Annotated in this window: 56 protein-coding genes and 1 tRNA gene (2 of these 57 cut by a window edge); 34 read left to right on the top strand and 23 right to left on the bottom strand. The window is 64.3% G+C overall.

The window, feature by feature from the left end; all coding sequences use genetic code 11:
• From acs to BSY238_RS00530, 5 genes are all read left to right on the top strand, one after another.
• Positions 1 to 1361 carry the 3' portion of an acetate--CoA ligase gene (acs, locus tag BSY238_RS00550; protein ID WP_069037425.1) on the top strand. Its footprint begins 610 nt before the window's first position, so only the last 1361 of its 1971 coding nucleotides appear in the window; its start codon lies beyond the left edge, outside the window; the stop codon is at positions 1359 to 1361.
• Positions 1362 to 1502: 141 nt separating this feature from the next.
• Positions 1503 to 1817: a DUF4212 domain-containing protein gene (locus BSY238_RS00545; protein ID WP_335625442.1), complete on the top strand. Its 315-nt coding sequence runs from the start codon at positions 1503 to 1505 to the stop codon at positions 1815 to 1817.
• A gap of 2 nt (positions 1818 to 1819) precedes the next feature.
• A complete protein-coding gene (locus BSY238_RS00540; RefSeq protein WP_069037423.1) occupies positions 1820 to 3889 on the top strand; it encodes a sodium:solute symporter family protein in 2070 nt (689 codons plus the stop codon).
• A gap of 42 nt (positions 3890 to 3931) precedes the next feature.
• A tRNA-Ser gene (locus BSY238_RS00535) sits at positions 3932 to 4021 on the top strand.
• A gap of 464 nt (positions 4022 to 4485) precedes the next feature.
• Positions 4486 to 5019 (top strand): GNAT family N-acetyltransferase, encoded by a 534-nt coding sequence (locus BSY238_RS00530; protein WP_150123850.1) that lies wholly within the window; start codon positions 4486 to 4488, stop codon positions 5017 to 5019.
• Between the two features lie 65 nt (positions 5020 to 5084).
• On the opposite strand, the gene BSY238_RS18230 is transcribed toward BSY238_RS00530, so the two are convergent.
• From BSY238_RS18230 to BSY238_RS00485, 11 genes are all read right to left on the bottom strand, one after another.
• Positions 5085 to 5438 (bottom strand): hypothetical protein, encoded by a 354-nt coding sequence (locus BSY238_RS18230; RefSeq protein ID WP_150123849.1) that lies wholly within the window; start codon positions 5436 to 5438, stop codon positions 5085 to 5087.
• A 173-nt stretch (positions 5439 to 5611) separates the two neighbouring features.
• On the bottom strand, positions 5612 to 6040 hold the full coding sequence (locus BSY238_RS00520; RefSeq protein ID WP_069037420.1) for a DUF5681 domain-containing protein: 429 nt from the start codon (positions 6038 to 6040) through the stop codon (positions 5612 to 5614).
• The gene (locus BSY238_RS00515) at positions 6037 to 6504 is read right to left on the bottom strand and encodes a hypothetical protein (RefSeq protein WP_069037419.1); all 468 of its coding nucleotides are present in this window, start codon (positions 6502 to 6504) and stop codon (positions 6037 to 6039) included. The genes BSY238_RS00520 and BSY238_RS00515 overlap by 4 nt, the downstream gene beginning before the upstream one ends.
• Positions 6505 to 6622: 118 nt before the next feature.
• Complete coding sequence (locus tag BSY238_RS00510; protein WP_069037418.1) at positions 6623 to 7168, bottom strand: hypothetical protein; 546 nt, start codon at positions 7166 to 7168, stop codon at positions 6623 to 6625.
• On the bottom strand, positions 7169 to 7552 hold the full coding sequence (locus tag BSY238_RS18225; protein ID WP_150123848.1) for a helix-turn-helix domain-containing protein: 384 nt from the start codon (positions 7550 to 7552) through the stop codon (positions 7169 to 7171). It lies immediately after the preceding gene.
• Entirely contained in the window at positions 7552 to 7701 is a 150-nt protein-coding gene (locus BSY238_RS19020) for a helix-turn-helix transcriptional regulator (protein ID WP_442922964.1), read from the bottom strand. Before BSY238_RS19020 ends, BSY238_RS18225 begins: the two co-directional genes overlap by 1 nt.
• 127 nt (positions 7702 to 7828) lie before the next feature.
• On the bottom strand, positions 7829 to 8329 hold the full coding sequence (locus BSY238_RS18220) for a hypothetical protein (protein WP_150123847.1): 501 nt from the start codon (positions 8327 to 8329) through the stop codon (positions 7829 to 7831).
• Between the two features lie 323 nt (positions 8330 to 8652).
• Complete coding sequence (locus BSY238_RS00500) at positions 8653 to 8883, bottom strand: hypothetical protein (protein ID WP_069040352.1); 231 nt, start codon at positions 8881 to 8883, stop codon at positions 8653 to 8655.
• A gap of 171 nt (positions 8884 to 9054) precedes the next feature.
• Positions 9055 to 9351, bottom strand: a complete 297-nt coding sequence (locus BSY238_RS00495) for a hypothetical protein (protein ID WP_069037416.1) — start codon at positions 9349 to 9351, stop codon at positions 9055 to 9057.
• 20 nt (positions 9352 to 9371) lie between these two features.
• On the bottom strand, positions 9372 to 9878 hold the full coding sequence (locus BSY238_RS00490; RefSeq protein ID WP_069037415.1) for a hypothetical protein: 507 nt from the start codon (positions 9876 to 9878) through the stop codon (positions 9372 to 9374).
• Positions 9879 to 9957: 79 nt separating this feature from the next.
• The gene (locus BSY238_RS00485; RefSeq protein WP_223300216.1) at positions 9958 to 11256 is read right to left on the bottom strand and encodes a tyrosine-type recombinase/integrase; all 1299 of its coding nucleotides are present in this window, start codon (positions 11254 to 11256) and stop codon (positions 9958 to 9960) included.
• Between the two features lie 108 nt (positions 11257 to 11364).
• Here BSY238_RS00485 and kaiC point away from each other — a divergent pair, with 108 nt between their 5' ends.
• From kaiC to BSY238_RS00460, 6 genes are all read left to right on the top strand, one after another.
• Positions 11365 to 13629, top strand: coding sequence for a circadian clock protein KaiC (gene kaiC / locus BSY238_RS00480; protein ID WP_335625441.1), 2265 nt, complete (start codon positions 11365 to 11367; stop codon positions 13627 to 13629).
• Positions 13626 to 13916 carry a circadian clock KaiB family protein gene (locus BSY238_RS00475; protein WP_069037413.1) on the top strand — a complete coding sequence of 97 codons (291 nt, stop codon included), beginning with the start codon at positions 13626 to 13628 and terminating at the stop codon, positions 13914 to 13916. Before kaiC ends, BSY238_RS00475 begins: the two co-directional genes overlap by 4 nt.
• 6 nt (positions 13917 to 13922) lie before the next feature.
• Positions 13923 to 14294 carry a circadian clock KaiB family protein gene (locus BSY238_RS00470; RefSeq protein ID WP_083223857.1) on the top strand — a complete coding sequence of 124 codons (372 nt, stop codon included), beginning with the start codon at positions 13923 to 13925 and terminating at the stop codon, positions 14292 to 14294.
• A gap of 6 nt (positions 14295 to 14300) precedes the next feature.
• Positions 14301 to 16031 carry a hybrid sensor histidine kinase/response regulator gene (locus tag BSY238_RS00465; protein ID WP_069037412.1) on the top strand — a complete coding sequence of 577 codons (1731 nt, stop codon included), beginning with the start codon at positions 14301 to 14303 and terminating at the stop codon, positions 16029 to 16031.
• 76 nt (positions 16032 to 16107) lie between these two features.
• Positions 16108 to 16230 carry a hypothetical protein gene (locus BSY238_RS18915; RefSeq protein ID WP_257784850.1) on the top strand — a complete coding sequence of 41 codons (123 nt, stop codon included), beginning with the start codon at positions 16108 to 16110 and terminating at the stop codon, positions 16228 to 16230.
• Positions 16231 to 16353: 123 nt separating this feature from the next.
• Positions 16354 to 17244, top strand: coding sequence for an alpha/beta fold hydrolase (locus tag BSY238_RS00460; RefSeq protein ID WP_223300215.1), 891 nt, complete (start codon positions 16354 to 16356; stop codon positions 17242 to 17244).
• 61 nt (positions 17245 to 17305) lie between these two features.
• Here BSY238_RS00460 and BSY238_RS00455 read toward each other — a convergent pair whose 3' ends face one another.
• Positions 17306 to 17950, bottom strand: a complete 645-nt coding sequence (locus BSY238_RS00455; RefSeq protein WP_069037410.1) for a glutathione S-transferase family protein — start codon at positions 17948 to 17950, stop codon at positions 17306 to 17308.
• Between the two features lie 201 nt (positions 17951 to 18151).
• On the opposite strand from BSY238_RS00455, the gene fumC reads away from it, so the two are divergent.
• Entirely contained in the window at positions 18152 to 19537 is a 1386-nt protein-coding gene (gene fumC / locus BSY238_RS00450; RefSeq protein ID WP_069037409.1) for a class II fumarate hydratase, read from the top strand.
• A 124-nt stretch (positions 19538 to 19661) separates the two neighbouring features.
• On the opposite strand, the gene BSY238_RS00445 is transcribed toward fumC, so the two are convergent.
• Positions 19662 to 20210 carry a PEPxxWA-CTERM sorting domain-containing protein gene (locus BSY238_RS00445; RefSeq protein WP_069037408.1) on the bottom strand — a complete coding sequence of 183 codons (549 nt, stop codon included), beginning with the start codon at positions 20208 to 20210 and terminating at the stop codon, positions 19662 to 19664.
• Positions 20211 to 20710: 500 nt separating this feature from the next.
• On the opposite strand from BSY238_RS00445, the gene BSY238_RS00440 reads away from it, so the two are divergent.
• The 3 genes from BSY238_RS00440 to BSY238_RS00430 all read left to right on the top strand — a co-directional run bounded on the left by BSY238_RS00440 (position 20711) and on the right by BSY238_RS00430 (position 24673).
• Positions 20711 to 21430: a class I SAM-dependent methyltransferase gene (locus BSY238_RS00440; protein WP_069037407.1), complete on the top strand. Its 720-nt coding sequence runs from the start codon at positions 20711 to 20713 to the stop codon at positions 21428 to 21430.
• A 72-nt stretch (positions 21431 to 21502) separates the two neighbouring features.
• A complete protein-coding gene (locus tag BSY238_RS00435; protein WP_223300214.1) occupies positions 21503 to 21883 on the top strand; it encodes a DUF423 domain-containing protein in 381 nt (126 codons plus the stop codon).
• Positions 21884 to 22177: 294 nt separating this feature from the next.
• Entirely contained in the window at positions 22178 to 24673 is a 2496-nt protein-coding gene (locus BSY238_RS00430) for an ATP-binding protein (protein ID WP_150123846.1), read from the top strand.
• Between the two features lie 305 nt (positions 24674 to 24978).
• On the opposite strand, the gene BSY238_RS00425 is transcribed toward BSY238_RS00430, so the two are convergent.
• The 5 genes from BSY238_RS00425 to prfB form a co-directional block, all read right to left on the bottom strand.
• Complete coding sequence (locus BSY238_RS00425) at positions 24979 to 27768, bottom strand: AAA family ATPase (RefSeq protein ID WP_069037404.1); 2790 nt, start codon at positions 27766 to 27768, stop codon at positions 24979 to 24981.
• Between the two features lie 69 nt (positions 27769 to 27837).
• Complete coding sequence (locus BSY238_RS00420; protein WP_069040349.1) at positions 27838 to 28533, bottom strand: hypothetical protein; 696 nt, start codon at positions 28531 to 28533, stop codon at positions 27838 to 27840.
• A gap of 120 nt (positions 28534 to 28653) precedes the next feature.
• Complete coding sequence (locus BSY238_RS00415; RefSeq protein ID WP_223300213.1) at positions 28654 to 29952, bottom strand: hypothetical protein; 1299 nt, start codon at positions 29950 to 29952, stop codon at positions 28654 to 28656.
• Positions 29949 to 31217, bottom strand: a complete 1269-nt coding sequence (locus BSY238_RS00410; protein ID WP_083223853.1) for a hypothetical protein — start codon at positions 31215 to 31217, stop codon at positions 29949 to 29951. The genes BSY238_RS00415 and BSY238_RS00410 overlap by 4 nt, the downstream gene beginning before the upstream one ends.
• Positions 31214 to 32318 (bottom strand): peptide chain release factor 2 gene (prfB, locus tag BSY238_RS00405; RefSeq protein WP_150123845.1). Its coding sequence is split into 2 segments (ribosomal slippage): positions 31214 to 32236 and positions 32238 to 32318, totalling 1104 coding nucleotides; the frame shifts between segments, so codons are not numbered across the junction. Before prfB ends, BSY238_RS00410 begins: the two co-directional genes overlap by 4 nt.
• Before the next feature lie 365 nt (positions 32319 to 32683).
• Between prfB and BSY238_RS00395 the strand changes: the two genes are divergently transcribed.
• Entirely contained in the window at positions 32684 to 33802 is a 1119-nt protein-coding gene (locus BSY238_RS00395; RefSeq protein ID WP_083223852.1) for a YVTN family beta-propeller repeat protein, read from the top strand.
• 70 nt (positions 33803 to 33872) lie between these two features.
• On the opposite strand, the gene BSY238_RS00390 is transcribed toward BSY238_RS00395, so the two are convergent.
• Entirely contained in the window at positions 33873 to 34415 is a 543-nt protein-coding gene (locus tag BSY238_RS00390; protein ID WP_069037402.1) for a hydrolase, read from the bottom strand.
• Positions 34412 to 36037 (bottom strand): 4-hydroxyphenylacetate 3-hydroxylase family protein, encoded by a 1626-nt coding sequence (locus BSY238_RS00385; RefSeq protein ID WP_069037401.1) that lies wholly within the window; start codon positions 36035 to 36037, stop codon positions 34412 to 34414. The genes BSY238_RS00390 and BSY238_RS00385 overlap by 4 nt, the downstream gene beginning before the upstream one ends.
• A gap of 91 nt (positions 36038 to 36128) precedes the next feature.
• Between BSY238_RS00385 and BSY238_RS00380 the strand changes: the two genes are divergently transcribed.
• From BSY238_RS00380 to BSY238_RS00345, 8 genes are all read left to right on the top strand, one after another.
• The gene (locus BSY238_RS00380; protein WP_069040345.1) at positions 36129 to 36806 is read left to right on the top strand and encodes a TetR/AcrR family transcriptional regulator; all 678 of its coding nucleotides are present in this window, start codon (positions 36129 to 36131) and stop codon (positions 36804 to 36806) included.
• A gap of 174 nt (positions 36807 to 36980) precedes the next feature.
• Positions 36981 to 37778, top strand: a complete 798-nt coding sequence (gene epsA, locus BSY238_RS00375; RefSeq protein ID WP_069037400.1) for an XrtB/PEP-CTERM-associated transcriptional regulator EpsA — start codon at positions 36981 to 36983, stop codon at positions 37776 to 37778.
• Complete coding sequence (locus BSY238_RS00370) at positions 37775 to 38611, top strand: ankyrin repeat domain-containing protein (RefSeq protein WP_223300212.1); 837 nt, start codon at positions 37775 to 37777, stop codon at positions 38609 to 38611. The genes epsA and BSY238_RS00370 overlap by 4 nt, the downstream gene beginning before the upstream one ends.
• A gap of 205 nt (positions 38612 to 38816) precedes the next feature.
• Entirely contained in the window at positions 38817 to 40793 is a 1977-nt protein-coding gene (locus BSY238_RS00365; RefSeq protein ID WP_069037398.1) for a sigma-54-dependent Fis family transcriptional regulator, read from the top strand.
• Positions 40783 to 41403 (top strand): flavoprotein, encoded by a 621-nt coding sequence (locus BSY238_RS00360; protein ID WP_069037397.1) that lies wholly within the window; start codon positions 40783 to 40785, stop codon positions 41401 to 41403. The genes BSY238_RS00365 and BSY238_RS00360 overlap by 11 nt, the downstream gene beginning before the upstream one ends.
• Positions 41355 to 42860, top strand: a complete 1506-nt coding sequence (locus BSY238_RS00355; protein ID WP_083223851.1) for a DUF6513 domain-containing protein — start codon at positions 41355 to 41357, stop codon at positions 42858 to 42860. Before BSY238_RS00360 ends, BSY238_RS00355 begins: the two co-directional genes overlap by 49 nt.
• The gene (locus BSY238_RS00350; RefSeq protein WP_069037396.1) at positions 42857 to 43420 is read left to right on the top strand and encodes a DUF447 domain-containing protein; all 564 of its coding nucleotides are present in this window, start codon (positions 42857 to 42859) and stop codon (positions 43418 to 43420) included. The genes BSY238_RS00355 and BSY238_RS00350 overlap by 4 nt, the downstream gene beginning before the upstream one ends.
• A 5-nt stretch (positions 43421 to 43425) precedes the next feature.
• Positions 43426 to 44142, top strand: a complete 717-nt coding sequence (locus BSY238_RS00345) for a (5-formylfuran-3-yl)methyl phosphate synthase (RefSeq protein WP_083223850.1) — start codon at positions 43426 to 43428, stop codon at positions 44140 to 44142.
• 345 nt (positions 44143 to 44487) lie between these two features.
• On the opposite strand, the gene BSY238_RS00340 is transcribed toward BSY238_RS00345, so the two are convergent.
• The 3 genes from BSY238_RS00340 to BSY238_RS00330 are packed head-to-tail and all read right to left on the bottom strand — an operon-like array spanning position 44488 to position 47141.
• Positions 44488 to 45885 (bottom strand): sigma-54-dependent transcriptional regulator, encoded by a 1398-nt coding sequence (locus tag BSY238_RS00340; protein WP_069037394.1) that lies wholly within the window; start codon positions 45883 to 45885, stop codon positions 44488 to 44490.
• On the bottom strand, positions 45852 to 46289 hold the full coding sequence (locus BSY238_RS00335; RefSeq protein WP_069037393.1) for a universal stress protein: 438 nt from the start codon (positions 46287 to 46289) through the stop codon (positions 45852 to 45854). The genes BSY238_RS00340 and BSY238_RS00335 overlap by 34 nt, the downstream gene beginning before the upstream one ends.
• A 57-nt stretch (positions 46290 to 46346) precedes the next feature.
• Positions 46347 to 47141, bottom strand: a complete 795-nt coding sequence (locus BSY238_RS00330; RefSeq protein ID WP_069037392.1) for an outer membrane protein assembly factor BamD — start codon at positions 47139 to 47141, stop codon at positions 46347 to 46349.
• Between BSY238_RS00330 and rluD the strand changes: the two genes are divergently transcribed.
• The 10 genes from rluD to rimO all read left to right on the top strand — a co-directional run.
• Positions 47140 to 48105: a 23S rRNA pseudouridine(1911/1915/1917) synthase RluD gene (gene rluD, locus BSY238_RS00325; protein ID WP_069037391.1), complete on the top strand. Its 966-nt coding sequence runs from the start codon at positions 47140 to 47142 to the stop codon at positions 48103 to 48105. The genes BSY238_RS00330 and rluD overlap by 2 nt on opposite strands.
• Positions 48102 to 48857, top strand: coding sequence for a peptidoglycan editing factor PgeF (gene pgeF / locus BSY238_RS00320; RefSeq protein WP_069037390.1), 756 nt, complete (start codon positions 48102 to 48104; stop codon positions 48855 to 48857). The genes rluD and pgeF overlap by 4 nt, the downstream gene beginning before the upstream one ends.
• A gap of 32 nt (positions 48858 to 48889) precedes the next feature.
• Positions 48890 to 49780 carry a ZIP family metal transporter gene (locus BSY238_RS00315; RefSeq protein WP_069037389.1) on the top strand — a complete coding sequence of 297 codons (891 nt, stop codon included), beginning with the start codon at positions 48890 to 48892 and terminating at the stop codon, positions 49778 to 49780.
• Positions 49781 to 49789: 9 nt separating this feature from the next.
• Entirely contained in the window at positions 49790 to 49981 is a 192-nt protein-coding gene (locus BSY238_RS18485) for a hypothetical protein (protein ID WP_069037388.1), read from the top strand.
• A gap of 234 nt (positions 49982 to 50215) precedes the next feature.
• A complete protein-coding gene (phaC, locus tag BSY238_RS00305; protein ID WP_223300211.1) occupies positions 50216 to 51997 on the top strand; it encodes a class I poly(R)-hydroxyalkanoic acid synthase in 1782 nt (593 codons plus the stop codon).
• Positions 51998 to 52064: 67 nt separating this feature from the next.
• Positions 52065 to 52805 carry an acetoacetyl-CoA reductase gene (gene phbB / locus BSY238_RS00300; protein WP_069037386.1) on the top strand — a complete coding sequence of 247 codons (741 nt, stop codon included), beginning with the start codon at positions 52065 to 52067 and terminating at the stop codon, positions 52803 to 52805.
• A gap of 85 nt (positions 52806 to 52890) precedes the next feature.
• Entirely contained in the window at positions 52891 to 53631 is a 741-nt protein-coding gene (locus tag BSY238_RS00295) for a beta-ketoacyl-ACP reductase (RefSeq protein ID WP_069037385.1), read from the top strand.
• Between the two features lie 152 nt (positions 53632 to 53783).
• Positions 53784 to 54386: a polyhydroxyalkanoate synthesis repressor PhaR gene (gene phaR / locus BSY238_RS00290; protein WP_069037384.1), complete on the top strand. Its 603-nt coding sequence runs from the start codon at positions 53784 to 53786 to the stop codon at positions 54384 to 54386.
• Positions 54387 to 54461: 75 nt separating this feature from the next.
• Positions 54462 to 54962: a GNAT family N-acetyltransferase gene (locus BSY238_RS00285; protein WP_069037383.1), complete on the top strand. Its 501-nt coding sequence runs from the start codon at positions 54462 to 54464 to the stop codon at positions 54960 to 54962.
• A 57-nt stretch (positions 54963 to 55019) separates the two neighbouring features.
• Positions 55020 to 56174 carry the 5' portion of a 30S ribosomal protein S12 methylthiotransferase RimO gene (rimO, locus tag BSY238_RS00280; RefSeq protein WP_069037382.1) on the top strand. It continues 177 nt past the right edge of the window, so only the first 1155 of its 1332 coding nucleotides appear in the window; it begins with the start codon at positions 55020 to 55022; its stop codon lies beyond the right edge, outside the window.

Raw genomic sequence — 56174 nt, 5'->3', positions numbered from 1 at the left:
TCGACGAGGCGTTCGGCATGGGCGGCTGCGAAGCCTGCTCGACCGTCATCGTATACAAGCGCACCGGTGGCGCCTGCAACATGGTGGCCGGCCGTGACGAGTGGCTGCACGAAATCACCGAAGGCCAGGCAGCGACCTGCGCCCCGGAGTGGGTTGATGCCGAACACCCGCTGTTCCTGCTCTACACCTCCGGTTCGACCGGCAAGCCCAAGGGTGTGCAGCATTCGTCGGGCGGCTATCTGCTGCACGCCATCCTGACGATGAAGTGGACCTTCGACATCAAGCCTTCGGATGTCTTCTGGTGTACCGCCGACATCGGCTGGGTCACCGGCCATACCTACATCACCTACGGCCCGCTGGCCTGCGGCGCGACCGAAATCGTGTTCGAAGGCGTGCCGACCTATCCGGACGCCGGCCGCTTCTGGAAGATGATCCAGGACCACAAGGTGAGCGTGTTCTACACCGCGCCGACCGCCATCCGCTCGCTGATCAAGTCGGCCGACGCGAACGCGGCCGTGCATCCGAAGAGCTTCGACCTGACCAGCCTGCGCATCCTGGGTTCGGTCGGCGAGCCGATCAATCCGGCGGCCTGGGAGTGGTACTACGAAAATGTCGGCGGCAGCCGTTGCCCGATCGTCGACACCTTCTGGCAGACCGAAACCGGCGGCCACATGATCACGCCGATGCCGGGCGCCACGCCGATGGTGCCGGGTTCGTGCACGCTGCCCTTCCCGGGCATCCAGGCCGCCGTCGTCGACGAGACCGGCAACGACGTACCGTGGGGGCAGGGCGGCATCCTGGTGGTGAAGAAGCCCTGGCCGTCGATGATCCGAACGATCTACGGCGACCCGGACCGCTTCGTGAAGAGCTACTACCCGGCCGACTTCCAGGGGCGTTACTACCTGGCGGGCGACGGCGCGATCCGCGACGCAAAGACCGGCTACTTCACGATCACCGGCCGCATCGACGACGTGCTGAACGTGTCGGGTCACCGCATGGGCACGATGGAAATCGAATCCGCGCTGGTGTCGCATCCGCTGGTCGCCGAAGCTGCGGTGGTGGGGCGTCCGGACGATCTGACCGGCGAAGCCATCTGCGCCTTCGTCGTGCTGAAGCGTTCGCGTCCGACCGGCGACGAAGCCAAGCAGATCGCGACCGAACTGCGCAACTGGGTGGGCAAGGAGATCGGCCCGATCGCCAAGCCGAAGGACCTGCGTTTCGGTGACAACCTGCCGAAAACCCGCTCGGGCAAGATCATGCGCCGCCTGCTGCGCTCGATCGCCAAGGGCGAGCAGATCACGCAGGACACCTCGACGCTGGAAAATCCGGCCATCCTCGAACAGCTGGCGCAAGCCCTCTGATCGAACCGGGAGCCGGCGCATGCGCGCCGGCTCCCGGTGGCCGGACGCCCGGCGAGCGACGAGTGGCCGGGCGTGCATCACCCCAAGAACAACATGGGCAGGCGTTGAGCGACTGCGTCTGCAGTGCCATCCTGAAGCCAGTTGTCCCGACTACCGCGGCCTGATTTCACCGAACATGCTGCCGAGCACACGCTGATGCAGTTGTCCGAACGCCATCGCGAGTACTGGCGCAGGAACCTTCGCGTCACGCTGGTGCTGCTCGTCATCTGGTTCACGGTCACCTTCGTGCCGGTATTCTTCGCCCGCGAGCTCAACGAATGGTCCTTTTTCGGCTGGCCGCTTGCCTTCTACATGGGCGCCCAGGGTTCGCTCATCATCTATGTACTGATCATCGGCTACTACGCGCGGGTGATGAACCGCTTTGACCGCGAGTACGGCGTGAGCGAGGACGTCTGACCATGCCGCAGCGGCAGTCGGCGTTTTACCGGCAGCTCAAGAAGATGTACGCCTGGTACGCCGGCGGCTTCGCGATGTTCGTCGTGCTGCTGTCGCTGGCCGAAGGCATGGGCATGTCGTCGCGCTGGATCGGCTACGTGTTCATGTTCGCCACCATCGCGCTGTATGCCGGCATCGGCGTCATGAGCCGCACCGCCGACGTGTCCGAGTACTACGTCGCCGGCCGGCGCGTGCCGGCCATGTTCAACGGCATGGCAACCGGGGCGGACTGGATGTCTGCCGCGTCCTTCATCGGGCTGGCCGGCACGCTGTACTTCGGCGGCTATCAGGGTCTGGCCTTCGTCATGGGCTGGACCGGCGGCTACTGCCTGGTGGCACTGCTGCTCGCGCCCTATCTGCGCAAGTTCGGCGAATTCACCATTCCGGATTTCCTCGGCGCGCGCTACGGCGGCAACGCAGCGCGCATGATCGGTGTGTTCGCTACCATCCTTGCGTCGTTCACCTATGTGGTGGCGCAGATCTACGGCGTCGGCCTGATCACCAGCCGCTTCGTCGGGCTGGAATTCGAGGTCGGCGTATTCGTCGGGCTGGCCGGCATCCTGGTGTGTTCCTTCCTCGGCGGCATGCGTGCCGTGACGTGGACCCAGGTCGCCCAGTACATCATTCTCATCGTGGCCTATCTGCTGCCGGTGGTCATCCTGTCCACCAAGGTGACCGGCGTGCCGGTGCCGCAGGCGGTGTACGGCGGCGTGCTGCAGAAGCTCACGACGACCGAGCAGACGCTGTTCTCGTCGCCGCGCGAGGTCGAGGTGAACGCCATGTACAAGGCGCGTGCCGAAGCCTTCGACGAAAAGATCAAGGGATTGCCGGCTTCGCTCGAAGCCGAACGTGCCGCGCTGACCGTCCGGCTCGATGAATTGAAGCAGGAAAACGCCTCGGCAAAGGACATTTCATCGGCCGAAAAGGCGCTGAAATACATGCCCAGGGACGAGGCAGAAGCGCGCAAGCGCTGGACCGAAGCGCGCGCTGCCGCTGCCGCGAAGTCTGCGCCGCCGCTGCCGCATACCGCCGCCCATGCGGGTCGCGACGACGCCGAATCGAGCCGCAAGCGCCTCAATTTCATCGCGCTGGTGATCTGCCTGATGATAGGCACCGCCTCGCTGCCGCACATCCTGATGCGCTACTACACGACGCCCAGCGTCAAGGAAGCGCGCGAATCGGTGTTCTGGTCGCTGTTCTTCATCTTCCTGCTATACGTCACCGCGCCGGCCTACGCGGTATTCGCCAAGTTCGAGATCTACACCAACCTGGTGGGCTCCACGATTTCGACGCTGCCAGGCTGGGTTGCCTCGTGGGGCAAGGTCGGGCTGGTGAAGATCGAGGACATCAACGGCGATGGCATCCTGCAGCTGGCCGAACTGACGCTGAACACCGACGTGATCGTGCTCGCCACGCCGGAAATCGCCGGTCTGCCCTACGTGATCTCCGGTCTGGTCGCCGCCGGCGGTCTGGCGGCCGCGCTGTCCACCGCCGACGGCCTGCTGCTGACCATCGCCAACGCCATGTCGCACGACGTGTACTACAAGGTGATCGACCCGAATGCGTCGACCCAGCGCCGTCTGGTCATTTCCAAGGCGCTGCTGCTGGTGGTCGCACTGGTCGCCGCCTACACAGCATCGCTGAAGCCCGACAACATCCTGTTCATGGTCGGCCTGGCGTTTTCGATCGCGTCGTCCGCCTTCTTCCCGGCGCTGGTGTGCGGCGTGTTCTGGAAGCGCGCCAACAAGGCCGGCGCGGTCAGCGGCATGGTGGCCGGTCTCGCCATGTGCCTCTACTACGCATCGCTGACCCATCCGTTCTTCGGCGGCAGCATCGCCAATGCCTGGCTGGGCATCGAGCCGATTTCCTGCGGCTTCTTCGGCATCCCGTTCGGCTTCGTCGTGCTGGTCATCGTCAGCCTGCTGACCCCGCCACCGGATACTGCCACGCAGGAGCTGATCGAACACCTGCGCTACCCGCGCCTGCCGCACGACCGCATCGAACCGCCGCCTGCGCGCAATCCGGGCGCCTGACGGCCGCGCCCGGGCGCTTTCTGCTATAGTCGCGCGCTTCGCGGAGAGGTGGATGAGTGGTTTAAGTCGCACGCCTGGAAAGCGTGTTTAGGTGAAAACCTAACGCGGGTTCGAATCCCGCCCTCTCCGCCATGGATCAAGCGATCAAGCGCCTTTCGGGGCGCTTTTTTGTTGTACCCAACATCTTGGCCCACGAAAATAAAGCGGTTGTATCGGTGCCGCTGGAGGGACGTCGAATATTTACCCTTCAACGCTTGCATGCCGTAGTAGTGGACAGTTACGCTATACCTTGTCGGTCACAGACGCTCTCAGTGACAGGCAAGTAGTAGTTTCACATCAATCACATCAAGTGTTTTATGAAGCCCATGCGTTCTAGTCTCCGCAAGCGTGCTCCTGTGCCGGCTACAGCAGTAGCGAAGTCACGCGAGCGGCTTATCGAGTCGGTAAAGGCGGTTACTTCGACCCCTGAGAGCGAGCAGCGTGTGAAGAGGCTGGTTGACACTGTGCAGCGTGCCCGGACGGCACAGTTCCTTGAAAAGTATCGATCCGCATAACGGCTCGGCACGTTGGGCCTAGACGAACTCCAATTTGGCTTCATGCCGGTCGACGTAGTCGCTCACGGCGAATTGGTGGGTTTTTCTTGCGGTAGCAAAAGTCTCGACGGCTTCCTCCAAGATTTCGCTCGTGAATACCACGAGAACCGCTTCGCATTCACTAGCGTTGTTTTCCACAAAGATGTGGAGGGGCCTGTCGGTTATTTCACGCTGGCAAACGACGCCATTCCGCTCAACGACTCCGAGGTTTTTGATCTTGGCTACAAGGCAGAGATACGTTTGCCTTCGTTTCCCGCAGTCCGAATTTGTCGGCTGGCGGTTAGGGAAGACCTTCAGGGTGCAGGTACTGGGGCGGCGATTCTGAGAATTGTTTTCGGTGCCGTGCTTGGTGGCGTAGCGGTATCCGCCGCTCGCCTTGTGACGGTTGACGCTATAAATGACGAACGGGTTACCCGCTTCTATGCGCGCAACGGCTTCGAGCGAAGCCTATGGGCGGAAAAGCAGGCCGGTCACAGCAGACGAAGAAACATTCGCCCAGAAACTGTCAAAATGATCTGTGACATTTTGAAGCGCTAGCGTGCGTGCGCGAATTGCTTGATCGCAGATAAGGTTATGGGGTGGGATGTTGCCCGATGGTTCTGCTACGTGTTTCGGGTAACGATTGACGGCTGCAGCCAAGGTGCATTCAGTTGAAATGCGGGCGGCTTTGCTTGGTCAGTCCGCGCCATGCCGTCAAACGGTCCAAGGTTCGCGTACAGCGTCAGCACCCGATGCGGCGCGCCCTTGGTGCGGTCCTTGAACACCCGTTCGGCCCTTGCTTCAAACGCATCCTCTGTCTCGCCTTCCTCGCGGTCTATCGGCTCGCCGACTGGGCCGCTAACCCGTACCATTTGGTCACCTTCGTTGGTACCAGCGAAGCGGATAAGGAACACGGTCAAGCCGTCTGCGCCGGTCCGTTCTTCGAGTGTTTCAATCCTGCGTGTAAGTTGGTTCATGCCTTATTCCTTTCCTTGTTCGGCTACGTACCGACGCGCGGCATCCAACGTTATTTCCTTTGATCCGCGATGCAGTTCTAGCCACTGTTCGCGGTTAAGCACCGGCCGGCCTGTCGTCGCGTACTCAACGGGCTGCGCCTTTGTTTCAAGCACATCAAGTCGCTGTCTTTTGTTCATCGCTGCGCCTCCAATGCGGTAATGCGCCGCTCTAGTTCTTCCGTCTCCAGAGCCTTCCTGCGCGTCTCCAAGATGCCCGCTAGCGTCTGCCCCTCCCCGGGAAACAGGTCGCCGCTTCCTACCGCCTCCAATACGATCTGCTGCGCTTTGCTGACGCCTTCCGCTGTCGCCGTGTCGGGTAGGTCTAGCGAGATTGGCCGCTCGCGCACGGGCGGGGCAAGTCGTTCGATAACTAGACGTGCTGCGGCCAAGTCTCCCGCCTCCGCCAGTTCAACGACTTTCTTGGTGATGGTCTCGGCCCCGCCTTCCATCAGCGCGAGCACCATCCTTGTGGCCTTGTTGCGGGTGCCTTTCGGTTTGCCAGCGAGGTTGCCGGACTCGCCGGGCTTCCATGCTTTGGGCGGCGCCCGTCTTCGTTGCGTCATAGCTGATTCCCTTCTGAATTTGCAGTTATCGCGCCATCGCCATCAATCCGTAGTTGCTGCGCAAAGAGGTCGGGCGAAGCCACCTCGGCATCTGGTGCAGGGGGGCACGACGTGCCGGGGTGGGCGGCATCTGATGCCGGGGTTGTGGAATCCGTTACCAGCGCATCCACAGCAGCGCGAAGCGGGTTGCCGGGCGGGCACTGGGAACGCACCAGCGCGACCAGCAGGGTCATGCGGTCCTGCAAGCGTTCAACGCCGTGCGCGGCCTCTGGTGCTGTCACAAAGCCCAATTCATTGGCGAGCGCCGCGAAGTGGCACTGGTTAAGCCGCACATAGGCATCGTCGCCGCAGTTCGGACAGTCGCCCTGCCACAACACGAGGTCCATATCGCCGTTCGGGCCTTCTAGCCTGCCCATGCGCAGCCCCCAATCACGGAAGTCGAAGTCGTCAAGGTCGAGGCTCATTGCTTCACCTCCCCGGACTTCCCCAAAGCCATGGGAATGGCATCTTCTGAAAGGTGACCCGTGGCGGAACGATGAACACCCGGAAAACCATGGATTTCGTTCCGTGGCGGAACAAAGCCTAGTTTTCGGCCGTTTCCGCGCCGGGGCTTTGTTCCGTGGCGGAACGTTTTTCCGCTTTCCTGTTCCGTGGCGGGGCATGCAAAACTGTTTTCCGAGCCCGCTTCCAGGTCGCCGGCTTCGCTGCTGTGGGTATGTCGGCAGCCCCCGGATGTAGCGCCATCCAGTCGGCGCGCAGGTACTGCCCGGCGCCCACGTCCAGCTTCTTGCGGTCGCAGTTCAGCGCGTACAACGTGAGCGCCCACAGGCTGCAGTCCAGCCGTCCGCCTTGCCGGGTCTGCGTGATCAAGCCCGCGCGCTGCAACTCTGCACATGCCGCCCCGAGGCTTGCGCGACTGGTCCATCCGCGCGCAGCCATTACCTTGGGTGCCAACGTAATATCGCCATTCCGGAAGCCGTTCGGCCCCATCTGCGACATGATGTCGATCAGCAGCTTGATGGCATGCGGCGACAACTCCGCACAGGCCCGCGACCGCAGGAAATTCAGCGGAAGAGGGTTGTACGGACCATCGCACGTAACGGCCTCCCTCTGTGTGGCGCGGCCCATTCACAGCGAGGCCCCGCGAAGAGGCGCTGCGAAACGCTGGCCGCGCTCACCGGCTGCCGCAATGTCTTCGAGCTTCATCGAGTAGTAGCCGATTTGAGCAATGCGACCGTGGCGCGTGCTCACGCTCTTCTCGACCATTTGAATAGGCCAGCCGTCGGACTTCAGCACATGAATGTGATGGGCGAGACGGCTCGATCCGTGGTCGCGCCAGCAGTCCAAGTGCGTGAGCGTGCGGCCGCCTAGAAGGTCCGCCAGAACCCCGCCCTTGACGGTTTCGCGCGGTGGATAGCAGAATGCTGTTGCCGATGCATTCGCAGTGGCGTCAGAGCCCGCCCCCCAGCGGGCTCCGTCGTTTTTGTCGTTTGCTGCGGATTCGATAGCCATTACGTTGCCTCCCGTTGCGAGGCAATCAGCGTGTCCATGTATGCATGGACTTCATCCGAAGGCCATCCCGTGATCCCTTCGGAAACCTTCACGGGCTTCGGAAACTGCGGATCAGTTTTGGCCTTACGCCAGACGGTAGCAACTGACATCCCGAAGGTATCAGCAACCTGTTTGACTCTTAGGAATTGCGCCTGCATCTCGTTTCACCTCGTTGAAAGCCGCTACTTCACGGCGACGAGGTGATGATGCTCAGGCGGATTTCAGGCGCCAAAGGCGCTATTCCGTTGGAAATCGCGCCTTTCCATCGTCCGGGCTGATTCTTTTTGCCAGTCTGGCAATTACTAGAGGCCTGTATCGCTCGAGGATTTTCTTCAGTTCAGATGCCAAAGCTCCGTCTGTTTCATCGTCCGCACTTTGGATGGTTTTACGAAGAGGGTAGTCGCGGGCGATTTTGGCGAGCACTTTTGTGTTGGGCCAGTTTTTGCCAATTGGGGTTGCAGCTAAGACATCAAAGAATGCTTCGACAACCCACGCTTCGTGCTGCCCCTCTTCGAGGAGTCCTGCCTTGCGACCGCGCTTAGACGATTTAAGGCCGAATGCATGATCAAGTGTCTTTGCGCTTGCTGATCCATCGATGTAGCCGGTAATGGCTTTTGCTGCCCAATCCTGCAAATCACCATCGAAGGCAGATTGATCGCGCAGGAACTCGGCTAGACGCTGGAGCTTTTCGAGCACGTCCTCCGGACCTTCATTGAGACGGTAGGAAGTTCGATTCATGAGTGAATGGTGACTTTACAAACGTAAGTCATTGATTGTTTTCTTGGATTTCCTACCGTTTTCGGGAGTTGTAAGGGGAGTACGAGTTGAACCATGTGCCCCAAGTGGTCTTTTCCAGACAAGACCAATCGTATGCCCTCCAGTTAGCCCGCGCCTTCCGACAGCCCTCAAGCGTGTAGAAGTCACGTTCTACAATCTCGTAATCCGACGGGCCTTCAGTCAAGGCAATTTCCAAATCGTATTTAGGCCACCAAAGCACGAATCCGATAAGAGCAACAAAAAACCAACCCATTTTGTTTGTCTCCATGAGGCGCTGCAGCCATTCACTTCACGCCGACTGCAAGCAAGCGGTCAATCTCGATAATCGGTATCTGCCCGATCCCGTTGAGCTTGATTCGGCCAGACGCGACCATCCGTGACACCGTGACGTGAGACAGCCGAAGCATTTCGCCGGCCTGCTTCTGCGTGACAGACGACGGGCGCGGATGGGTTTCCGCGTACAGGCGCACGGCTCGGAATGCGATTGCTAGGCATTTATCATCGCCCTCATTCATGGTCGCCTCCCTTTGCATAGGCGCTTTCCTGCGAAAGTTAGATCAATCAATGTGGCCCAATCGGTGGAGCACCCCGGCCCGTTAGAATCAGTTATCTGCCCGCGCAAGACCGCTGTTGTCGGACGCCGCGCCAGCAGCGTGCGTTTGCCTCTGGCGCGGCGCGATGCTCGGTTACACGCAGATTTGTTTCGTCAGACTCTCCATCGTTGCGTGGTCGTCGTCCAAAGCGCCGCACAGCGCATTTGAAAGACCGCTGATTCTTGCGCCAAGGTTCCTCAAGACGTGCGGAAACTCTGCCGATCCGGTGTTCATGTCGGCCGCAATCACCAAGTGCCGGCTAAGTGCGTCAATCTGATAGACGGCTTGAAGCGCTACATCTGTGCGTTCTTTGCTGAGAGTTGCCGCTCCGTCAGCCAGCACAAGGCCATTTGCGCCCGTCTGGATGGTGTTTCCGGATTGCATGTTCATGGGTGCGTTCTCCGTGTCGGTCAGGCATTCAGGGAGTTGGTATCTGAAGGATAGATAGGCGGCAGCAGCCAGCCCTCGATCCCGCCGTTCATTTGTGATTCCCCGGCTTTCTTCGTCCCGAAGTCAGCCAGTAGCCCAATCCGTGAGCAAATATCGCGCAACTGATCAACGAGGATTTCAAGCTGCGCGAGTTCGTGCACATCTTCTTCGGACATGCCTAATCTGCACGGCTTGGTCGAGTAGTAGCAAAGCCGGTCCGCTCTACTCGCCAGTGCTGCGATTTCGCCAAGCACCACCGCAACCTGCTTTGTCTCAACCTCGGAAAGACCGCTTTTGTAGCTGCTGGTAACGCCTTGGAGAGTCAAGCCTTGAAGAGGGTCAGGCGCGGCCCCGATTGGCACGTATCGAACCGATCCATCGGCGTATTTCACCGTCGCGGCAATGGCGATGATTTCGCCCTTGGTTAAGCCGTCCATGAGTTGGCCGATTTTGTTCGCGCCCGTGCTGATATCGTTCGTTACAACCATGATGTGAAGCTCCTTTTCACTGATTGGTCAGGGGCCGCGCAGTGCGGGAACACTACGCGGCCCCGCTTACCTGAATCCGTCAGGCGGCGGTATTGCTTCGGATCGGTGTGACGTCCGCGCCGACAGACGTTTGACGGCAGAACTTCGCCCAGTCGTCCATCATCCTGCGGCGCTTTTCGAACAGGTCGCCCCGTCGATACGCCGCCTCAACCTTGTCGCCGATGCTATGCGCGAGTGCCATTTCTGCCACGTCGCGCGGGTAGTTGGTAGCCTCTGCGGCCCAGTCACGGAAGGTGCTCCGAAAGCCATGCACCGTCGCCGGAACCGCCATGCGGCGCAGCACGGCGGTTAGGCTCATGTCCGACAGCTTCCCGCCTCGGGGAGAGGCAAAGACAACTTCCCGACCCTCGATGCGGGGCAGGGCACGGAGCAGGGCTACAGCGTCGGCGGGCAGCGGTATGCGGTGCTCCTTGCTCGCCTTCATCCGGTCACCGGGAATGATCCACAGCGCCGCGTCCAGGTCGATTTCGGCCCATGTGGCGCCCCGTACCTCATTGCTTCGCGCAGCGGTAAGGATTGCCAACTCCACGGCGCGGGCGCTTGTGCCGGTGCGTTCGCGCAGCTTTTCCATGAACGCGCCCACTTCCTGCCACGGCAGCGCCGCGAAGTGTTCAACCTTGGCGACTTTGGAGGGACGCGGGAGCAGCTTGTCTAGATGCCCCTTCCAGCGGGCCGGGTTTTCCCCGTGCCGGTAGCCTCGCACAGTCGCCCAATTCAATACCGCTTCGATCCGGCCACGCACACGAGTAGCCGTCTCGGTCTTGGTCGTCCAGATGGGCGAAAGTACCTGTTCGACGTGGGCGAGTTTGATATCGCTTACAAGCAGACTTCCGATAAATGGCGATGCGTACTCCCTGAGGGTCGCGGCCCACTGTCCCTGATGTTTGGCGTTCTTCCATTCATGGCTCATCGCCTCGATGTACTTGGCAGCAGCTTCGTCAAAAGTGATTTGGGCGCCCCGTGCAGAGCAGAGAGCGCTTTTCAGAGCGAGACGCTCGGCTATGGGGTCAATCCCTTTGCGAATCTTGTCCTTGGCGTCGCGCGCGTTTTCTCGCGCCTTGGCGAGCGTTACGTCCGGATAGCCTCCAAGGCCCATGTCCCGCCGCTTGCCGCCAACCATTACGCGAAGAATCCACGTCCGCGCACCGGAGGGCAGAACCTGCAGATGCAGGCCAGACACGCCCCCCACCGCATGAAAGCCGGGTGCGGTGAGCCTCCTTACGGAGAGGTCCGACAGTTCGGGGGCAAGTTTCGGCACGTCGATCCTCATATCCAACAAAGTACCCAACAAACAGGGCGCAATTGCAGGATATGACATGCGACGCCATGATTCAAGGAAAATGATGACCCTAGGCGATTTATCCTAGAAGTGAGACGGCTTTATACGACCTAAAGTTATACGGAGGCGGACGCCCTCTCCGCCAAAATGAGTTGCAGAGCGTTCCAGAACGCCTCACAAGACACCCTTAAAGCCCCGGTTGACCACGTGTTCCGGGGCTTTTTTGTTTCCCGATATCCCGTAACGCTTCTTGCCATCCCGGTTTTGGGGGGCTTTGGCGTGCCGTACCTCACTGCTTCTGAGGTGCCGAGGCCGGTCGAGCGCTCGCTGGCTGATTTCCTGATTGCCATGTACCGCCCTTCGGGGTTGCAGCGTGTAGTGATAGGGACGAATCCGACCACTACCCGAGGGGCTCCGAGCCACCGCTATGTACGGCAACGCACAGAGGGACTACCGCCACGCTGCCGACAATATGCTGGATTGTGTCGGCCAAAGTGTGGTTCCGGGAGCCGGGCGCTGATTGCGCCTCAATTCCTGCGCCATCAAACGGGCTTCCAGTCTGTTGGATCGATGCCGCGGCTGATGTTCAGAACCTCTGGAGGCAGATGGTACAGACGTCGTCACAGCGCACTGCAGACCTCAGCGCTTCACACCGGTTTGATCACGGAACCAACGACATTGAAGACCATTGCGCTGTCCAGGGGCGGGAACTTGCCCAAGTGCCCCACCGGAATCGTTGGCCTTGACGAAATCACAGACGGCGGACTGCCTGCGGGCCGGCCGACCCTCATCTGTGGCAGCGCAGGCTCTGGAAAGACCATGCTTGCCATGGAATTCCTCGTGCGCGGCGCGACGCAGTATGGCGAGCCCGGCGTATTCATGATGTTCGAGGAGAACGTGGCCGAGCTCACGGCCAATGTCCGCTCGCTCGGTTTCGATCTGGAGAAACTCACCGCGCAGAAGAAGCTTGTCCTCGATCACGTCCACGTAGAGCGCAGCGAGATCGAAGAGACAGGCGAGTACGACCTTGAGGGCCTGTTCATCCGGCTTGGTCACGCCGTCAAATCCATTGGCGCAAAGCGCGTGGTCCTTGATACCGTCGAGGCACTGTTTTCCGGCCTGCCCAATCACGCCATTCTCCGCGCGGAGTTGCGACGTCTTTTCCGCTGGCTGAAGGATCACGGTTTGACAGCCGTCATCACCGGCGAGCGCGGCGACCAGTCGCTGACACGCTATGGACTGGAGGAATACGTCGCAGATTGCGTGATCATCCTCGACCAGCGCATTCACGAGCAGATATCCACCCGGCGGCTGCGCGTGCTGAAGTATCGCGGCTCGGCGCACGGCACGAACGAGTATCCCTTCCTCATCGGCGAACGCGGCCTTTCGGTGCTGCCGATCACTTCGTTGCGGCTCGACCATGAGGTCTCGGCGAAGCGCATCCCGACAGGCATTGCTCGGCTCGACGAGATGCTCGGCGGGCAGGGCGTCTTTCGCGGCAGCAGCATATTGGTCTCGGGTTCTTCGGGCACGGGCAAAAGCAGTGTCGGCGCCCGGTTCGCCGAGGCTGCATGCCGCCGCGGCGAGCGGGTATTGCTGTTCGCCTACGAGGAATCAAGCGCCCAGATTGTCCGCAATATGGGTTCCATCGGCATCGACCTCGGGCCGTGGGTAAAAAAGGGCTTGCTTCAGATTCACTCGTCACGCCCGACGCTGCAGGGTCTGGAGCAACACCTGGTGATGATGCACGATGCCGTGAGTAGCTTTCACCCGAACGTTGTGGTGGTCGACCCGATCAGCAATCTTTCGCTCGACCAAGACACGGCGGCAGTGAAGCCAACGCTGATGCGCCTCATTGACTTCCTCAAGCAGCAGCAGATCACCACGCTATTCACGAGCCTGACGACAGGTGGCGGGGATACAACGGAGAATTCGCAGCTCCAGGTCTCTTCGCTGATGGACACGTGGCTGCTGCTGCGCAACGTCGAATTCAATGGCGAACGCAACCGCACGATCTACGTGCTGAAGTCCCGCGGCATGGCACATTCGAATCAGGTCCGCGAGTTCGTGCTCAGTGACAAGGGTATAGAGCTGGTGGATGTCTACCTTGGTGCCGAACGTGTGCTGACAGGGACGGCGCGCGTTGCGCAGGAAGAACTGGAGCGCACCGCCGCCGCACTGCGCGAAGAGGATCATCAACGCAAGCTGAGTCAGCTTGCGAGCAGGCAGAAGGCGATCGAAGCACAGATCGCTGCGCTGCGCTGCGAGGCGGAAGTTGAATCCGCCGAGGTGGCCTTCAGCCTTGCGCGCGAGACGCTGCATCAAAGGACGGCGCAGCAGAACACTGACGTCATGACATACCTGCGCGGCGCCGACAAGACCGGCGGCGGCGGCAAGAAGGGAAAGCGATGAGCAAAACCGTCGCCTTCGAGCTGCGGCTGTATGTCGCCGGTCAGACCGCAAAGTCGATTGCGGCCTGTGCCAATCTGCAGCGCATCTGCGAGACGCACCTTGCCGGCCAGTACCGGATCGAAATCATCGACCTCGTCAAGAATCCGAAGCTCGCAGCTGGCGACCAGATACTCGCCGTGCCAACGCTGGTGCGCCGCCTGCCCACGCCGATCACGAAGATCATCGGCGATTTGTCCAACGAAGAGCGTGTGCTCGTCGGTCTCGATGTGCGGCCGATACGACGCTGACTGTTCATGAGAAAGCTACCCTCGGCCATACGCAAGCCCCTTGGCTTTGAAGCCGCCGCTGCGAAGCTCGACAGCGCGCGTTACGTCCTGCGGCTTTATGTCACCGGCACGACCCGCAACTCCGAGCGCGCCATCGTGAACATTCGCAGGATTTGCGAGGCGCATCTGCAAGGGCGCTACGACCTTGAAGTCGTGGATATCTCTCAGCGCCCGGCGCTGGCAGAAGGCGAGCAGATCATCGCTGCGCCAACCTTGATCAAGAAGCTGCCGCTGCCGCGGCGGCGTTTCATCGGCGACATGTCGCACACGGAAAGCATCCTGCTGGGGCTCGACCTGCGCAAGGCAGGTGATCGGGTCACTACCGACGAAGGCCCCTGACCCGCCGTGCGCGCCAAAGCTGCCAGCGCCGCCACGCTCCTCGCGCAAAATGCCGAATTGCATGCCCGACTGGAGGCGGCGGAGGAAACGCTGCAGGCTATCCGCAGCGGCGCGGTGGATGCGCTCGTCGTGGAAACCGATGCAGGCCCCAAAATTTTCCGCCTTGAAGGCCTGGACGCCGAGTCAAGCCGCTTTCGCGGCGAAATCCTCGCGCAAGTCAGCGATGCGGTCATCACCATCGACAACGACCAGCGCGTGACATTTCTCAACGCCGCGGCCGAGCGTCAGTATGGCGTCACTGCGCCGAACGTGCTTGGGCGCCGACTTTCGGAAATTTTTCAGTATCGCTGGCAGCGTCCGGAAGACGAAGCTGCCGCGCTGACTGCTCTGCGGGAGACCGGCTTCTGGTGCGGCGAGAACGTTCACGTGAAGCGCAGCGGCGAAGCAATCAACGTCGAGTCCTCAGTGAGCCAGCTGCGCGCGGAGGATGAAACCTTTTCCGGCCTGCTAGCCGTGATCCGCGACATCACCGGGCGCAAAAGGGCAGAACAGGAGCATGCGCGTCTCGAGGCGCAATTGCGCGAATCGCAGAAACTGGAGGCGATCGGGACCCTGGCAGGCGGCGTCGCCCACGACTTCAACAACATTCTGGGCACCATACTGATCAATGCCGAACTGGCGCGGCAGGACGCTTCGTACAACTCTCAGGCGCTCGTGAGCCTGACTGAAATCGAGAAGGCCAGTCATCGCGCCAGAGACCTGGTGCAACAGATTCTGACGTTCAGCCGGCGACAGGTGACGTCGCACCAAGTGGTATCGATTCCTTCGATCGTCACGGAAAGCGTGCGCTTGCTGCGAGCAGGGCTGCTCGGAGGAATGCGGATCGAGTGCTACTGCGCCGCTGATACGCCATCCGTCCTTGGCGACTTGACCCAGTTAACACAGGTGCTGCTGAACCTCGGCGTCAACGCTGCGCAAGCGATGGAAGGCTGGCCCGGGACCATCGAGATTCGCGTTGAAGGCGTGATGTTCGACGAATCCTCTGCGCGACCCGATCCTGCGCTGCGGCCGGGCCATTACGCCCGGATCGTCGTCAGCGACACCGGGCACGGCATGGACGCGGCGACGCGACGTCGCATCTTCGAACCGTTTTTCACGACAAGGCCATCAGGCAAAGGCACCGGACTGGGGTTGTGCGTGGTGCATGGCATCGTGCAGGCTCACGCAGGCGTGATCGTTGTGCACAGCGAGCCTGACAAAGGCAGCACGTTCGAGGTGTACCTTCCGAGCACGAACGATCTGGCTGCTGCGCCAGACCCGATCGAAAAAGCGGGACAGGCCGCCGAAGGCCGTGGCCGGCATGTTCTCTACATCGACGACGATCAGGCGCAGTTGTTCGCCAGCAAGCGGATGATCGAACGCTGGGGCTATCGCGTCAGCGCATACTTCGAACAGCGGGAGGCGCTTGACGCGGTGCTTTCCGGCAGGATTCGCGTCGACCTGGTGGTGACCGATTTCAACATGCCAGGCATGTCGGGCCTGGAGATCGCGCGGGCGATTCGCGATGCACTGCCGGATTTGCCCGTGATCCTGATCTCAGGGTACGTCAACGAGGAATTGCGCGCGCAAGCCGCGGCAGCCGGGGTGCGCGATCTGATCGCCAAACCTCAGGACCTGGAAGAGCTGCGTGATGCAGTGCAGAACATTTTCTATCCACCTGGCAAGAGGCTAGGCTGAGATCGGCCTTGACCGGACATCTAACGGGCAAGCTCGCTCAACTGACAGGAGTTGAACCGTCACGCCCGTCGGCTACATGACCATCGATGCAAGAACCGTTCTGCGCGGGACCGATCTGCCGGGGGGACGCTGGCTGATCTCCTGGCGACGCAATCTGGCCGCCTCCATCCGCGCCCGCTTGAAGCTGCGCGCAAAATGACTGTGGGCTGATCCGAGCCAGTCAGCGGGAACTGATTCATCCATGTCCCCGGTCAATACCATGATCGGGTGACTCGTCATCCTGCTACTGTTCGGCCACTCTCCCGACCCGACAAGGATTCCATTGGACGCCCTGCCTGTCCTGCCGCCCGCATTGCCGGGTGAGCGACTGTCCTTCGACGGACTGAACTGTTACTGCGCGGGCAACGGTCCGCCGATGCTGCTCATTCACAGCATCAACGCGGCCGCTTCGGCGGCGGAAATGCGGCCGCTGTACGAGCGTTACGCCGCGACGCACACCGTCTACGCCATCGATCTGCCGGGCTATGGCTTCAGCCCGCGCGAAGACCGGGTTTATTCGCCGCGGCTGATGACCGACGCGTTGCACACGGCGGCGCGACACATCCGCGCATTGAGCGGCGGGGCAAAGGTGGATGGACTTGCCGTGTCGCTCGGCTGCGAATATCTCGCTCGTGCGGCGGCCGAGCGGCCGGACGACTGGCGCACGGTGGCGCTGGTGAGCCCGACCGGCCTGAATGGCCGCACGCCGCGGCGCGGCGAGCCTTGCAGCACACGCGCCGTACCCGGCCTGTATGCCGCGCTCAGTCAGCCGTTGTGGGCCAACTGGCTGTTCCGCCAGCTGACTCGACCGGGTGTGATCCGCTACTTTCTGGAGCGCACCTGGGGCGGCAGGAACATCGACGAAACGATGTGGGCGTACGACGTGCTGACCACGCGCCAGCCCGGCGCGCGCTTTGCGCCGCTGTACTTCCTGTCCGGCGGCCTGTTCAGCGCCGACATCCACACCGTGTATGAAGCCATCCCGCACCCGGTGTGGGTGAGCCACGGCGTGCGCGGCGACTTCACCAACTACACCGGCATGTATATGGTGACCGGCGGTGGCAACTGGACGGTCACCGTGTTCCAGACCGGCGCCATGCCTTATTTCGAGGTGCCCGAGGCGTTCGGCGCCGCCTTTGACGCCTTCCTGAAGTCGCCCGCCGCGGCGAAATGACGCACCCCCGGACGCACCCCCGGACGCACCCCCGGACACCGCCCGGCGGGCGTGCTTCGGGTCAGCGCGCGCCGGCAGAAAACACCGACAGGTCCTGCGGGCCGCCGTTCGAGATCGCCCTCCGGTAGGCCGGGCGAGCGCGCAGACGTTCGACGTAGGCCTGCAGCGTCGGGTAGTCGCGCAGCCAGCCACGGCACTCGCTGAATTCGAGCGCCCAGCCGAGAGTGATGTCGGCCGCCGAAAATCCGGATTCGAGCAGGTAATCCCGTCCGCTCAGCGCGTCTTCGGCGAACTGGTGGTTCTTCGCGGTTTCCACGTCGAAGAAACCCATCAGGTCAGGGTTGCCGCGACCGGTCCATGCATCGACCAGGTCGACCAGCAGGCCCGGGAACAGCGTGCCTTCGGCAAACGCGAGCCACTGCTGGTACTGCCCGTACTCGGGCGAAGTTGGCTTCACGCTGAGCCGGCCGTCGGCGCACACATTGCAGATGTATTCGATGACCGCTTCGGACTCGACGATCTTCTGCCCCCTGTGCTGAATCACCGGCGCCTTGCCAAGCGGGTGCACCGCCTTCAGCGAATCCGGCGAGCGCTGGCTGTCCGGGTCACGCATGTGCTTGACCAGCTCGTAGTCGATGCCCAGTTCCTCGCACAGCCACACGATACGGTGCGACCGCGAGTTGTTCAGGTGATGAACGATAAGCATGGTTCTTCTCCTCTTCTGATCCATCGTTGTCAGCGTCGGACGCGGCGCGAGCATTGCATCGGATCACCGCCGCATCCACGCACTTTCAGCATAGATGACAAGCGTTCGACCGGCCTGTTCCGGCACATTGCGCCGCGAGGGACTAGGCTGAGCAGTCGGCCGGATCGGTTCGCGATCCGCCATCGCTCTGGAGGCCTTGCCATGACAACCGACACACGGACCGAACGCGACGCATTCGGCGACATCGAGGTACCGGCCGAAGCGCTGTGGGGGGCGCAGACACAGCGTTCGCTGGCCCACTTCCACATTTCCACCGAACGCATGCCCGACGCGCTGCTGCACGCGCTGGCCCGGGTGAAGCGCAGCGCAGCGCTGGTCAATGGCGAACTGGGCCTGCTCGACGCCGAACGCGCACAGGCCATCGTCGCTGCGGCCGACGAAATCCTGGCCGGCGCACACGCCGAAGCCTTTCCGCTGTCGGTGTGGCAGACCGGCTCCGGCACGCAGACTCACATGAACATGAACGAGGTACTGGCCAATCTGGCATCGGAGCGCATGGGTGGCGGCCGGGGTGAGGCGCGCCGCGTTCATCCCAACGACCATGTCAATCTGGGCCAGTCGTCGAACGACATCTTTCCCACCGCGATGCATGTCGCCGCTGCGCTTGCCGTGACGCATACGCTGTTGCCGGCGCTGGCGGCGCTGCGCGCCACGCTGGACGGCAAGTCATCGGCATTCGCCGACATCGTGAAGATCGGCCGCACCCATCTGCAGGACGCCACGCCGCTGACGCTCGGGCAGGAAATGTCGGGCTGGGTGGCGCAGCTCGCGCTGGCGGAGCAGGGCGTGCGGGCCAGCGTGGCCGGCCTGCTCGAGTTGGCGGTCGGTGCCACCGCCGTCGGTACCGGGCTCAACACCCATCCGGAGTTCGGTCAGCGGGTGGCCGCCCGCCTTGCGCTCGACACCGGACTGTCGTTTCGTCGCGCAGCGAATTCCTATGCCGCGCTGGCCGGACACGAAGCGCTGATGGCCGCGCACGGTGCGCTGAAAACGCTGGCTGGTGCGTTGATGAAGATTGCCAACGACGTGCGCTGGCTTGCATCCGGACCGCGTTGCGGACTGGGCGAACTGGTGCTGCCGGAGAATGAGCCGGGCAGTTCCATCATGCCGGGCAAGGTCAATCCCACACAGTGCGAGGCACTCACCATGGTGTGCTGCCAGGTCATGGGCAATGATGTGGCCCTGAGCATTGGCGCATGTTCAGGCAGTTTCGAGCTTAATGTATTCAAGCCATTGATCTCTAATAACTTCATGCAGAGCGTTCGCTTGCTGGCCGATGCCATGGCGAGCTTCGATGCCCATTGCGCCCGCGGCATCGAGCCGGACCGCGCACGCATCGCCGACCTGCTGTCGCGCTCGCTGATGCTGGTGACCGCGCTCAGCCCGCACATCGGCTACGACCGTGCCGCCGCGGTGGCACACCACGCTCACGCGAACGGACTGAGCCTGCGCGAAGCGGCGCTGGCGCTCGGCGCAGTCAGCGCCGAACAGTTCGATGACTGGGTGAGGCCCGAACGCATGGTTTGAGCTGTGCCCTCTGCACAACGATGGTCACGGCACTGATCGCGACGGGGCCGTCGCTCCCACATCCCTGCGCTTGAGGGCTCGCCGTGGTCTCTTTGCGCCGGGTGGTCGGTCGGGATGTATGGCTTCAGGACGCCCGGCGGCGGACGGCGGCACCTATCAGCGCGATGCCGCCCAGCAGCATGGCCCAGCTTCCAGGCTCGGGAACGGGCGGCGCGAACTGCGACGTGCCGTCGAGCTGTATCCACCAGGTACCGCTCAGCGTGCCGAGGGTGGGGTCGCCGCCGTTGTAGATGATGTCGTCGATACGGAACGCGCCATACGAGCCGTCGCGCCGCAGCACGATGAAGTCGCCAACACCGTTGGCCGCACACGCGGCGTCGCACAGCGGACCGACGAAGGTGGTCGTGAAATCCAGCAGCGAGGCATCACCGATCTGTTCGACCGTCGTCACACCGGGCGCCACTGCAATGTCGTTTCCGCGACCGTACAGATAGGCGCGGTCAGATGTATTGACGCTCCATTCGAATTCGAAATTGAAACTGTCCATGCCGATGTAGATCAGGGTCGGTTCCTCGACCGGCCCGGTATCGCCGGACAGCAGTTCGGCCTGAACGGGGGCAGCGGTTAGCGCAAAGGCCGCGGCGGTGGCGGCGAGCAGGTGGCGGATGGGCATGGGTGGGCTCCGGGTTGAGGCGACTGGACGAGCCCAAGCATTCAACGTGCCATTAAAGGCCATGCCGGGCAATGCCTTGCCGCGCGGGGCGCTGCGCGGGACAGGCCGACCGGGGCACCCGATCAGTGTAAAGGGCGTCGACAGTCTATAAAGCCCAGCCATCGTGCTGCAGCTGCGCGTCAGCGAACCACGTCGCCTTGCACCCGGCTCTCCTGCTGAGCGGCGGCCTGTGCGCGCGACCCCTGTGGGAGCGGCGGCCTCGCCGCGATACGCACTCTGTACAACGATGGTCGCGGCACGATCGCGGCGAGGCCGCCGCTCCCACAAGCCGCCGCTCCCACAAGCCGCCGCTCCCACAAGCCGCCGCTCCCACAAGCCAGCACCCCCACAAGCCGCCGCTCCCACACGACGCGGTTCCGACTACGTACATGTGCCCACGCATCGAACTTCTGCCGCGGTTTTCACTCAGCAGAACGCGTTCATCCATCGGTGCGAGTGCCATGACCCGTCTTCCTGCCCTGTTCTTCACCTGTGCGTTGCTGATCGGCGCTGCGGCGGCGCCCGTCGCGGCGCAATCGGAACGCTATGTCGAGCGTTCGCCGAGCCGTGACGGCATTGGCAAGGTGTATATGGGGCGCGAGATTTCGGCGGTGATGGGTTGGCAGGGTGCGGGCTGGCTGGAGCGCAGCGAGCGGGCGCAGGAAGAGCGCACCGATCTGCTGCTGATGGCGCTGGCGCTGAAGCCGGGCATGGTGGTGGCGGACATCGGCGCCGGTACCGGCTACCTGTCGCGGCGCATCGCCGGGCTCGTGGCGCCCGGCGGCAAGGTGCTGGCGGTGGACGTGCAGCCGCAGATGATCGAGGTGCTCGATCGGCTGGTCAGGCGCAACGGGCTGAAGAACATCGAACCGCGTCTGGGCAGCGAAACCGACGTCAATCTGCCGCCGCAGTCGGTCGATCTGGCAGTGATGGTGGACGTTTACCATGAGCTGACCTACCCGTATGAGGTGCTGGCCAGCGTGCTGCAGGCACTCAAGCCGGGCGGCGAAGTGGTGTTCGTCGAGTACAAGGCGGAAGACCCTGCCGTGCCGATCAAGCCGCTGCACAAGATGAGCGAGGCGCAGATCCGGCGCGAGGCAGCCGCCCACGCGCTGGAATGGGTGCGTACCGAAACCGGTCTGCCGTGGCAGCATGTGGTGGTGTTCCGCAAGACGCGCTGAGCTGTTTCGTCCGTGCGCTCGCCGAAAGGCGCTTTATCCACCCACACCGCATATATGTATACGCAACCCGACTTGAACCCCGCTGCGCGGCGCACGCTGACGCTGGCCGCGCTGGCCGGTGCACTGGCCGTGATGACCGGCGCCTTCGGCGCGCATGCGCTGAAGGCGAGGTTGACGCCCGATCTGCTCGTCGTGTGGCAAACCGCCGTGCAATACCATTTCTGGCATGCGCTTGCGCTGGGTCTGATCGGCGTGCTGACGCTGCATCGACCGGACAGCCGTGCGCTGCGCGTGGCCGGCTGGCTGATGGTCGTCGGTCTGCTGCTGTTCAGCGGCAGTCTTTACGCGCTCGCGCTGACCGGACTGCGCGGCCTCGGCGCGGTGACGCCGCTGGGCGGGCTGGCGTTCATTGCTGGCTGGCTGGTGCTGGCCTGGGCCGCCTGGCGACGCTGAACCGTCTCGTCTGCGAGAAAGGTAAGCGTAGATCAATAGACCGTGCATTCAATGTGTCAGTCTATGCACAAGGGCGTATTCTTCCCGCCGGTCTTGTTCTCCTGGTTTTCGTGCGGTGCGGCATTTCCATTGTCTTGCGGCAGACGTCCCGGGCCGGGTTTTCACTGCCCGGCCAGGCGCCGCGGTCCGGCATAGAAAGTTTGAAGGGTGAGCGGCATTGCGCTCAATCCCGGAGCCCCGTCACGCGCCCTTCGCCTCCGGCTGATCGGGGCTCTGGTCGTTTTCAACGTACTGGTGCTCGCACTGTCCGTGCATTCGGTGCTGCAAAGCCGCACGCAGCACGAACTGGAAGCGGAATCGATGACCCAGAACGTCGCAATCGCGCTCGAGCAGACGCTGTCGAACAGCATCGGCAAGATCGAATTCGCACTGCGCGTTGTCGCGGATGAGCTCGAGCGCGATCTGGCCGATGGCCGTATCGACGTACCGCAGATGAACAGGATGCTCGAGCGCCATGCTGACCGCCTGCCCGAGCTGGAGTCGTTTCGCGTGGCCGACGCCGAAGGCGTTGTCATTCTGGGCAGGGGCGTCAGCGACACCGTGCGCGCCAGCTGGTCGGACCGCGACTACTTCGCCTGGCACCGCGAACAGGCCGGGGACGCGATACGGGTGACGAACCCGATCCTCGGCCGCGTCGCGCAGAAGTACATCGTGGCGTTCACGCTGCGCTACAACCATCCGGATGGTCGCTTCGCCGGGGTGATAGCGGCGCCCATTACCGTGGACCATTTTTCCGAAGTGCTCGGTCGCTATGATCTCGGTACGTACGGCACGCTGATATTGCGTGATGCCGAACTTGGTCTGATCGCTCGCCAGCCGCCGATTCCGGACAAGCCGGCCGGCCAGATCGGGAATCGTGGTGTATCGCCCGAAATGATGAAGCTTTACAGCGAGGGCGCGCGCGTCACGACCTACTACACACCGGTCGGCGCCGACGGTTACGAACGCATCGTGACCTTGCGGCGCATGGAAAGCGTGCCGATGGTGGTTGTCGCCGCCACCGCGAGCGACGATTACCTGGCGTCCTGGGATGACGAAGTAAGGGTCGCCTTCGGTCTGGCGGGCGGTTTTGCACTGCTGTCGGCGCTGCTTGGCGGTGGCCTGCTGCGCAAGATCGGGGATGCCGAACGCAGCGGCCGGGCGCTCGCCGAGCGCAAGGCGCAACTGCAGACGCTGATCGAAGTGGTGCCCGATTCGATCCGCTTCAAGGATGCCAACGACCGCTGGCTGATGGCCAACAGTGTATGTCTGCGGAATTTCGGACTCGGAGCCGATGACTGGCAGGGCTGCACCGATGCTGAACTGATTGCCCGACACCCGGAACTGGCCCATCGGCTGGCGGTGGTGCGTGCGTACGAGGACGCTGCATGGGCCGCCGCAGGACCATCGCGCACCGAAGAGCACGGCGTCGATGCCGATGGCCGGCCGACCTGGCATGAAGTGATCCGTGTGCCGCTGTTCGACGACGCACAGCAGCGGCGCGCCATGGTCGAGGTGGGGCGTGACATCAGCGAACGCAAACGCAGCGAAATCGAACTGGAGCAGCACCGCCGCAACCTGGAAGATCTGGTCGCGCAACGCACCGCCGAGCTGATCGACACCGAGGCACGCGCCATGCACATCGTGCAGTCGAGCGCGGCCGGTCTGTTCGGCGTGGATACACAGGGCATCATCACCTTCGTCAACCCGGCGACCTGCAGCATGCTGGGCTATCCGGCCGACAGGTTGATCGGCACCTCGGGCCATGCGCTGTTCCACCACAGCCGACCCGATGGCTCGCCCTACCCGCTGGGAGAATGCCCGAGTCACAGCGCGCTGGTGTCGGGCAGCAAACTGCGCGTCGACGACGAGGTGTATTGGCACGCCGATGGACATGCCATTCCGGTCATGTATGAGGTGCATCCCGTGGTGCAGCGCGGCGACATCACCGGCGCCGTCATCAGCTTTGTCGACATGAGCGCTCAGCACGCCGCGGCGCGGGCTGGCGAGCGCGCACTGGCGGCCGCCGAGCAACTGGCGCGCATGCGCAGCGAATTCATCGCCAACATGAGCCATGAAATACGCACGCCACTCAACGGTGTGCTCGGGTTCGCCGAGATAGGCCTGCGCAACCACCGCAACATAGACAAATCGCGCGAGGCCTTCGAGAAGATCCAGGCGTCGGGCATCCGGCTGCTCGGTGTCATCGAGGATGTGCTCGACTTTTCGAAGATCGAAGCCGGCAAGCTGGTGATGGAACAGGTGTCGGTCGATCTGCACGAGGTCATCGAACACGCAGTGGATCTGGTGCAGGTCCTCGCGCAGGCAAAGGGGCTCGAGTTGCGGGTCGAACGGGCGGCGGACCTGCCCGACACCTGCCTTGGCGACCCGATCCGCATCGGGCAGGTGCTGTTCAATCTGCTGTCGAATGCGGTCAAGTACACCGAGCGCGGCTGCGTCGTGCTGTCGGCGTCGCTGCAGGACGGGCAGCTCGCATTCGCGGTGACCGATACCGGCATCGGCATGACCGCACCGCAGCTCGAGCAGCTGTTCAATCCGTTCCAGCAGGGTGACGGCTCGACCACCCGACGTTTCGGCGGCAGCGGTCTCGGGCTGGCGATCAGCAAGCGCATGGCCGAGCTGATGCGCGGCCGCATCGACGTGCGCAGCGCGCCCGGCGTCGGTACCACTGCCGAGTTCAGACTGCCTTATGTTCCGCTCGTCCGGGCGTCGACGGGTCAGGCGGAGTGAGGCGGCACAGAGACCGCAGTCACGCTCAGTGAGGCGGTCGTGCGGTGGCTACCCTGTGGAGCCACCTTGTGGGAGCCACCTTGTGGGAGCTACCTTGTGGGAGCGGCGGCCTCGCCGCGATCGTGCTGCGACCATCGCTGTGCAGAGAGCGTATCGCGGCGAGGCCGCCGCTCCCACAGGTGATGCTGCTCACAGGTGATGCTGCCCACAGGTGATGCTGTCCGCAGGTGATGCTGTCCGCAGGCGATACTTTCCGCAGGCCGCCTCCACAGCGTCCTGACCTGAAGATTCTGATCCCCCAGGCGCTACTTCGCGCGCTTCAGGATGCCGATCGGCGGTGCCCAGCTTTCGGCGGGTGACTTCTTGCTGGTGATCAGTGTCAGCTGCGAGGGCGCGAACACATTGGCGTTGTGCGTCACCGGGGTGGTGATCAGGTATTGCGCGCGGGTGGCGCCGAGGAAGCGGCCGACGCGGTCGATGTTGGCGACGTCCAGGTGGGCGAATGGCTCATCGATGAACACGAAGCCGCCGGGTCGCGTGTCGTCCATCAGCAGCGCGATCAGCAGGATGAGCGACTTCATCACCTGCTGGCCGCCGGACGCTTCGCCGTCGTTCAGCCCGACCGCGCCCTTGCGGTCGAAGTCGAAACTGACGTCCAGTCCGGCCTGGGCGAGCGCCAGATCGTCGTTGTCCAGCGGCGGCGCGCCGCAATCGACACCCACGTTGGCCAGTTCGCCCAGCGCGCGCAGGTTCTTGCCGTACTGGCGCACGGTGGCGCGCAGTTTGGCGATGTAGGCGGCGCGGGCGTCGTCGGTGTGACGGCGGGCGGTGGCGCAGTAGCCCTGGCGGCTGGCGAAGTCCTGTTCGCGCCGCGCAAGGTCGTCCTTGAGCCGGTCGCGCAGCGTCAGCGCCGACGGGTCGGTGACCCAGTCGCCGGACACCAGCAGGTCGCGCAGCCGACCCAGTTCCCGGCGCGCGGCGCGCGCGTCGCCGTAGCGTTCGGCCAGCTGGGCCAGCTCGCGCGGGTCGAGCCAGTGCGTCGGCATGCCGCGGCGGCGTGAGCGCAGCGCCACCAGTCGCTGCGCCTGTTCGGTGCGGCGCGGCATCAGTTGCTGCGTCAGATCGCGCAGGCGCGTACCCACTGCATTCAACTCGCGCCGGCGCCGGTCGATTTCGGTGTCGATGCCGGTCAGGTTTTCGCGCAGGCGCTCGACCTCGCGCCGGGCGGCCTCGCGCGCGGTGCCGGTCTGGTCGCTGCTGGAACGCGCACCGGGCAGCGCCGCCCGCGCCTGCGCAAATTCGTTGCTGCGCAGTGCCAGCAGGCTGGCCGACTGCAGGCCGAGCAGGCGGGCGCGCACCGCGCTGACCTTTTCGCGTGCGCGGTCCAGCTCGGGGCTGAGTGCGCGGCGTGCCGCATCGAGTTCCGCGATGTCGCGGCCCAGCTGCTCGATGCGTGCCTGCCGGGCCAGTTCGCCGAAGTGGAATTCGGCCGGGCGGCCAAGATGGCGCGCGCCGCGCCGCTCGCGGTGATAGCCGTCGCGGGTGATCCATTCGGTGTCGCGCGGCAGATGGCGCGCGCCATCGGCGCTGTCTACGCGCTGCATGCGTCCCAGCAGGTCTGCAAGCCAGCGCGGCACTGCGGCAGCGAAGCGCACGACTTCAGCCAGCGAGCCGACACGCGCGTTCGCCGCACTTTCGCGTTCGGCGACGATGAAGTGGCGAAAGCGCGCCTGTTCGCCCATCGCCCAGGCGACGTGCCGGTCGTCTTCGCGTTCCAGCAGCACCAGGTGGCGATAGGGGCGCAGCACCGCTTCGAGCGCGGCCTGCCAGGCGACGTCGGTCACCTCGACCACGTCGGACAGCACGCGGTGTGCGATGCCGGCTTCGTCCAGCTTCGCCCGGAAGGCACTCACCTCGGCATCACCCGGCGCGCCGCGGCGCTCCTGTGCGGCGCGCAGCTGTTCGGCCTTGTCTTCGAACTGCGCCACCAGCGCGCGCTCGTCGCCCGCCAGTTTCGCTGCCAGCGCTTCGGCTGCAGCGTGCTCGGCCTCCAGCGTCAGCGCGTCGGCGCCGTGTTCGGTCGCCACCCGCTCGCGCAGCTTGCGTTCTTCTTCGAGCAGCCGCTCGACATCGCGCAGCACGTCGTGCGCCGCCAGCTGGCGGGCTTCCGCCTGCTGCTCGTCGGCGCGCACCTCGGCCAGCGCGGCGACGGCCATCTCGCGTTCGGCGGTCACCGCGGCCAGCCGCGCCGTCAGCGTGGCCTGCTCGCGGCCCAGCCAGCGCAGGTCGTCGCGCAGACGGGCGAGATCGCCGCGCTCGTTCGACATGTCGCGCGTCAGTTCGGCGACTTCGAGCCGCGGCACGATTTCGGTTTCCAGCGCCAGCACCTCGTCGGCATGTTGCTTCCATTGCCGGTAGTTGTCGGCTTCGAGGCGCTTGGCTTCGGCCTGCGCGCGCAGCCGCTCGAGGTCGAGCCCGATGCCTTCGAGTTCGCGCTCGGCGCCTTTCTGTTCCTCGCGCGCGGCCTGGTAGTTGTCCAGCACCTCCTTGTCGCCGAACACGTCGAACACCAGATCGAGCAGGGCACGCGGCGAGTATTCGCACAGCTTGTCGGTGTCGCCCTGTTCCAGCGACAGCACCTTGGCGATGGCCGGCGTCAGCCCGCCCCAGGCGAGTCGGTTCTGGTAGTCGCGCAGGCCGGTCCATTCGCCGCCGGATTCCAGCGTTTCGATCGCGACATTGCCGTCGAGAATGGCGTAGTCGCGCGTCCAGTCGCCACCGGCGCGCTTGATGCGGCAGGCCAGCGTCACTTCGTCGTGGATGCACGGAAAGAAGGGCCGCTTGCCGGTGCCGCTGGCCACGTTGGCAACGACAGCGCGTATCCATGCGAAGTCGTGCTCGCCGCGCCGCACATAACGCCGGAAGTCGCGCTTGCCGGAACAGCGCAGTGCGAACAGCGTGCGCAGCGCATCGAGCAGCGTGGTCTTGCCCGAGCCATTCGGGCCGACGATGGTGATGATCTGTGCATCGAGAGGCAGCGTGAAGCGCCGCCAGAAATCCCAATGCACCAGTTCGAGTTGCTTGATGTGGAACATGGGTGGCTCGTCAGCGTGCGTGAGAGAGGGGCAGGCGCCGTGAAACCGCGCCCGTGCGTGACAGGCGCGTCATTCATCCGCCTCGTCATCGTCGGCGGCTGCCGCCAGTTCGAAGGCATTCGCTTCGGGCATGGCGTGGCCGGCGCCGGTCAGCACGTCGGCCAGCGTGCCGTGGATGACGCGGTCAGCCAGGATGCGGTAGTCGAGCAGCACGTCGAGCAGCGGGCCTTCGAACACCAGGCCGTTGCGCCGCTCGATGAATCCGAGCCGCGCCAGCTTGCCGAGCGTGATGTTGAGCTTCATCTTGCCGCCCAGCCGGCTGCCGAAGTCGGCCAGCAGCGAAGCTTCGGTCAGTGCGCCCGACACCGCGTCGCCGTGCTCGACCGGCTGTTCGGCGCCGAACATGTCGTCCTGCCCTTCGTCGTTCAGTGCGCGCCGGCTGACCTGGCGTTCACGCTTGGGCAGCACGATGAGCGACCAGATCACCATCAGCCAGGCCAGTTCGTCGCGCATCAGCCCGACATTGCTGGCGGCGTATTCGCGTGTCTGGCCGAACACCGGCTCGCGCATGTCGTCGGCGATGCCGACCGCGATGTGCGCGGCATAGGGATTGTCGAACAGCTGCAGGCCGACCGCGGCAAGCCGCTGGTCGAGCGCGTGGCGGAAGCCGTCATCGACCAGGGCGCGGCGCGCCAGCCGGTCGGTGCGCGGCATCGAGCGGTGCGCCAGCAGGCGCGCGGTCAGGGTGCGAAGTTCTGTTTCCATATCCATCGGGTCAGAGGACCTGCCGCAGATCGACGCGGCAGGATCCGGTCAGTTCGGATGAAACCATCGGCACGGCGGCTGCAATCCGTTGCCGCAACGTGAATGAAGGATCAACACTCATCAAGATGCACCCCGCGGCAGCACTTCGCCGACCGTGATCGCAGCGATGTCGTCATCCGCCAGCGACTGCAGGTGTTCGGTGAAGCGCACGTCGATGGCCAGACGCAGGAAGTCGGCGACCGGACCGTCGCCGGCTTCGACCGCCGGGTCGCCGCTGGCTCCGGCGTCGCGCAGCAAGGCGAGCAGCGACATGCGGTAGGACGCTTGCGCGAAGCCGCTGCCGGGGATGACGTCGGCCAGCGCGGCCGGGCCGGTCAGTGCGCCGAGGCGATGGGCGAAGCGTTCGAGCAGATGCAGGTCTTCCGCCGGCGGTGCCGCGGCGACCGGGGCGTCGTCGGGCGCCGGCAACGCGGTTGCGGCATCGCCGGCCGGTTCGGCGGACAAGGTCGGTTCGGCGCGGTCCAGCAGTTCGTGGTCACCGGCCAGCAGCGTGAGGTCGGGGCAGGGCGCGAGTGCGTCCGCGGCGAGCGCCGCGAGTGCCGCGCTGTCGAGCCGGCGCAGCCAGCCCGCGACGTCCGAAGACGAAATGCCCGAACCGCCCAGCGTCACGCGCTGCGACTCGATCTTGTTCAGTGCGCGCTGGAACGAGGCGTCGACCCGGGCCAGGCGCGACTGCGCCAGACCGATGCGCTGCGCCAGCCGGGCGCGCTCGAACGGCAGATCGTCGTCGGCGAGCAGGTCGCGCAGCAGCGCGGTGCCCCGTTCCAGCCAGCGGCCGTTGGCGTCCAGACGGCGGCGCGCCGCGATGATGCGGAATTCCGACCCGGATGCGATGGCGTCTTCGAAGTGCAGCGTCAGGTCATTCAGTTTGCCCAGCAGGTGCTGCAGCGCGTCGCCGGTGTCGCCATCGACCGCCTGCAGGCCGGCGATCTGTGCGGTCAGGAAGCCCAGTTCCACATCTTCGTCGCCGGACAGTTCGAGCAGCATGGCCAGCGCGGCGCACGCGTTGCGGCCGATGTCGGACAACTGGTACTGGCTGTCCACGACGCGCAGCAGTGCATGGTCGCGCAGGCGGCGCAGCACGGTTTCGAGTTTCACCGGGTCGATGAAGGCGAAGCGTGCACGCAGCGCCTCGGGCGACCAGCGCGGCGCGTCGGCGGTGCGGCCGATTTCGCCCAGCACCAGCACGCGCAGCAGCACCTCGGCTTCCGAGCCGTGGAACAGCGTCGTGAAGGCGGACAGCAGCGGCCGCGCGCGCGCCAGCCGGTCAAGTTCCGGCAGGTCGCCGGGGCTGACACCGGGCGACAGGAAATCGGCAAAGCCCACCGCCGGATCCATGAGGAATTCGTCCGCGCTCACCGGTAAAGCTCCAGTTTCGCGAGGCGTGCCTCGATGTCGTCGATCACGGCCCGGTAAGCGGGACCATCGACGCCGCCGAAGCGGCGCAGAAACTCGTCCTCCGGCATGAATTCGGGCAGGCCGTCGATCGGAGGCAACACGTCGTCGACCGCCAGACCGGCCGCAAAGCGCTGCGCAATGTTGCCGCGGCCGGCGGCAATCTGTTCGCCGAGCCGGGTGCCGGCGCGGTCTGCCAGCAGGTCGGTGAAGGAAAACCCGCTGCCGACGCGCGCGTCGCTCACCTCCTTCGACAGGCCGATGGCATCGGCCCAAGCAGCCCCCGCGTGCAGGGCGAGCAGGGCGGAACCGACATAGTGCTGCGACAGATCTTCCCGGCCGCGCAGGGTCAGGCTGAGCCGCGGCACGCGCAACCATTCAGCGGCCTGCGGCACCAGATCGCGCGGATGGCGGCCATTGACGAACAGCGCCAGCGAGAGCACGGCGGAGCGCTGTTCGGCCAGTGCGTCGCCAGCGCCGGAGCGCTGCTCGGCCAGCACAAACAGCGCCTGCATGGCACGCAGCAATTCGCTGTCGCCGTCCTTGCGCATGCCGACCACGACCTTCACCAGCGCCTCGTGATAGAAGCCGAGCCGTTCCGCTTCGCCGGCTGGCAGCATCGACTGCAGGCCGGCCTTCCACAGCTCGGTCGACCAGACATAGTTCAGCGCGATGCCCGCCGGACTGATCTGAACCCGGTCGAGCAGATCGATGAAGCGCTGCGGATCGATGCCGACGCCGGTCATCTCCAGCGCCTTCGGCATGGCGCGGCGCACCAGCGGCTGCGCGATGAAGTCAGGCACGGTGAGCTGGCCGATGCGCAGCGTGTCGAGCGCCGGCTGGCCGGTATCGGATACCGCCACGCGCGCCTGCACATTGACCCAGCGCGATGCAGCCGGCAGTTCAACGCTGGCGGCGATGTTCATTCCGCCGGCGTCCGGCTGCAGGTCGAGTCGGGTCGCCGGCAGCCGGTGGGCCACCTCATTTGCCAGCAGCTTCAGGTCGGCCGTGTCGAGCCTGATTTCGCTGCGTTGGCCGGTGCGCAGGCGGCGCGGGTCGTTCAGGGCCAGTTGCTGCAGCAGCTTTTCGGCGTCGGCCGGCGCCACGACCGGCGGCTCTGGCAGTGCCGGATGGGCGTCGAGCATCAACGACACCGCGCCGATCACGGCGGCCAGCGCAAGCAGCAGCGACAGCGGCACCAGCCACAGCAGGAACTTCAGCAACTTCACACGCCCTGCTTCAGGCTGGCCTGGATGAAGCCGTCGAGGTCGCCGTCGAGTACGCCCTGCGTGTTGCCCACTTCGTAATTGGTGCGCAGATCCTTGATCCGGCTCTGGTCGAGTACATAGGAGCGGATCTGGTGGCCCCAGCCGATGTCGGTCTTGGAATCCTCGAGCGCCTGCTGCTCGCTCTGCCGCTTGCGCAACTCGGCTTCGTACATGCGCGACTTCAGCATGGCCATCGCCTCGGCACGGTTGCGGTGCTGGCTGCGGTCGCTCTGGCACTGAACGACGATGCCGGACGGCAGGTGCGTGATGCGGATCGCCGAGTCGGTCTTGTTGATGTGCTGGCCGCCGGCGCCCGACGCGCGGAAGGTATCGACCCGCAGATCGGCCGGATTGATTTCGATCTCGATCGAGTCGTCCGCTTCCGGATAGACGAACACGCTGGAAAAACTGGTGTGGCGGCGCGCACCGGAGTCGAACGGGCTCTTGCGCACCAGCCGGTGAATGCCGGTTTCGGTGCGCAGCGTGCCATAGGCGTACTCGGCGGTCACCTTGATGGTGGCGCTCTTGATGCCGGCGACGTCGCCTTCCGATTCTTCCATCACTTCGACGTCGAAACCCTTGCGTTCGCAGTACTTCACGTACATGCGCAACAGCATCGACGCCCAGTCCTGCGCTTCGGTGCCGCCGGCTCCGGCCTGGATTTCCAGGAAGCAGGGATTCGGGTCCTGCGGGTTGTTGAACATGCGGCGGAATTCGAGCCCGGCCACATCGGCTTCGATCTTCGCCTTGTCGGCTTCGATCGCCACCACGGTGTCTTCATCGGCTTCCTCGCGCGCCAGTTCGAACAGTTCGCTGGCGTCGGCAAGCCGCGCGTCAATCGATTCGATGGCGCGCACGACCGCTTCCAGCGTGTGCTTTTCCTTGCCCAGTTCCTGCGCGCGCGCGGTGTCGCTCCAGATGCCCGGATCTTCCAGCGCGCGTTCTACTTCTTCGAGCCGCGATGCCTTGGCATCGAAGTCAAAGATACCTCCGCAGTTCGCCGGCCCGCGACTGCAGGTCGGTCAGATGATTGGCAATGGCGTTGAGACGTTCTGCTTCCATGATGTGCGGGCCCGTAAGACGGAAAACCGTCGATTGTACCGGCTGCAGCGGCCGGGCACGGTGCGCAGGCCGGTGGCAGGCGTGCGCCGGGCGCAGTCCGCCCCGAACCGGCGGCGGGCGGACCGGGACGATTTCCCTTGTAACGTGACACGGCGGTGCGACACCGTGACGGGAGGTTTTCCCGGTCGGCGGGGTCGCGTCCACGTCGCCCGCAGTCCCCGATTGGCGGATTTCCTGAACCGAAGGCCGCTCGACGGTCTCTATACTGCGGCGCTTCGATCATGTCGTCCCGATGCCTGGCACGCGCGTTCGGGTTCGATGTGGCCGACAGCTGTCCAATAAGAATGAATCAAGGAGGAAACCCCATGAAAATGATGACCCCACCGATGTTCGCTGCACGCAGCCTGTGGTCTGCCGCACTTTTTTCGATGTTCGCCGGTGCCGGTCTGGCGCAGGCGCAGGGCACGGCCTACGTGAGCAATCAGGAAGGCGGCATTTCGATCATCGATCTGGCGAAGATGCAGGTGACCGGTGAATACGCGGTCGGTGGCAAGGTGCCGCGCGGCCTCGGCGTCACCGACGACGGCAAGACGCTGGTGGTCGCGGTGCGTGAAACCGGTGACGTAGCGCTGATCGATACGGCCAGCGGCAAGATCATCAAGCGCGTCAGGATCGGCAAGAATCCGGAATTCGTGCGCGTGCGCGGAGACATGGCGTTCGTGTCCTTCGAACCGACCTCCAAGCTTGGGCCGCCGCCCAAGCCGGGTGCCGAAAAGAAGGAAGAAAAGAAGGAGGGTGGAAAGGACGGTGCCCACGGTCATGACGACGACGATGACGACGACAAGGAGCCGGCACAGGTCGCCGTGGTCGATCTGAAGGCCGGCAAGGTGGTGCGCAACATCGTCGGCGGCCCGGAGACGGAAGGCATCGAGTTTTCACCCGACGGCAAGAGCCTGGTGGTCACCAACGAAGCCGACAACACGCTGACGCTGCACGACATCAAGTCGGGCAAGCTGGTGAAGAAGGTCGATGTGGAAAAGTACGGCGCCCGCCCGCGCGGCATCAAGCTGTCACCGGATGGCAAGACCTACATCGCCACGCTGGAATTCGGCAACAACTTCCTGGTGTTGGACGACAAGCTCACGCCGATCAAGACGGTCGCGACCGGCCAGACACCGTATGGCGTGGCCTTCGACCGCAAGGGCGAGCGGCTGTATGTGGCCACCGCACGGGCCCAGGCGCTCGAAGTGTTCGACGGGAAAACATTCGCCAAGATCAAGGACGTGCCGCTCGCCGCCGAACGCTGCTGGCATTTCACCTTCACGCCGGATGAAAAGCAGATCCTCGTCGCGTGCGGCCGCTCGAATCAGCTTGTGGTGGTCGACGCGGCAAAGCTCGAAGTCACGGCCCGGATCGAGGACAAGAAGCTGCCCTGGGGCGTGGTGACTTGGCCGCGCGCGATGGGCAGCCTGGATCAGCCCTGAGGCACGCCGGTCGAGCGCGCTGTCGAAATGCCTCTGCACCGCCGGGTCGCCTGATCCCGGCGGCAGGGGTTCAGCGCAGGAAGCGCTTCAGCACGTCGCGGAACACCGGTGTGTCGGCCCGAGCCAGCCACTCGAAAGCGACCATTTCGCGCGTGACGATTTCGGCACCATTTCTTTCCATCCGTTGCAGCGCCCGCTCGCGGTCACGTGCGTGACGTGATCCGACCGCGTCATCCACCACGAATACTTCGCGCCCGGCGGCCAGCAGGTCGAGCACGGTCTGCTGCACACAAACGTGTGCTTCGGTACCGACCACGACCCACTGCTTGCGCACCGCGTCGGCCGATGCCAGCAGTGCGCCCTCGCTGACCGCCGAAAAGTGTGTCTTGCTGATGATGGCGTCTTCGCGCAGGCGCGCGCGCAAATCTGCATCGGTCAGGCCCAGACCTTGCGGGTACTGTTCCGTCGCCAGCACCGGCACGCCAACGGTCCGCGCGACGTCGACCACCCAGGTGGCGTTTGACAGCACCGCCGCCCCATCTTCGATGGCCGGCAGCAGGCGGCCCTGCAGGTCGATCACCAGCAGCACCGACTGTGAAGCGTGTATTTTCATGACGTTCCCCCGATTTTCTTCGGTATCTCAATTGCCGGCAGCGGCACCATCACCGCCTGACCCGGCTGGCTGCAGCCGGCGTCGCAGCAGCGGCCAGGCTGCCGGTTGCGCGTGATCGAACGATTTTCGTCCGCCAGCACGCCGCGGTCGAGCAGACGTTCGACCAGATCGACCTTGTCGCCGACCGGGTAGTTGCGCCAGATTTCCTGCTTCAGCGCAGCCGGCGAGCCGCCGCCGTGCAGGCTGATCAGCGAATACCAGCCGCCCTGGTAGGAGGCGGTCAGGTCCTCCATGAAGCGCGCGACCTCGATCCGCTTGTCGTACGGGATGTCCGGGTTGGCGCGCAGCACTTCGGCCAGCGTCGCGGCGGTGGCCGGGTTGTGGTCTTCGTCCGGGCCGGGCAGGGCGACGATCAGACCGCCCGACACTTCGTGCGCCAGCCGGTGCATGTCGTAGATCTGGGTGGACAGCAGCAGCTTGCCGATGTTGGCGAACACCGGCTCCGGCATGAAGGTGTGCGAGTACGGATCGGCCGCCGCATAGACGCTGGCTGCCACGCCGCAGGCGTAGAAGCCCTCGGTGATCTTGATCAGTTCGACCATCGGGTCGCGCAGATTGGCCTTGCGGTCCGGGTCCAGACCGTTGGCTTCGCACATCAGCGCGGCGGCGCCGATCAGCAGATCGCCAAAGCCGGCGCGCGCCGCGATGCAGCTGTGGCGGTGATGGGTGGCGTAGTTGTAGGTGACGGCGCCCGAGTGTTCCCATTCGCCGGCCAGAAACACGCGCTCCCACGGCACGAACACGTGGTCGAAGATGACCACGCCGGTGGACTGGCCGTAGCGGCGCGAAAACAGCGGCGAGCCGTGTTCCGGCTTCTCGCCCGGCCGCCCAGCGGGGCGGGCGACGATGGTGATGCCCGGCGCGTCGACCGGTACCGCGCAGCACACCGCGAAGTCGGCGTCGGCTTCGGTCATGTTGCGCGACGGCATGACCAGAAATTCATGCATGTAGGGCGCGCCGGTGACGATGGCCTTGGTGCCGGAAATGACGATGCCGCGGCCGTTGCGCTCGATGATGTGCAGGTAGACATCGGGGTTCGCCTGCTGGTGCGGCCGCTGGCTGCGATCACCCTTGGCGTCGGTCATCGCGATGCCCAGCGTCAGGTCCTCGTCCTGTACGTGCTGCAGATAGGTGGCAAAGCGGGCACCGTATTCGGTGTTGCCCCGCGCGTCATCGAGGCGTGCGACCGCCTGGCCGATGCCATTGAGCGCGTCGTGCGCCAGATAGCGCTGCGCGCAGCCGGTTTCCTGGCACAGGATGCGCACCGCTTCGAGCTTGTTCAACAGGTCGCCGGATGACTCGTTGATGTGCAGCATGCGATTGACCGTCCGGCCGCTGCGCGTCTGGACGGCCGTCATCAGAGGGGCTTTGGCCGGGTCGTGCGCGAAGTCGTAGCTCACTGCGAGCGCGTTGATGCCGGGCTGCAGCGATGGGGCGTCGACGACCGAATCGATCAGCTGGCCATCGACATATACGGTGGGCCGATAGCGGCGCAACGACTCGCGGTAGTCCTGCCCGGTCATCAATCGGCCACCCTGTGCTTCTGCTGCATGGTTTGTCATTGCATCCCCGCCGTTCTCACATGAATTGAACACTGTTCAATTCAATACTCAAATGTAAAATCAGGCTGTCAGTCCGTCAATGGAAACGTCAATGGCCCCCTCACCCGATACGTCCAGCGGCGCGCCGCCGCGCGTGCTGCGCGAGACCGCATTGAACGAGGCAAGGCGTGCGCTCATTCTCGACGCCGCGCGCAGTGCCTTTCTCGAACTCGGGCTGGATGGCGCCAGCCTGCGCGAAATCGCCAAGCGGGCCGGCTACACGCCGGGCGCGCTGTACAGCCATTTCGGCAGTCGCGAGGACATCTACGCCGCACTGCTGGGCGAGTCGCTGCTGCGGCTGAAGCAATGCGTCGATGCTGCAGCGGCAGCGGTCGTCGATTCAGCTGGCACTGATGCCCGGCCGGCAATGCTGGGCGGCCTGCGCGCCGTGGCCATGGCCTTCTTCGCTTACTACCGGGACCACCCGCAGGACATGGATCTGGGCTTCTACCTGTTCAACGGCGCCCGGCCGCGCGGGCTCACGCCCGAACTGAATCAGCAGCTGAATGATCGTCTGCGCAGTGCGCTGCAGCCGATACAGCGCCTGCTGCTCAGGCTGGGCCTGTGCGAAAAGGAGGCGCTGATCGAAACGACCGCAATCTTCGCCCACGTCGTCGGTGTGCTGATGCTTCACAACACCGGACGCATCAGGCTGTTCGAACAGGATGCGCACGACCTCATGACGCGGTATCTCGACCAGTTGTCGACCCGGCTCGCCGCCGGCGCCTGACTCGCCGCCGGGATCTGCGTCACTCCACTGCAACATTCCCGCGCCAGACTCCGCGGTTGTCGTGCAGAGGCGACGTCGTGCCCGCTTTTCCGGACGACGCGAATCTGCCGACCTTCCAATGACCACGGTGGGCCGGACTGCGTCCGTGTTCGCGATACACCACCCAGGCGCTCCATGAAAGATTCGCTCGCGCAGGAACAGGTGGACGTTCAGCTGCTGTTGTTCACGATCGAAACGTCGATCCGGGTGGTCAAGCGCTTCCAGTTCTTCCTGTGGGCGCAGGGGTCACTGCAGACCTTCCTGCCTCATGAAACCCTTTTGTGCGCCTGTGGGGATCTCGACCGCGGCAACTTCCGCGCGTTGGTGTTTTCGCGTTCGGTGCTGGCGCCGGAGGTCGAGGCGCAGATGACCAATCCGGTCGACGGCTTGATTGGCCGTCTGATCGAGGACTGGCGCAACGGCGCACGCGAACCGCTGGCCCGTTCGAGCGGTCCGCGCAACCGCGACAGCAGCACGGCGCTGCTGCGCACGCTGGGCATCGAACATGCCTTGGCGCACGGCTGTCGCGAAGCACGCGGCGAACAGTCCACCTTTTTCGCACTGCTCGGCGTGCCGGCGGCGCCGACCAGTCAGGACGCGCGCCACATCGAGCTGCTTATGCCCAACCTGCACCTGGCACTGTTGCGCATCGTCGAGTTCGAGCGCGCCGAATCGGGCGAGCGCACGGGCGGGCGCTCGCCTTTGCAGGCGACACTGAGCGGGCGCGAACTGCAGGTGCTTGACTGGGTGCGCGAAGGCAAGACCAATCAGGAAATCGGGCAGATCCTGGATATCAGCCCGCTGACCGTGAAAAACCATATCCAGAAGATCCTGCGCAAGCTCGATGTGACCAACCGCGCACAGGCCGTGGCGCGGGTCACTGCGCTGCGCGCGCACGAAGGCGGCGCCGAAACGGCGCGGGACATGTCATGAACCGGACGATATCGATGCTGCAGCGCCAGACATTTTTTCTTCTGCTGGGCCTTCTGCTGAACCTTTCGCTGGCCGGCGCACAGGCCCAGGATGTGCCGCCGGAATGGCAGGGCCGCATCGCCGAGCCGGAACGGCCGCGCGCTGCCGTGCCCGTGACGGCGCTCGAATACGCCGACATCCGGCGCAGTGGCACCGACGTCGATCCGCGCGCCTACCGGGCTGCGGATCTGGCGCTGCTGTCGGCAGCGCGACGTGGCGAGTGGGCCACCGCGGCAAAATTGCTCAAAGCCGGTGCGCCGGCGAATGCGCGTGATGTGTGGGGCGACAGCGTGCTGGTCCATGCCGCGGCGGCCGGCGAGACAGAGTTCGTGCGCGCGCTGATCAACGCCGGCGCACACGTCGATCGGCGCGGCTCGAAGGGCTTTACGCCACTGGGCGCCGCCGCGCTTGCCGGCCATCACAAGGTGGTCGAGTTACTGCTGCGCGCCGGGGCCGACATCGATGCCAAAAGCTCGAACGGCCACACGCCGCTGATCGACGCCGTGATGCTCGACCGAGCCGAGGTGGTGGCCGTGCTGCTGCGTCACCGACCGAAGTGGGAACTTCAGACCGAGCGCGAATTCGGCCGTCACGCGCTGTCGCTGGCGGCGTCCCTGGGTCACCTCAATGTGCTCGACCAGCTGCTGACGGCCGGTTTCGATCCGAACATTCCGGACCGCGGCGGTTTCAATGCGCTGTACTGGGCGGTGTTCAAGAGACAGCGTCTGGCGGTGGCTCACCTGCTGGCGCTCGGCGCCGACCCGGGCGCGATGTCGACCGACATCTACGACTGACGACCTGCGCCGGGCAAGGCGTCACCTTCCCGGTGGCCACCCGGCAGTGCAGGTCCGTCCAGCCGGGCAGGGCGCCTGCTGGCCCGCGATGTTGCCCCGGTGATACCATTCGCTGCTTTTCCCACGACCTGCGCGGCCTGCAAAACGATGCGTCCGGCACACCGCGACGCGCACTGAGCGGCTCCGGCTCCCAAGGCTTGAATTCATGGTGTCTTCCAATTCGGTGGCGGAACACGTCCGTTCGGTTCACGCCATCATCAGCCGTCCGCAACGCCCGGCGGGCCACGAACTGGTGGCCCGCTCGTGGCTGCGCTGCTTTCACGAACTGGGCCTCGACCCGGCCGCCGAAGACAGCCTGCCGCCGCTGGCGCCCCAGGCCTGGCGCGAACGCGGCGACCGGCTGGGCGAAGTCATGGACAGCGCCATCCCGGAAATGCAGACGCTGCACCGCCAGCTCGACGACTCGCAGTCGGCGCTGGTGCTGGCCGACGCCGAGGGCGTCATCGTCAGCATCGTGCGTCACCCCGGTTTCGCGCGCGAAGCGTCGCTGCGCGGACTGGTCGAAGGCGCGCGCTGGAGCGAGGACGTGCAGGGCACGAATGGCATCGGTACCGTGCTGGCCGAGCGTCATTCGCTGGTGATCGCGGGCGAAGAGCACTTTTTTGCCCGCCACACCGACATGGTGTGTGCCGCGGCACCGATCTACGACGGTGTCGGCGAGGCGGCGGCGGTGCTGGCGGTATGTTCGCTCGCTCCTGGCGGCGCACGCGCGCTGCGTGCGCTGATCGAGCGCTCGGCACGGGTGATAGAACACCGCGCCTTCCGGGCCCGCCACGCCACCGATTACATCATCCGCTTCCATGCCCACGCAGGCCGCGTGCTGACCGCGGTCGACGGTCTGCTCGCGCTGTCGCCGGAGGGCGAGGTGATAGAAGCCAACCACATCGCATTCGAACTGCTGTCGCCGGAGGGCGAAGCGTTGCTCGGACGCGAAGTGACCGAGTTTTTCGGCCAGTCGCTGCCGGAGCTGCTGTCGCGCACCTTCCGCGCCGGATTCCATCCGCTCGCGCTGTCGATGCCGCAGCACCAGACCTGGCATCTGCTGGCGCAGCAGCCGTCGCGCACCCGCGCGCAAAGCGGCACGCGCGCCAGCGATTCCGCCTCCGCGGCGCAGGCGTTGGCCGAGCTGGACCTGGGCGACCTGCGCATGGCCGGCAATGTGCACAGCGCGATGCGCATCCTCGATCGCGACATTCCGCTGCTGATCGCCGGCGAAACCGGCACTGGCAAGGAGGTGTTTGCACGCGCCTTTCACGCGTCGAGTCAGCGCGCGCGCGGCCCCTTCGTCGCGATCAACTGTGCGTCGCTGCCCGAGGCGCTGATCGAATCCGAGCTGTTCGGCTACAAGCAGGGCGCTTTCACCGGCGCCAATCGCGACGGCCGCCGCGGCAAGGTGCTGCAGGCCGACGGCGGCACGCTGTTCCTCGACGAGATCGGAGACATGCCGCTGCAGTTGCAGGCGCGCCTGCTGCGCGTGCTCGAAGAGCGCAAGGTGACGCCGCTGGGCGGAGAAAATGCGGTGCCGGTCGATCTGCAGCTGGTGTGCGCGACACACCGTGACCTGCGCGCCATGGTGCGCGACGGCAGTTTCCGCGAGGACCTGTACTACCGTCTGCGCGGCATGGAAATCAATCTTCCGCCGTTGCGCGAGCGCACCGACCGCCGCTCGCTGATCGAGCGCTGCCTGAGCGAGGAAAGTGCCGGGCGCCACCCGCCGGTACGCCTCGGCCATGCGGCGATGAACGTGCTCGACCGCTTCCGCTGGCCGGGCAATATCCGGCAGTTGCGCTATGTGCTGCGCACGCTGGTCGCGCTGTGCGACGGGCCGGAAATCACGCTGCGCGACATGCCGGCCGAAATGCTGGACGCGCCCGAGCCGCTGCCGCCCGCCATCGTCGCGCACGAACCGGTGCATGAGAACGCAGCGGTTCCGTCTGCACCGCCGAGCAACCTCAATCCGCTGCAATCAGCCGAGCGCGACGCCCTGCTGGGCGAACTGCGCCGGCACCGGTGGAACATCGCGGGACTGGCGCGCGAACTGGGCGTCAGCCGCAACACCATCTATCGCAAGATGAAACGACTCGATATCGACACTGACGCGCAGGTCGGCGATGGCTTCTGATCCTCGGCTCGACCCGCAGTGGGACCCGCTGGAACTGCTGCCCGACGCGCGCATTGCATGGGGGCTGACCGGTTCCGGTCACTTCCTGAAGGAATCGCTCGAGCTGGCGGACGGCATGAACAACATCGACCTGTTCATGACGCGCGCCGGCGAAGAGGTGCTGAACATGTACGGCTATCCGCTGGCGGACATGAAGAAGCGCTATCGCATCTTCCGCGACAATACCGCGAGCGCGGCACCGGTCGGACTGTTCTATCAGGGCCAGTACCACACTGTGGTGATCGCACCGGCGACGTCGAATACCGTGGCCAAGTGCGCGCTGGGCATTTCCGATACGCTGGTGAGCAATATCTTTGCGCAGGCCGGCAAGCTGCGCATTCCGACCATCGTGTTCGCCTGCGACAGCGAGCCGGTGGTGATCACCGAATCGCCCAGCGAATGGGTGACGCTGTACCCGCGCGCCATCGACCTCGCACACACCGCAACCCTCGGGACCTTCGAACACGTGACCGTGGTCGACAGTGTCGAGGCGCTGAACGCAGCGCTCAAGCGAAGATTGGCATGCCTGAAAACGATTCAGCCCGCTCCGTCGAACGCGTCCTCTTCCTGACCGGGCATCTGGCGCAGAAAAGTCTGCACCGGATACTCGACGACATGCAGCCGCTGCCCTTCGCCCCCGAGGTGCTGGACATCGGCATCAATGTCGCCGGGCTGATGACGGCCGAACTGATCCGCCGCCGCCTGCCGGCGCCGGTCGCCGCCGACCGCATCATCGTGCCCGGCCGCTGCCGCGGCGATCTTGACGCGCTGGCGCAGCACTATGGCGTGCCGGTGCAGCGTGGGCCGGACGAGCTGAAGGACCTGCCGCTGCACTTCGGCCGCAAGGCGAAGGTGGCCGACCTGTCGAAGCACGATGTGCTGATCTTTGCCGAGATCGTCGATGCGCCTCAGGCCGAGGTGGCTGACGTCGTGGCACGTGCGCAGCGCTACCGGCGCGACGGGGCGGACGTGATCGACATCGGCTGCCTGCCGGACACCGACTTTCCGCATCTTGAAGACTGCGTGCGCGCGCTCAAGGCCGAAGGTTTCCGTGTCAGCGTCGATTCGCTCGATCCGAAGGATCTGCTGCGCGGCGCCCGTGCGGGCGCGGATTTCCTGCTCAGCCTGAAGGAGGACACGCTGTGGGTGGCCGAAGAGGTCGACGCCACGCCCATCCTGATTCCGAACACGCCCGGCGACCTCGATTCGCTGCGCCGCGTGGTCGACCTGATGATGGCGCGTGGCCGGCCCTTCTTCGCCGATCCGATACTGGAACCCATCCACTTCGGGCTGACCGCATCCATCGTGCGTTTCCACGATCTGCGGCGCACCCACCCGGACATTCCGATGATGATGGGCGTGGGCAATCTGACCGAACTGACGGACGCTGACACCAGCGGCATCAATGCGCTGCTGTTCGGCATCATTTCGGAATTGCGCGTGGGTGCCATCCTGGCCACCGAGGTCAGCCCGCACGCGCGTCGCGCCGTGCGCGAAGCCGACTGGGCACGCCGCATCATGTTCGCCGCGCGCGAAGACAATGCGCTGCCGCGCGACTATTCCGGCGCGCTGATGACCACGCATGCGCGCCGACCCTATACCGACACGCCGCAGGAAATCGTCGATGTGGCCGGTGCGGTGCGCGACCGCAATTTCCGCATCCAGGTCGCCGAGAACGGCGTGCATATCTACAACCGCGACGGCCACCAGGTGGCGACCGACCCGTTCGATCTTTATCCGAAGCTGGGTGTGGAGGACGACGCCGGCCATGCCTTCTACCTGGGTGTGGAACTGGCGCGCGCGCAGATCGCGTATCAACTGGGCAAACGCTACGCGCAGGATGAAGAGCTGGAATGGGGCGCTGCGGTCGATCCCAAGCCGGTCGACCTGCAGGTGCATCGCGCACCGGGCAGTACGACGAAAAAGAAGCCGAAGAAGGCCGCTGACCGGTTGGCCGACGCACAGCAAGGCAGCACGCCCGGCGGCACACAGGGTCCCGAGCCGGACCGCACACAGGACACGCCATGATCTGGGAAACCATACTCACCACCGTCGACGTTCAGGGCCGAACCCACATCACGCCGCTGGGCATCCGCGAGGAACGCGGGCTCACCGTGCTGTCGCCATTCCGCCCATCGTCCACACTGGACAACGTGCTCGCCAACCGCGTCGCGGTGGTCAATTTCAGCGACGACGTGCGCGTGTTCGCCGGTTGTCTGACCGGCCGGCGCGACTGGCCGGTCAGGCCGGCCGAACAAGTGGCCTGCGCGCGGCTGGTCGACACGCTGGCCCATCGTGAGCTGGAACTGGTCGAGGTCGAGGAAGACGATGTACGCCCGCGTCTTTACTGCCGTACCGTGCATGAAGCCAGTCATGGTGCGTTTCCCGGCTTCAACCGCGCCCGATCAGCGGTGGTCGAAGCCGCGATTCTGGTCAGTCGCCTGCATATGCTGCCGATGGAAAAGATCGACGCCGAACTGGCCTACCTGCAGATCGCCATCGACAAGACCGCCGGCCCGGCCGAACGCGAGGCCTGGGGCTGGCTGATCGAGAAGATCGACGCCCATCGGGCCGGAGTGCAGCCTTGACCCGCATGCTCGCCAGCGTGCGCGATCTGGCGGAGGCGCAGATCGTGCTGGATGCCGGCGTGGACCTGATCGACCTGAAAAATCCCGCCGACGGCGCACTCGGCGCACTGCCGGCCGATGTCATCCGCGAAGTCGTCGACTTCGTTGCCGGCCGCACGATCACCAGCGCGACCGCCGGCAACATCGATCCGGATGCCATCGAGCTGCAGGCGGCGATGTCGCGCATTGCAGCCACAGGCGTCGATTATGTGAAGGCGGGTCTCTTTCCGGCGGGCTGGCAGCACGGGGGGCGGGATTACGCCGAAGTGTTCGGCTGTCTTACCGGGCTGCAGCCGCTGTCCGGCGCCCGCCGCATTGCGGTCATGTTTGCCGACCTCGCGCCGCCGCTGGAACTGGTCGATGCCGTGGCCGATGCAGGCTTCGACGGCGTCATGGTCGATACGGCACTCAAGCAGGGCCGCAGCCTGTGCGACGTCGTGTCTTGCGCCTGGCTGGCGAATTTCGTTGCGCGCGCCCGGGGCCGCGGTCTCCTGTGCGGCCTCGCCGGGTCGTTGCGCATCGAGCACATCGACGCGCTGGCCGCACTGGACCCTGACTACCTCGGTTTTCGCGGTGCGCTGTGCGTCGGGGCCGAGCGCGGCAGCGAACTTGACCGCGAATCGGTACGACGCGTACGCCAGCGACTGTGCGCCACAGCGCATGCGCACGACGTAGTGAGCTGAAGGATCGCCTGTCTCGAGTCCGTTGTTGGGCATCGCTGCGCTCACCCCAACCTACATGTCGCGCTCCTCGAAAACATGTCTGACGCTGGGTAGGTTGGGGTGAGCGCAGCGATGCCCAACAAATCGGTGCCATCACCCGCGCCTTTCGGCTATCAGGGTTCGGAGGAGCTGTCGATTACAGGAACCCGGGCCCGGCACGCATGCTTCGCCCCCATCCTGTACGTGGGAGGTCGGCTGAATACAGCCGACCCGTGTCGCCGGAGCAACGCATGCGTCGCTAAACCCCGGACGTGGGAGGTCGGCTGGGTACAGCCGACCCGTGTCGCCGGAGCAACGCATGCGTCGCTAAACCCCGGCGACACCCCACATCGCGCATTTGCGTTCTATGGTCTTGCGCGACACGCCCAGCTGGCGTGCGGCTTCGGATTTGTTGCCGCCGCACGCGGTGAGCACATCGAGGATGTGCTTGCGTTCGACGTCATCGAGCGCGGTGCGCTCGCCTGCGGCGGGCGCGGGCGAGGTCAGGCTGCCGAGGGCGTCGGCTGGAAAGTAGCCGAGGATGAGGGCGCGTTCGACCAGATTGCGCAGTTCGCGGATGTTGCCGGGCCAGTCGTAGCCGGCCATGCGCAGCACGGTGTCGCGGTCGAGCGGAATCGGCGCCACGCCGAGGCGGGACGATAGTTGCGCCATGAAGTGGGCGATCAGCAGCTTCACGTCCTCACGACGTTCGCGCAGCGGCGGAATGGTGATGCGCACGACGTCGAGCCGGTAGAACAGGTCCTGACGGAAGCGGCCGGTGCGCACTTCGGTGGCGAGGTCGCGGTTGCTGGCAGCGACGATGCGGATGTCGACCGGGACTTCGCGCGTCGAGCCGACCGGGCGGATCATGCGGTCTTCGAGCACGCGCAGCAGCTTGGTCTGCATGGCCTGCGGCAGCTCGGAAATTTCGTCCAGGAAAAGCGTGCCGCCCTGGGCATAGAACAGCAGGCCGGGGTAGTTGTCCTGTGCGCCGGTGAAGGCGCCCTTTACGTGACCGAACAGTTCGGATTCGATCAGTTCGGCGCTGATGGCGCCGCAATTGACCGGCACGAACGGCGCAGCGGCGCGCGGACTCATCTGGTGCAGCGCGCGCGCGGCGACTTCCTTGCCGACGCCGGATTCGCCGGTCAGCAGTACGGTGCTCGGCATCGCTGCGGCGCGGCGCAGCACGGCGGCCAGTTCGCGCACCGGAGCGGATTCGCCGACCATGCCTTCAACGCCTTCGGTCTGGCGCGCGATTTCCCGCCGCAGCACATAGTTTTCGCGCAGCAGGCCGGCGCGGTCGAAACAACGGCCGACGGCATTCATCAGCTGGTCGATGCGGAAGGGCTTCAGGATGAAGTCCGACGCGCCGGCACGCAGTGCGTTGATGGCCGTTTCGATGTCGGCAAACGCGGTGATCAGGATGACATCGCACTGATGCCCCTGTTCGCGCAGCTCGTTGAGCCATTCGAGGCCGCTGCGGCCGGGCAGGGTGATGTCGAGGATGATGAGGTCGAAGTGCAGCCGGGCGAACAGCTGCTGCGCACTTTCGACGCTGCCGGCGGCTTCCACCAGACCGCAGCGCGCACCCAGCGCGCGCGTGATGAAGCTGCGCATGCCTTCTTCATCGTCGACCACCAGCACCGAGTACTGCTGCCAGTCGCGCGCGCCCGCGCGCGCCGCAGCCGTCACGGGTTCTGTACGGCGACCAGGATGCTGCATGGCGCTTCCTCGACCAGCGAGGCGCCGACCGAGCCCTTCCACCAGCGCTCCAGCCGCGACGGGTGGTGCTTGTGGCCGATCACGATGAGGTCGACCTTCAGTTCGCGCGCCATGCGGCTGATCTCGCGCACTGCGTCGCCGGTCACCAGATGGCCGGCCGCCTTCACGTTGCGCGCGGCAAGCTGTGCCAGGCCATCGTCGAGCACCTGCGCGAAGCGCGCGTTTTCCTCTTCCTGCGGCACGTCGGCGACAAAACCTTCGGCGACGAACAGCGTCGGCGCGATGGGGGCGACCGCGAGCAGGTGGATGTCCGCATGCAGAAAGTTGTTGATGTCGGCGCACTCGAACAGCGCGCGGCGGCCGGATTCGGATCCGTCGTAGGCGAGCAGGACCTTGCTGTACATGAGACGCTCCCTGTCGATGCAGTCAGATCTGCCGCGCGGGACTGCGCGGCAAGACGTTTACCAGAGCTTCCACCACGGGTCGTCCTTGCCGTCCTGGAAGCCCAGTTCCGGGTAGGTGCTGTCGGGGAAGTTCTTCACCATGACGCGCTGGGCATCTTCCTGCAAGTCGCTCAGGCCGAGCTGTTCGTAGGAGCGGGTGAGGATGTACAGCGCTTCTTCGGTCGATGGCGATTCCTGGAAGTTGCTGATCGCGAACTGTGCGCGATTGGCGGCAGCCAGGTAGGCGCCGCGGCGGAAGTAGTAACGCGCCACATGCACTTCGGCGGCGGCCAGCGCATTGACCAGATAGCCCATGCGTGCCTTGGCGTCAGGCACATATTTGCTGTCCGGATAGCGGGTGATCAGTTCCTTGAGCGCATCGAACGAATCGCGCAGACCCTTGGGGTCGCGCTCGGTCATGTCCTGCCGCGAAATCTTGCTCATGAAGCCCATGTCTTCGTTGAAGTCGACCAGGCCGCGCAGGTAGAAGATGTAATCGATGTTCGGGTGATTGGGGTGCAGGCGGATGAAGCGTTCGCAGGCGGCAAGCGCCTGTACGCGGTCACCCGAGCGGTAGTAGGCGTAGGCCACCTCGATCTGCGCCTGCTGCGCGTAGCGGCCGTAGGGGTAACGTGCCTCCAGCTTTTCGTACATCTTGACCGACTGGTCGAAGGCGCCTTCGTCGAGCAGTTGCTTGGCTTCGGTGTAGAGGCGTTGCGCCGACCAGTTGGCCGTTTCGTCGATCTTCTTCGGCAGGATGTTGCAGCCAGCGGACAGCATCACCACAAGCACTATCGTTAAAATACGCCACATGACCACACCAGCCCTGGAAGAGATTCAAGACGACGATTATATCGCCGAGCAGCCCGGTCATCGACTTCATGCAGTGGTGCCGCCCGGCGTGGTCGGCCAGCGGCTCGACGTGGTGCTTGCCGCGGTGTGGCCGCAGTACTCGCGCGCGCGCCTGCAGGGCTGGCTGCGCGCGGGTCGGGTGAAGGTGGACGAGGTGGCGGCGAGCGACACCCGGCGCCGCACTTTTTCCGGCGAGCGGCTCGAACTCGACCCCGACGCACCGGCGCCGGATACCGTGCATGCGCCGCAGGACATCGCGCTCGACATCATTCACGAGGACGACACGCTGCTGGTGATCAGCAAGCCGGCCGGCATGGTCGTGCACCCGGGCAATGGCGTGCCGGACGGCACCCTGCTCAATGCACTGCTGCACCACCGCCCGGCGCTGACACAGGTGCCGCGCGCCGGCATCGTGCACCGGCTCGACAAGGACACGACCGGCCTTCTGGTGGTGGCCTGCACACTGCAGGCGCAGACCGATCTGGTGCGCCAGCTTCAGGCGCGCACCGTGTCGCGCCGCTACATTGCGGTGGTCAGCGGCGCCGTGCGGACCGACGGGGTGGTGGACGCGCCGATCGGCCGGCATCCGGTGCATCGCACACGCATGGCCGTCGTGCCGACCGGACGGCCGGCGCGCACCCACTACGCCGTACGCGACCGGCTGCGCGAAGCGACGGCCGTCGAATGCCGGCTGGAAACCGGCCGCACCCACCAGATCCGGGTACACATGGCGTCGATCGGTCATCCGCTGCTTGGCGACGACACCTATGCGCCGCGTCCGGTGGCGGCGCAGTTCGGCAGGCAGGCGCTGCACGCCTGGCGCCTCGGGCTGATCCACCCACGCACGGGCGACGACGTTGCGTGGGAGGTGCCGCTGCCGGACGATCTGGTGCAGTTGATCGACAGCCTGCGAGTGCCCCGATGACGCTGCCGCTGATCCGCCCCGACTGGCCGGCCCCGCCCGGCGTGCATGCGGCCGTGACGACCCGTCTCGGCGGGGTCAGTCAGCCGCCGTTCGGTCCGTTCAACCCGGCGTCGCACGTCGGCGACGATCCGGCTGCGGTTGCGGCCAATCGCGCGTTGCTGCGCGCCTTGCTGCCGGCCGAACCGCTGTGGCTCGAGCAGGTGCACGGCGTCGACGTGGCGGACGCAGATATCGCCCGCACCGCATGTGCCGACGCATCGGTGTCGCATCAGCCGGGATCCGTGTGCGCAGTCATGACCGCGGACTGCCTGCCGGTGCTGTTCTGCAACCGGCAGGGCACGGTGGTGGCCGCCGCGCATGCGGGCTGGCGTGGCCTTGCAGCGGGGGTGCTGAGCCGTACCGTTGAAAGCATGGGCTGCCCGGCGTCCGACATCCTCGCCTGGCTCGGTCCGGCCATCGGACCGGATGCCTTCGAGGTCGGGCCTGAAGTGAAGGACCTCTTTGTTGCACGGCTGGCCCGGGCGGAAGACGCGTTCCGGCCAGGCATGGGCGACAGGCTGTTTGCCGACCTCTACCGGCTGGCCCGGCTCGAGCTGGCACAGGCCGGTGTGCAGGCCGTGTTTGGCGGCGGTTTGTGTACGGTCGGACAGGCCGGGCTGTTCCATTCTTTCCGGCGCGACGGTCGTACCGGGCGCATGGCCAGCCTGATCTGGCGGACTGCAAACCCCTCTATGTCGCCGGATCAAGGATAATCCGGCCTCTTTTCAGCTAACCGCGGCACTTTATGTCTGTACTCATGTGGATCGTGCTCGCCTCGTTCGTCGGCGGCGTGATCAGTGTATGTGCCGCTGCCCTGGTCGGTTTTGCCGCGAAACCGCACAGCATTCCGCTGCTCATCAGCTATTCGGTCGGTGCGCTGCTCGGTGCATCCTTGCTCGGCGTGCTGCCGCAGGCGATCACCGAAATCGGCAGCGTCGAACTGGCCACGAGCATTCTGCTGGCCGGCATCCTCGGTTTTTTCCTGCTGGAGAAGCTGGTTTTATGGCGGCACTGCCATGAAGTGAGTTGCGAAGCTCACGATCCGGTCGAGGTGAAGCGTAGTGCGACTGCGCATTCTTACCGGCCGGTTGCGCCGGCGGCCGCACCCGTGGCGCTCAAGGCTCACAGCCATGTTCCGGGCGGTGGTCATGCGCATGGCTATGGCAGTGAGGAATCGATGCGCAGCGCATCGTTGATCCTGATCGGCGACGCCTTTCACAATTTTGTCGATGGCGTGCTGATCGCCGCTGCCTTCACGCAGAGCATTCCGCTCGGCATCGTCACCGCGACCGCCATCGTGGCGCACGAAATCCCGCAGGAAGTGGGTGACTATCTGGTGCTGCTGCACTCGGGCATGAGCCGCATGAGGGCGCTGGCCTTCAATCTGCTGTCGAGCATGGCCACGCTGGTCGGCGCAGTGGGCGCGTACTTCGCGCTGGCGTCGATGTCAGGGGCGGTGCCCTACCTGCTGTGCATCGCGGCTGCCAGCATGATCTATGTCGCCGTCGCCGACCTGATCCCCGGTCTGCACCGTCGTGCCGAGCTGTCCGCCACCATTCAGCAGGTGGTGCTCATTTCGGCCGGCATCGGCAGCATCGTGCTGATCCACCACCTGGTCGACGGATTCGCCCACTGAAGCTTCGGCTTGCGCGAGCAGCGCGTTCCGGTGCGCCGCGCGCCGTCGCGCCGGCGTGCCGAAAATCCACAGAAAAAGGGCGAGCGGCACCAGACCGTAGAAAACGAAGGTCAGGATGCCCGCGATGATGGACTGTTCGGTGATCGACATCATCAGCACGACGTAGATCCAGGCGATTGCGACGATGTACATCCGGTGTGACTCCTTCCGCATTCCGGGATTGACACAGTTTTTGTGCAATGCAACAATTCTTGGCAGTGCTGGATGGCGCAAGGTATAAATGTGCTGCATTCATGCAATGCAGGGCCTGAAGACAGGCCCTTTGATGTTGCCGCTGCTATGCTCGGTAGCCGTAAATTCGTACCCGATGACACCGCAGCTTACCGTCGCTTGCCGTGCATACGGGTACTTCAGGAACGACAGGGATCGAAATAGATGAGCAGCGAATCGGCAAGCCCCGGGCCCTCTTCAATGCCGCCATCCGGCGAACAGACCCAGGACTGGATGGCCATCATGACTGCCATGAGCCGCAACTTCAGCGATTTCATGGCTCGCCAGCCGTTTCCGGATGCTGCCCGCGCCGCTGCCGTTCAGACAGCGCTTCCGCCAATCAGTTTTCCGGCGCCCGAAGCGGAGCGCATCAACGCCCTGCACCAACAGTGGCTGGCCAGCCAGCATCAACTCTGGCAGGCCTTTGCACAACGCAAAGCCGATGAACCGGGCACCCCGGTGGTCCGGATGGATCCAGCGGATCGCCGCTTCCGCGCGCCGGAATGGTCGGAAAGCCCGTATTTCGATTATCTGCGTCAGGCTTATGCGCTCAACTCGGCCTTCATGCGCGAATGCATCGAGGCGACGCCAGTGGCCGACGGACGTGCCAAGGAACGCATGCGCTACCTGTCGAAACAGATGATCGAGGCGATGTCGCCGGCGAATTTTGCTGCGACCAACCCTGAATTCATCCAGACGGCACTGCGCACCGAAGGCGAAAGCATCCGCAAGGGCATGGAGAACCTGCTGCGCGACCTGCAACAGGGTTACATTTCCATGTCGGCGCCAGGTGCTTTCGAGGTCGGCAGGAACCTGGCCGTGACGCCCGGTTCGGTTGTTTTCGAGAACACGCTGATACAGCTGATCCAGTACGCGCCGCTGACCGACAAGGTCCATGCGAAGCCACTGCTGATCATCCCGCCCTGCATCAACAAGTACTACCTGATGGACCTGCAGCCGGAAAACTCTCTGGTGCGCTATCTGGTTGAAAAGGGTTTTACAGTCTTCCTTGTGTCGTGGCGCAATCCGGACGACTCGATGGGCAACCTGACCTGGGAAAACTACCTCAGTCTAGGCCCGCTGACAGCGCTCGACGTCGTACGCGACATCACAGGGGATGCTCAGCCGAACACGCTGGGTTTCTGCGTCGGCGGCACCATTCTGGCCTCGGCCCTCGCCGTGGCTTGCGGTCGCGGCGAGAAACCGGCGGCCAGCATGGCCTTGCTGACCACGCTGCTCGACTTTTCCGACGCCGGCGAACTTGCCTGCCTGATCGACGAAGGCATGGTGGCCGCGCGCGAAGCGACCATCGGCCGCGGTGGTGTGCTCGCCGGGCGCGAACTGGCGCAGACCTTCAGCAGCCTGCGGCCCAATGATCTGATCTGGAACTACGTGGTCGGCAACTATCTCAAGGGCGAAACGCCGCCGCCGTTCGACATCCTGCACTGGAACTGCGACAGCACGAATCTGCCCGGACCCTTCCTGACCTGGTATCTGCGCAACCTGTATCTGGAAAACAGCCTGCGCGTGCCGGGCAAGCTCGAAGTGCTCGGCGTACGGCTGGATCTGGGCAAGATCGACATGCCGGCCTATCTGCTCGCCACATCGGAAGATCACATCGTGCCCTGGACGGGTGCCTATCTGGCGCGCGGACTGCTCGGCGGCGACACCACCTTCGTGCTCGGCGCCAGCGGACACGTTGCTGGCACGATCAATCCGGTTTCGAAGGACAAGCGCTCGCACTGGACTGGCGGTGATGCATCGAATGCGCAGGAATGGCGCGCGAGTGCAACCGAACATCCGGGCAGCTGGTGGAAGCACTACGCCGTGTGGCTGGCCGGCAAGTCCGGCAAGAAGGTCGCAGCGCCGAAGACCCCCGGCAACGCGAGACATGCCGTGATTGAAGCGGCTCCAGGACGGTATGTGAAAGGGTTGGCTACGACTTGAGAAATGGCGGCCTTAAAGAGGGGGGCTGCGGCAGCGAAATACCCTCAAATAATTGGAGGAGACAGGCATGGCAAGAGTTGCACTGGTAACGGGCGGCATGGGCGGACTGGGCGAAGCGGTCTGCATCAAGCTCGCTGCACTGGGTTTCCGCGTGGTGACCACGCACAGCCCGGGCAATACGAAGGCAGCAGAATGGCTGCAGGCGATGAACAACATGGGATACGGATTCAAGGCCTACGCGTGCGATGTATCGGATTTCGATTCCTGCAAGGCGTGCGTTGAAACCGTGACGAAGGAAGTGGGACCGGTGGATGTGCTGGTGAACAACGCCGGCATCACGCGCGACATGACATTCAAGAAGATGACGGCGGCGGACTGGAAAGTCGTGATTTCGACCAACCTCGACTCGTGCTTCAACATGACCAAGCAGGTCATCGACGGCATGACCGAGCGCAAGTGGGGCCGCGTCATCAACGTGTCGTCGGTCAATGGTTCGAAGGGTGCCTTCGGCCAGACCAACTATTCGGCCGCGAAGGCCGGCATGCATGGCTTCACCAAGGCGCTGGCGCTGGAAGTGGCGCGCAATGGCGTCACGGTGAACACGATTTCGCCTGGCTATATCGGCACCAAGATGGTGATGGCGATTCCGCAGGAGATTCTCGACAGCAAGATCCTGCCGCAGATTCCGGTATCGCGTCTGGGAAAGCCGGAAGAAATCGCCGGTCTGGTGGCCTATCTGGCGTCGGACGAAGCGGCTTTCGTCACCGGCGCCAACATTGCAATCAACGGTGGTCAGCATATGGCCTGATCGCCAGCGCGGATGTCCGCGCAAAACTTCCACCCCGTCCGGCGGGGGTGGAAGCTCACTGACGCAGCTGGCTGGGAGATGAGAGATGACGAAAAGAGTGGCGCTGGTAACCGGCGGTATGGGCGGCCTAGGCACGGCAATCTGCAAGGCATTGGCGAAGGACGGCTACACCGTGGTGGCCAACTGTCTGCCGGGCTTCCCGCAGAAGGACGAGTGGCTGACGAAGATGCAGACGGAAGGTTTCGACCTGAAGGCTGCCGAAGGTGACGTGTCGGACTACGAGTCCTGCAAGGCCATGATCGAAAAGGTCGAACAGGATTTCGGACCGGTTGACGTCGTCGTCAACAATGCCGGCATCACCCGCGACAAGTTCTTTTCGAAGATGGACAAGGGCCAGTGGGATGCCGTGCTGACCACCAATCTCGACAGCCTGTTCAACGTGACCCATCAGGTTGCCGGCCGCATGGCCGAACGTGGCTGGGGACGCATCATCAACATTTCGTCGGTCAATGGCGTCAAGGGTCAGGCAGGTCAGACGAACTACTCGGCTGCCAAGGCCGGTGTGATCGGTTTCACCAAGGCGCTGGCGGCCGAAATGGCCACCAAGGGCGTTACTGTAAATGCCATTTCGCCGGGCTACGTCGGTACCGAAATGGTCATGTCGATCCGTGACGACATCCGTCAGAGCATCATCGATTCCGTGCCGATGAAGCGTCTGGGCAAGCCGGAAGAAATCGGCGCGGCGGTGTCCTATCTTGCGTCGGAACTGGCGGGATATGTCACCGGCGCAACGCTGAACATCAACGGCGGGCTTTATTACCAGTAAGCCTTGGCGTCTGAACAATCAGCGCATCAGGTATCAAAGCAAAGGCCTTATGCGGCACTGCCGCATAAGGCCTTTGCTTGCTGTATGATCGAAAATGTTGCGGGCGGAACCCACCGCCCCGACGCAGAGAAAATGAGCGAGGACAGGACATAATGAGCGTTTCGCAAAGCCGCGAGGGGACCAGTTCCACCCACAGGCTGATCAAGAAATACCCCAACCGCCGGCTTTACGATACCCGCACGAGTTCCTACATCACATTGTCCGACGTCAAGGAACTGGTCCTTGAAAACGCGGAATTCCAGGTGGTCGATGCCAAGACCGGCGACGACCTGACGCGCAGCATCCTCCTGCAGATCATCATCGAAGAAGAGAGTGAAGGCGTGCCGATGTTCACGTCCGACCTGCTGTCGCAGATGATCCGTTTCTATGGCAATGCGATGCAGGGCATGATGGGTAAATACCTTGAAGGCAATATCAAGGCATTCACCGACGTACAGTCCAAGCTACAGGATCAGGCACGCGCCATCTACGGCGACAACAATGCCATGAGCAAGGATCTGTGGGCACAATTCCTGAATTTCCAGGGCCCTGCCATGCAGAGCATGATGGGTGCCTACATGGAACAGAGCAAGCGCATGTTCGTGCAGATGCAGGAACAGATCGAACAGCAGACGCGCTCGATGATGTCCGGCTTCAAGTTCCCGGGTTTCACGCCGCCACAAGGCGGCGACAAGGGTCCGCCGCCGGCCAAGTAAGCGGCGACGGATGGCCGGACGCACCACCAGGAGCCGATCCGCAGGGTCGGCTCTGTCGTTTGCGGACATGCCGCGTTGATCAATGCCTGCCTGCTTGCCAGCCGACTTGTGCTGGTGCCGATGACGCCTGACGACGTATCCGATCTCGCACTGATCGCAGCCGACACGTCGATCTTCCGCTACATCCCCGACATTGCGCTGCCATTCGACGCCGGGCGCTGGGTGCGCAGCGTGATTGCCAACGACGCGCACCGCATCAAGCATGTGATCCGTCTCAGGACCGGCGAGCCGGTCGGCTTCCTGCAACTGGGGCAGCGGCGCAACGGCGACCTGCAGATCGGCTATTTCCTCGCCCGCGCACATTGGGGTAACGGATTTGCACGCGAAGCCTGTCTGTCCGTACTCGGGTTTCTCGCCAGTCTGGGTGACGAACACCCGGTGCATGCTGCAGTGCATCGCGACAATGTTGCGTCGCTCCGCATGCTCGGATCGATGGGCTTTCGCCGCCTCGATTCAATGCCGCCCCGCGCCGATCTGCCGCCCGACATGATCGATCACGTCCGGCCGTCGTTCTGAGCGGTCCGGGACGAGCGGGGCGGTATACTCGCCTGTTGATTTCCTATCGAGTGCTTCATGAGCAAGAATCCGAGTGTGGGCTTCCTCAGCCTGGGGTGTCCCAAGGCCACGGTAGATTCCGAATCCATCCTGACCCGGCTGCGCTCCGAGGGCTACGACATTTCACCGACCTACGACGGTGCAGACATCGTCGTGGTGAATACCTGTGGCTTCATCGATGCCGCGGTGGAGGAGTCGCTGGACGCGATCGGTGAAGCCCTGGCCGAGAACGGCAGGGTCATCGTGACCGGCTGCATGGGCGCTGAAGGACCGAAGCGCCAGCAGGTGCTGGAGGCGCATCCGCAGGTGCTGGCCGTGACCGGTCCGCACGCAACCGAGGAGGTGATGAATGCCGTACACCTTCACCTGCCCAAGCCGCACGACCCGTTCACCGACCTGGTGCCGCCTCAGGGCATCCGCCTGACGCCGTCGCACTATGCCTATCTGAAGATTTCAGAGGGCTGCAATCACCGCTGCAGTTTCTGCATCATTCCATCGATGCGCGGCGATCTGGTCAGCCGGCCGATCGGTGACGTGATGCGCGAAGCGGAAACGCTGCGCGACGCCGGCGTGCGCGAACTGCTGATCGTGTCGCAGGACACCAGTGCCTACGGCGTTGACGTGAAATACCGCACTGGCTTCTGGGGCGGCAAGCCGCTGCGCACCAAGCTGTACGACCTGGCCAGTGCGCTGGGCGAACTGGGCATCTGGGTGCGCATGCATTATGTATACCCGTACCCGCACGTCGATGACATCCTGCCGCTGATGGCGGAAGGCAAGATACTTCCCTATCTCGACGTGCCATTCCAGCACGCCAGCCCGCGCATCCTGAAGGCGATGAAACGCCCGGCCAATGCCGAAAACAATCTGGAGCGCATCCGCGCCTGGCGCGAGGTCTGTCCGGACATCACGATACGCAGCACCTTCATCGCCGGCTTTCCGGGCGAAACGGACGCCGAATTCGAAGAGCTGCTGCAGTTCCTCGGCGAAGCGCGGCTGGATCGCGTTGGCTGTTTCGCCTATTCCCCGGTCGATGGCGCGACCGCCAACGATCTGCCGGGTGCGGTGCCGGAAGAAGTGCGTGAAGAGCGCAGGCAGCGTCTCATGGAGTTTCAGGAAGACATCAGCACGCAGCGGCTGGAAGAGAAGATCGATCGTGAAATGATCGTCCTG

The organism is Methyloversatilis sp. RAC08 (genome assembly GCF_001713355.1).
GTDB lineage: Bacteria > Pseudomonadota > Gammaproteobacteria > Burkholderiales > Rhodocyclaceae > Methyloversatilis.
Note: the sequence above shows the minus strand (reverse complement) of the source record. Positions and strands in the feature narration are given on the sequence as shown.

Excerpts from the sequence above, each read along its gene's own strand:
- BSY238_RS00540 (WP_069037423.1), top strand. The coding sequence starts at position 1,820 with ATGCCGCAGCGGCAGTCGGCGTTTTACCGGCAGCTCAAGAAGATGTAC.
- BSY238_RS00530 (WP_150123850.1), top strand. The coding sequence starts at position 4,486 with ATGCCGGTCGACGTAGTCGCTCACGGCGAATTGGTGGGTTTTTCTTGC.
- BSY238_RS18230 (WP_150123849.1), bottom strand. The coding sequence starts at position 5,438 with ATGAACCAACTTACACGCAGGATTGAAACACTCGAAGAACGGACCGGC.
- BSY238_RS00520 (WP_069037420.1), bottom strand. The coding sequence starts at position 6,040 with ATGACGCAACGAAGACGGGCGCCGCCCAAAGCATGGAAGCCCGGCGAG.
- BSY238_RS00515 (WP_069037419.1), bottom strand. The coding sequence starts at position 6,504 with ATGAGCCTCGACCTTGACGACTTCGACTTCCGTGATTGGGGGCTGCGC.
- BSY238_RS00510 (WP_069037418.1), bottom strand. The coding sequence starts at position 7,168 with ATGGGCCGCGCCACACAGAGGGAGGCCGTTACGTGCGATGGTCCGTAC.
- BSY238_RS18225 (WP_150123848.1), bottom strand. The coding sequence starts at position 7,552 with ATGGCTATCGAATCCGCAGCAAACGACAAAAACGACGGAGCCCGCTGG.
- BSY238_RS19020 (WP_442922964.1), bottom strand. The coding sequence starts at position 7,701 with ATGTCAGTTGCTACCGTCTGGCGTAAGGCCAAAACTGATCCGCAGTTT.
- BSY238_RS18220 (WP_150123847.1), bottom strand. The coding sequence starts at position 8,329 with ATGAATCGAACTTCCTACCGTCTCAATGAAGGTCCGGAGGACGTGCTC.
- BSY238_RS00500 (WP_069040352.1), bottom strand. The coding sequence starts at position 8,883 with ATGAATGAGGGCGATGATAAATGCCTAGCAATCGCATTCCGAGCCGTG.
- BSY238_RS00495 (WP_069037416.1), bottom strand. The coding sequence starts at position 9,351 with ATGAACATGCAATCCGGAAACACCATCCAGACGGGCGCAAATGGCCTT.
- BSY238_RS00490 (WP_069037415.1), bottom strand. The coding sequence starts at position 9,878 with ATGGTTGTAACGAACGATATCAGCACGGGCGCGAACAAAATCGGCCAA.
- BSY238_RS00485 (WP_223300216.1), bottom strand. The coding sequence starts at position 11,256 with ATGTCATATCCTGCAATTGCGCCCTGTTTGTTGGGTACTTTGTTGGAT.
- kaiC (WP_335625441.1), top strand. The coding sequence starts at position 11,365 with ATGAGTTGCAGAGCGTTCCAGAACGCCTCACAAGACACCCTTAAAGCC.
- BSY238_RS00475 (WP_069037413.1), top strand. The coding sequence starts at position 13,626 with ATGAGCAAAACCGTCGCCTTCGAGCTGCGGCTGTATGTCGCCGGTCAG.
- BSY238_RS00470 (WP_083223857.1), top strand. The coding sequence starts at position 13,923 with ATGAGAAAGCTACCCTCGGCCATACGCAAGCCCCTTGGCTTTGAAGCC.
- BSY238_RS18915 (WP_257784850.1), top strand. The coding sequence starts at position 16,108 with ATGACCATCGATGCAAGAACCGTTCTGCGCGGGACCGATCTGCCGGGG.
- BSY238_RS00455 (WP_069037410.1), bottom strand. The coding sequence starts at position 17,950 with ATGCTTATCGTTCATCACCTGAACAACTCGCGGTCGCACCGTATCGTG.
- fumC (WP_069037409.1), top strand. The coding sequence starts at position 18,152 with ATGACAACCGACACACGGACCGAACGCGACGCATTCGGCGACATCGAG.
- BSY238_RS00445 (WP_069037408.1), bottom strand. The coding sequence starts at position 20,210 with ATGCCCATCCGCCACCTGCTCGCCGCCACCGCCGCGGCCTTTGCGCTA.
- BSY238_RS00440 (WP_069037407.1), top strand. The coding sequence starts at position 20,711 with ATGACCCGTCTTCCTGCCCTGTTCTTCACCTGTGCGTTGCTGATCGGC.
- BSY238_RS00425 (WP_069037404.1), bottom strand. The coding sequence starts at position 27,768 with ATGTTCCACATCAAGCAACTCGAACTGGTGCATTGGGATTTCTGGCGG.
- BSY238_RS00420 (WP_069040349.1), bottom strand. The coding sequence starts at position 28,533 with ATGGAAACAGAACTTCGCACCCTGACCGCGCGCCTGCTGGCGCACCGC.
- BSY238_RS00395 (WP_083223852.1), top strand. The coding sequence starts at position 32,684 with ATGAAAATGATGACCCCACCGATGTTCGCTGCACGCAGCCTGTGGTCT.
- BSY238_RS00390 (WP_069037402.1), bottom strand. The coding sequence starts at position 34,415 with ATGAAAATACACGCTTCACAGTCGGTGCTGCTGGTGATCGACCTGCAG.
- BSY238_RS00385 (WP_069037401.1), bottom strand. The coding sequence starts at position 36,037 with ATGACAAACCATGCAGCAGAAGCACAGGGTGGCCGATTGATGACCGGG.
- BSY238_RS00380 (WP_069040345.1), top strand. The coding sequence starts at position 36,129 with ATGGCCCCCTCACCCGATACGTCCAGCGGCGCGCCGCCGCGCGTGCTG.
- epsA (WP_069037400.1), top strand. The coding sequence starts at position 36,981 with ATGAAAGATTCGCTCGCGCAGGAACAGGTGGACGTTCAGCTGCTGTTG.
- BSY238_RS00370 (WP_223300212.1), top strand. The coding sequence starts at position 37,775 with ATGAACCGGACGATATCGATGCTGCAGCGCCAGACATTTTTTCTTCTG.
- BSY238_RS00365 (WP_069037398.1), top strand. The coding sequence starts at position 38,817 with ATGGTGTCTTCCAATTCGGTGGCGGAACACGTCCGTTCGGTTCACGCC.
- BSY238_RS00360 (WP_069037397.1), top strand. The coding sequence starts at position 40,783 with ATGGCTTCTGATCCTCGGCTCGACCCGCAGTGGGACCCGCTGGAACTG.
- BSY238_RS00355 (WP_083223851.1), top strand. The coding sequence starts at position 41,355 with ATGCCTGAAAACGATTCAGCCCGCTCCGTCGAACGCGTCCTCTTCCTG.
- BSY238_RS00350 (WP_069037396.1), top strand. The coding sequence starts at position 42,857 with ATGATCTGGGAAACCATACTCACCACCGTCGACGTTCAGGGCCGAACC.
- BSY238_RS00345 (WP_083223850.1), top strand. The coding sequence starts at position 43,426 with ATGCTCGCCAGCGTGCGCGATCTGGCGGAGGCGCAGATCGTGCTGGAT.
- BSY238_RS00340 (WP_069037394.1), bottom strand. The coding sequence starts at position 45,885 with ATGCAGCATCCTGGTCGCCGTACAGAACCCGTGACGGCTGCGGCGCGC.
- BSY238_RS00335 (WP_069037393.1), bottom strand. The coding sequence starts at position 46,289 with ATGTACAGCAAGGTCCTGCTCGCCTACGACGGATCCGAATCCGGCCGC.
- rluD (WP_069037391.1), top strand. The coding sequence starts at position 47,140 with ATGACCACACCAGCCCTGGAAGAGATTCAAGACGACGATTATATCGCC.
- BSY238_RS00330 (WP_069037392.1), bottom strand. The coding sequence starts at position 47,141 with ATGTGGCGTATTTTAACGATAGTGCTTGTGGTGATGCTGTCCGCTGGC.
- pgeF (WP_069037390.1), top strand. The coding sequence starts at position 48,102 with ATGACGCTGCCGCTGATCCGCCCCGACTGGCCGGCCCCGCCCGGCGTG.
- BSY238_RS00315 (WP_069037389.1), top strand. The coding sequence starts at position 48,890 with ATGTCTGTACTCATGTGGATCGTGCTCGCCTCGTTCGTCGGCGGCGTG.
- phaC (WP_223300211.1), top strand. The coding sequence starts at position 50,216 with ATGAGCAGCGAATCGGCAAGCCCCGGGCCCTCTTCAATGCCGCCATCC.
- phbB (WP_069037386.1), top strand. The coding sequence starts at position 52,065 with ATGGCAAGAGTTGCACTGGTAACGGGCGGCATGGGCGGACTGGGCGAA.
- BSY238_RS00295 (WP_069037385.1), top strand. The coding sequence starts at position 52,891 with ATGACGAAAAGAGTGGCGCTGGTAACCGGCGGTATGGGCGGCCTAGGC.
- phaR (WP_069037384.1), top strand. The coding sequence starts at position 53,784 with ATGAGCGTTTCGCAAAGCCGCGAGGGGACCAGTTCCACCCACAGGCTG.